At 67.6% G+C, this 57,671-nt stretch carries 46 protein-coding genes (2 of these 46 running past the window's edge); 22 read left to right on the top strand and 24 right to left on the bottom strand.

The window, feature by feature from the left end; all coding sequences use genetic code 11:
• Together H7F51_RS06385 and H7F51_RS06380 are read right to left on the bottom strand one after the other, a co-directional pair.
• Positions 1-159: the 5' portion of a porin family protein gene (locus H7F51_RS06385; RefSeq protein WP_185663404.1), read on the bottom strand. It extends 1,236 nt beyond the left edge of the window; 159 of the gene's 1,395 nt are visible here — the first part of the coding sequence; it begins with the start codon at positions 157-159; its stop codon lies off the left edge, out of view.
• A gap of 152 nt (positions 160-311) precedes the next feature.
• Positions 312-1,316: a PQQ-dependent catabolism-associated beta-propeller protein gene (locus H7F51_RS06380; RefSeq protein ID WP_185663573.1), complete on the bottom strand. Its 1,005-nt coding sequence runs from the start codon at positions 1,314-1,316 to the stop codon at positions 312-314.
• A 151-nt stretch (positions 1,317-1,467) separates the two neighbouring features.
• On the opposite strand from H7F51_RS06380, the gene pedF reads away from it, so the two are divergent.
• The 4 genes from pedF (at position 1,468) to H7F51_RS06360 (ending at position 5,577) form a co-directional block, all read left to right on the top strand.
• A complete protein-coding gene (gene pedF / locus H7F51_RS06375) occupies positions 1,468-1,911 on the top strand; it encodes a cytochrome c-550 PedF (RefSeq protein ID WP_185663403.1) in 444 nt (147 codons plus the stop codon).
• A gap of 4 nt (positions 1,912-1,915) precedes the next feature.
• Entirely contained in the window at positions 1,916-2,812 is an 897-nt protein-coding gene (locus tag H7F51_RS06370) for a substrate-binding periplasmic protein (RefSeq protein ID WP_185663402.1), read from the top strand.
• 263 nt (positions 2,813-3,075) lie between these two features.
• Positions 3,076-4,818, top strand: coding sequence for a methanol/ethanol family PQQ-dependent dehydrogenase (locus tag H7F51_RS06365; RefSeq protein WP_185663401.1), 1,743 nt, complete (start codon positions 3,076-3,078; stop codon positions 4,816-4,818).
• A 111-nt stretch (positions 4,819-4,929) separates the two neighbouring features.
• Positions 4,930-5,577, top strand: a complete 648-nt coding sequence (locus H7F51_RS06360; RefSeq protein WP_246447913.1) for a response regulator transcription factor — start codon at positions 4,930-4,932, stop codon at positions 5,575-5,577.
• Positions 5,578-5,767: 190 nt separating this feature from the next.
• Here the strand turns inward: H7F51_RS06360 and H7F51_RS06355 are convergent, their stop codons facing one another.
• The 4 genes from H7F51_RS06355 to adh form a co-directional block, all read right to left on the bottom strand.
• A complete protein-coding gene (locus H7F51_RS06355; RefSeq protein WP_185663399.1) occupies positions 5,768-7,990 on the bottom strand; it encodes a hybrid sensor histidine kinase/response regulator in 2,223 nt (740 codons plus the stop codon).
• Complete coding sequence (locus H7F51_RS06350) at positions 7,990-9,141, bottom strand: FIST N-terminal domain-containing protein (protein WP_185663398.1); 1,152 nt, start codon at positions 9,139-9,141, stop codon at positions 7,990-7,992. Before H7F51_RS06350 ends, H7F51_RS06355 begins: the two co-directional genes overlap by 1 nt.
• 115 nt (positions 9,142-9,256) lie before the next feature.
• On the bottom strand, positions 9,257-9,679 hold the full coding sequence (locus H7F51_RS06345) for a DUF779 domain-containing protein (protein WP_185663397.1): 423 nt from the start codon (positions 9,677-9,679) through the stop codon (positions 9,257-9,259).
• Positions 9,680-9,797: 118 nt separating this feature from the next.
• Positions 9,798-11,318, bottom strand: coding sequence for an aldehyde dehydrogenase (adh, locus tag H7F51_RS06340; protein ID WP_185663396.1), 1,521 nt, complete (start codon positions 11,316-11,318; stop codon positions 9,798-9,800).
• A gap of 118 nt (positions 11,319-11,436) precedes the next feature.
• On the opposite strand from adh, the gene H7F51_RS06335 reads away from it, so the two are divergent.
• The gene (locus tag H7F51_RS06335; RefSeq protein WP_185663395.1) at positions 11,437-12,108 is read left to right on the top strand and encodes a histidine phosphatase family protein; all 672 of its coding nucleotides are present in this window, start codon (positions 11,437-11,439) and stop codon (positions 12,106-12,108) included.
• Between the two features lie 164 nt (positions 12,109-12,272).
• Here the strand turns inward: H7F51_RS06335 and gltX are convergent, their stop codons facing one another.
• Both gltX and H7F51_RS06325 read right to left on the bottom strand, forming a co-directional pair.
• Positions 12,273-13,601 carry a glutamate--tRNA ligase gene (gltX, locus tag H7F51_RS06330; RefSeq protein WP_185663394.1) on the bottom strand — a complete coding sequence of 443 codons (1,329 nt, stop codon included), beginning with the start codon at positions 13,599-13,601 and terminating at the stop codon, positions 12,273-12,275.
• Between the two features lie 47 nt (positions 13,602-13,648).
• Positions 13,649-15,304 (bottom strand): NAD+ synthase, encoded by a 1,656-nt coding sequence (locus H7F51_RS06325; RefSeq protein WP_185663393.1) that lies wholly within the window; start codon positions 15,302-15,304, stop codon positions 13,649-13,651.
• Between the two features lie 100 nt (positions 15,305-15,404).
• Between H7F51_RS06325 and H7F51_RS06320 the strand changes: the two genes are divergently transcribed.
• Positions 15,405-16,151, top strand: a complete 747-nt coding sequence (locus H7F51_RS06320; RefSeq protein ID WP_246447909.1) for an energy transducer TonB — start codon at positions 15,405-15,407, stop codon at positions 16,149-16,151.
• A gap of 327 nt (positions 16,152-16,478) precedes the next feature.
• Here the strand turns inward: H7F51_RS06320 and rpoC are convergent, their stop codons facing one another.
• The 3 genes from rpoC to H7F51_RS06305 form a co-directional block, all read right to left on the bottom strand.
• Complete coding sequence (gene rpoC / locus H7F51_RS06315) at positions 16,479-20,762, bottom strand: DNA-directed RNA polymerase subunit beta' (RefSeq protein ID WP_185663392.1); 4,284 nt, start codon at positions 20,760-20,762, stop codon at positions 16,479-16,481.
• A gap of 72 nt (positions 20,763-20,834) precedes the next feature.
• On the bottom strand, positions 20,835-25,016 hold the full coding sequence (gene rpoB, locus H7F51_RS06310; RefSeq protein WP_185663391.1) for a DNA-directed RNA polymerase subunit beta: 4,182 nt from the start codon (positions 25,014-25,016) through the stop codon (positions 20,835-20,837).
• 614 nt (positions 25,017-25,630) lie between these two features.
• A complete protein-coding gene (locus H7F51_RS06305; protein WP_185663390.1) occupies positions 25,631-26,278 on the bottom strand; it encodes a methyltransferase family protein in 648 nt (215 codons plus the stop codon).
• A gap of 350 nt (positions 26,279-26,628) precedes the next feature.
• On the opposite strand from H7F51_RS06305, the gene rplJ reads away from it, so the two are divergent.
• The 7 genes from rplJ (at position 26,629) to H7F51_RS06270 (ending at position 32,983) form a co-directional block, all read left to right on the top strand.
• Complete coding sequence (gene rplJ / locus H7F51_RS06300) at positions 26,629-27,141, top strand: 50S ribosomal protein L10 (protein ID WP_185663389.1); 513 nt, start codon at positions 26,629-26,631, stop codon at positions 27,139-27,141.
• A 63-nt stretch (positions 27,142-27,204) separates the two neighbouring features.
• A complete protein-coding gene (rplL, locus tag H7F51_RS06295; protein WP_185663388.1) occupies positions 27,205-27,582 on the top strand; it encodes a 50S ribosomal protein L7/L12 in 378 nt (125 codons plus the stop codon).
• 123 nt (positions 27,583-27,705) lie between these two features.
• On the top strand, positions 27,706-29,103 hold the full coding sequence (locus H7F51_RS06290) for an MATE family efflux transporter (RefSeq protein WP_185663387.1): 1,398 nt from the start codon (positions 27,706-27,708) through the stop codon (positions 29,101-29,103).
• A gap of 149 nt (positions 29,104-29,252) precedes the next feature.
• Positions 29,253-29,540: a co-chaperone GroES gene (groES, locus tag H7F51_RS06285; protein WP_185663386.1), complete on the top strand. Its 288-nt coding sequence runs from the start codon at positions 29,253-29,255 to the stop codon at positions 29,538-29,540.
• 46 nt (positions 29,541-29,586) lie between these two features.
• Complete coding sequence (groL, locus tag H7F51_RS06280) at positions 29,587-31,224, top strand: chaperonin GroEL (RefSeq protein ID WP_185663385.1); 1,638 nt, start codon at positions 29,587-29,589, stop codon at positions 31,222-31,224.
• 195 nt (positions 31,225-31,419) lie between these two features.
• Entirely contained in the window at positions 31,420-32,409 is a 990-nt protein-coding gene (locus tag H7F51_RS06275; protein ID WP_185663384.1) for a serine hydrolase, read from the top strand.
• 46 nt (positions 32,410-32,455) lie between these two features.
• Positions 32,456-32,983 (top strand): group III truncated hemoglobin, encoded by a 528-nt coding sequence (locus H7F51_RS06270; protein ID WP_185663383.1) that lies wholly within the window; start codon positions 32,456-32,458, stop codon positions 32,981-32,983.
• A 20-nt stretch (positions 32,984-33,003) separates the two neighbouring features.
• Here H7F51_RS06270 and H7F51_RS06265 read toward each other — a convergent pair whose 3' ends face one another.
• The 3 genes from H7F51_RS06265 to H7F51_RS06255 all read right to left on the bottom strand — a co-directional run bounded on the left by H7F51_RS06265 (position 33,004) and on the right by H7F51_RS06255 (position 33,988).
• Positions 33,004-33,267, bottom strand: a complete 264-nt coding sequence (locus tag H7F51_RS06265; RefSeq protein WP_185663382.1) for a hypothetical protein — start codon at positions 33,265-33,267, stop codon at positions 33,004-33,006.
• 155 nt (positions 33,268-33,422) lie between these two features.
• On the bottom strand, positions 33,423-33,602 hold the full coding sequence (locus H7F51_RS06260) for a hypothetical protein (protein ID WP_185663381.1): 180 nt from the start codon (positions 33,600-33,602) through the stop codon (positions 33,423-33,425).
• 197 nt (positions 33,603-33,799) lie between these two features.
• Positions 33,800-33,988 (bottom strand): hypothetical protein, encoded by a 189-nt coding sequence (locus H7F51_RS06255; protein WP_185663380.1) that lies wholly within the window; start codon positions 33,986-33,988, stop codon positions 33,800-33,802.
• 327 nt (positions 33,989-34,315) lie between these two features.
• Between H7F51_RS06255 and polA the strand changes: the two genes are divergently transcribed.
• The 3 genes from polA to H7F51_RS06240 are packed head-to-tail and all read left to right on the top strand — an operon-like array spanning position 34,316 to position 39,594.
• Positions 34,316-37,189: a DNA polymerase I gene (gene polA, locus H7F51_RS06250; protein WP_185663379.1), complete on the top strand. Its 2,874-nt coding sequence runs from the start codon at positions 34,316-34,318 to the stop codon at positions 37,187-37,189.
• Between the two features lie 2 nt (positions 37,190-37,191).
• Positions 37,192-38,481, top strand: coding sequence for a sensor histidine kinase (locus H7F51_RS06245; protein WP_185663378.1), 1,290 nt, complete (start codon positions 37,192-37,194; stop codon positions 38,479-38,481).
• 48 nt (positions 38,482-38,529) lie between these two features.
• Complete coding sequence (locus tag H7F51_RS06240) at positions 38,530-39,594, top strand: mechanosensitive ion channel family protein (protein ID WP_185663377.1); 1,065 nt, start codon at positions 38,530-38,532, stop codon at positions 39,592-39,594.
• A gap of 30 nt (positions 39,595-39,624) precedes the next feature.
• Here the strand turns inward: H7F51_RS06240 and H7F51_RS06235 are convergent, their stop codons facing one another.
• From H7F51_RS06235 to H7F51_RS06225, 3 genes are all read right to left on the bottom strand, one after another.
• Complete coding sequence (locus tag H7F51_RS06235) at positions 39,625-41,931, bottom strand: CDC48 family AAA ATPase (protein ID WP_185663376.1); 2,307 nt, start codon at positions 41,929-41,931, stop codon at positions 39,625-39,627.
• Positions 41,932-42,560: 629 nt separating this feature from the next.
• Positions 42,561-43,343, bottom strand: coding sequence for a universal stress protein (locus H7F51_RS06230; RefSeq protein WP_185663375.1), 783 nt, complete (start codon positions 43,341-43,343; stop codon positions 42,561-42,563).
• A 145-nt stretch (positions 43,344-43,488) separates the two neighbouring features.
• Positions 43,489-44,358, bottom strand: a complete 870-nt coding sequence (locus tag H7F51_RS06225) for a LysR family transcriptional regulator (RefSeq protein ID WP_185663374.1) — start codon at positions 44,356-44,358, stop codon at positions 43,489-43,491.
• Between the two features lie 91 nt (positions 44,359-44,449).
• Between H7F51_RS06225 and H7F51_RS06220 the strand changes: the two genes are divergently transcribed.
• The 3 genes from H7F51_RS06220 to H7F51_RS06210 all read left to right on the top strand — a co-directional run bounded on the left by H7F51_RS06220 (position 44,450) and on the right by H7F51_RS06210 (position 46,555).
• A complete protein-coding gene (locus H7F51_RS06220) occupies positions 44,450-45,157 on the top strand; it encodes a CoA transferase subunit A (protein WP_185663373.1) in 708 nt (235 codons plus the stop codon).
• Positions 45,157-45,792 (top strand): CoA transferase subunit B, encoded by a 636-nt coding sequence (locus H7F51_RS06215; protein WP_185663372.1) that lies wholly within the window; start codon positions 45,157-45,159, stop codon positions 45,790-45,792. The genes H7F51_RS06220 and H7F51_RS06215 overlap by 1 nt, the downstream gene beginning before the upstream one ends.
• Positions 45,793-45,880: 88 nt before the next feature.
• Positions 45,881-46,555, top strand: coding sequence for a ferritin-like domain-containing protein (locus H7F51_RS06210; RefSeq protein WP_221774026.1), 675 nt, complete (start codon positions 45,881-45,883; stop codon positions 46,553-46,555).
• A gap of 176 nt (positions 46,556-46,731) precedes the next feature.
• On the opposite strand, the gene metK is transcribed toward H7F51_RS06210, so the two are convergent.
• The 6 genes from metK to hisS form a co-directional block, all read right to left on the bottom strand.
• Positions 46,732-47,943, bottom strand: a complete 1,212-nt coding sequence (metK, locus tag H7F51_RS06205) for a methionine adenosyltransferase (RefSeq protein WP_185663371.1) — start codon at positions 47,941-47,943, stop codon at positions 46,732-46,734.
• A 37-nt stretch (positions 47,944-47,980) separates the two neighbouring features.
• Positions 47,981-49,573, bottom strand: a complete 1,593-nt coding sequence (gene lnt / locus H7F51_RS06200; protein WP_185663370.1) for an apolipoprotein N-acyltransferase — start codon at positions 49,571-49,573, stop codon at positions 47,981-47,983.
• 105 nt (positions 49,574-49,678) lie between these two features.
• Positions 49,679-50,605, bottom strand: coding sequence for a DUF4167 domain-containing protein (locus tag H7F51_RS06195; protein WP_246447902.1), 927 nt, complete (start codon positions 50,603-50,605; stop codon positions 49,679-49,681).
• A 272-nt stretch (positions 50,606-50,877) separates the two neighbouring features.
• Positions 50,878-51,729 (bottom strand): peptide chain release factor N(5)-glutamine methyltransferase, encoded by an 852-nt coding sequence (gene prmC / locus H7F51_RS06190; RefSeq protein WP_185663368.1) that lies wholly within the window; start codon positions 51,727-51,729, stop codon positions 50,878-50,880.
• Positions 51,722-52,786, bottom strand: coding sequence for a peptide chain release factor 1 (prfA, locus tag H7F51_RS06185; protein ID WP_185663367.1), 1,065 nt, complete (start codon positions 52,784-52,786; stop codon positions 51,722-51,724). Before prfA ends, prmC begins: the two co-directional genes overlap by 8 nt.
• Complete coding sequence (hisS, locus tag H7F51_RS06180; RefSeq protein ID WP_185663366.1) at positions 52,783-54,045, bottom strand: histidine--tRNA ligase; 1,263 nt, start codon at positions 54,043-54,045, stop codon at positions 52,783-52,785. The genes prfA and hisS overlap by 4 nt, the downstream gene beginning before the upstream one ends.
• Before the next feature lie 80 nt (positions 54,046-54,125).
• On the opposite strand from hisS, the gene H7F51_RS06175 reads away from it, so the two are divergent.
• The 3 genes from H7F51_RS06175 (at position 54,126) to ppa (ending at position 57,607) form a co-directional block, all read left to right on the top strand.
• The gene (locus tag H7F51_RS06175; RefSeq protein ID WP_185663365.1) at positions 54,126-56,105 is read left to right on the top strand and encodes a M61 family metallopeptidase; all 1,980 of its coding nucleotides are present in this window, start codon (positions 54,126-54,128) and stop codon (positions 56,103-56,105) included.
• Complete coding sequence (locus H7F51_RS06170; RefSeq protein WP_185663364.1) at positions 56,102-56,791, top strand: DUF1345 domain-containing protein; 690 nt, start codon at positions 56,102-56,104, stop codon at positions 56,789-56,791. Before H7F51_RS06175 ends, H7F51_RS06170 begins: the two co-directional genes overlap by 4 nt.
• A 276-nt stretch (positions 56,792-57,067) precedes the next feature.
• Positions 57,068-57,607, top strand: a complete 540-nt coding sequence (gene ppa / locus H7F51_RS06165; RefSeq protein ID WP_185663363.1) for an inorganic diphosphatase — start codon at positions 57,068-57,070, stop codon at positions 57,605-57,607.
• 63 nt (positions 57,608-57,670) lie between these two features.
• Here ppa and H7F51_RS06160 read toward each other — a convergent pair whose 3' ends face one another.
• Position 57,671, bottom strand: a 1-nt sliver of a protein-coding gene (locus tag H7F51_RS06160; protein WP_185663362.1) for a TldD/PmbA family protein. 1,346 nt of this gene lie beyond the right edge of the window; a 1-nt sliver of its 1,347-nt coding sequence is all that appears in the window; its start codon lies off the right edge, out of view; only part of the stop codon is in view: it crosses the right edge, with 1 base visible at position 57,671.

Raw genomic sequence — 57,671 nt, 5'->3', positions numbered from 1 at the left:
TTCCTGAGCCAGCAGGGCCTGGTATTCCTCGGTGGTGAGGATGCCCTTTTCATGCAGCCTAAGCAGCAGGGCCTCGCTGGTGCCGGCAAGCGCGGGCGCGGCCGTTGCCGCAAGTACGCCGAGCGCAACGGAACTGCGCAGCAAGATGCGCGAAAACATGATCCTTCCCCCTTCATTTTCAGGTGTCGTCTGTCCTGCGACTGGGGGGAGCATGCTGCGCAGCGCGAAGCCGCGATATTGGACTTTGGTTGTTGTCCTTTGGACCAATTGCCTTGGGAAATTTTCGTGGAATGGCCGCGAAAACGCGGACGTCAGTTCCTGATGGCGACGCCCCACGGCCCCTCGCCGGCGGGGACCGTCGCGGTGACCTTCATCGCCGCGATGTCGATCAGCGAAAGGTTGTCGCTCACCCCGTTGGCGACCAGCGCCATGGTGCCGCCGGGCAGCACCGCGAGGTGCCACGGCCGCTCGCCCACCGGCACATAGCCGCGCACCGTCCCGCTTTCCGCGTCGACCACGGCGACCATGTTGGCCCGCCCCAGCGCCACCAGCGCGGTCCGGCCATCGGGCGTGAAGCGGATGCCGCAGGGCATGACCTTGTAGGAGGCCACCCCCGGCGGGTGAAACGCGATGGTCCGCGCCGCCGCCCGCGTTGCGACATCGACCACATGGACCGTCCCGCCCATCTCCGCCGCGATCCACACCCGCGCGCCGGACGGCTCGAACTCGATATGGCGCGGGCGCGCGTCGGTCGGCATCTCCTCGATCACCTTGCGCGCGGCAAGGTCGATCCAGGCCACGGCATTGTCCTCCTCGCTGGTTACCAGCAACCACTTGCCGTCCGGGCTCTCGGCGATGCCTTCCGGCTCCTTGCCGACCGCGACCTGCCACGCCACCCGCCGCGCGGCGAGGTCGATCGCGGTTACCGCCGCGTCATCCTCGTTGGCGACAAACAGCAGCTGGCCGCCCAGCGCGGGGTAGAACTGCTCCGGGTCCGCGCCCGAGGGCAGCGTGGCGACGAGCGCCCCGGTCGCCGGATCGCGCACCTCCACCGCATTGTCCGCGCTGGCGCAGATCAGCAGGTACTTGCCGTCGCGGGTCATGGCGATGCCGCGCGGACGCTTGCCCACGGGCCATTCGGCCACGGCCTTGCCGCTGGAAAGATCGACCACGGTCACGGTCGAGGACCGCTCGTTGCTGACATAGGCGCGCGCGGCCGGGGGCCCGTCCTGTGCCCATGCTGCGGGCGCGGCGAGCGCAGCAAGCCCCGCAACAAGCGTGGCAAGCGGCACGGCGATTTTCAGGCTTCGTTCCATCATGGCCACGAAACTATGTCCAATCGCCGCGCGGCGAAATGGCACCTTGGTCTTGTACCATGGTCCAATTGGTTGGTGGGCGCCGCGCCCGTTATCCAGTGAGTCAATCGGGGACCGGGAATCCCCGCAAAGTCGCAGAGGATGACCTGACATGACCATCACCCTTGGCCGAGCGGCGCTGGTCGCGGCCGCCAGCACCCTGATGCTTTCGCTTGCCGGCAACCTTCAGGCCCATGGCAATGTCACCCCGCAGGCGGTCGACACCACGGCCCTGCCCGACATTACCGGCGGCAACGACGCCTGGATCGAGCGCGACCCCTACAAGGGCAATGCCGCGGCAATCAAGATCGGTGAATCCGCCTACAACCAGAACTGCGCGCGCTGCCACGGGATCGAGGCGATCTCGGGCGGCATCGCGCCGGACCTGCGCTACCTCGAGCTCGGCGATTCCGGCGACGAGTGGTTCATCCAGCGCTTCCGCCACGGCTCCAGCCGCGACGGCAAGGTCTACATGCCGCCGATGGGCGAGGTCCTCGGCCAGAAGGCGGGCTGGGCGATCCGCGCCTGGCTCGAAACCAAGCACACGGACGATTGATCCCATGGCCCGGGATCGCCGGTCCCTGCTAAAGGGCCTTGCCGCCGCGGCGGGCACGCTGGGCCTGTCCACCGCGTTCGGCCCCGCGCGCCTCGGCGCCGCGCCGCTCGAGAAAGTGAAGGAACTCGGCGTGCTGCGCGTCGGGCTCTATGCCGACAACCGGCCATGGTCGTGGGAAGACCCGTCCAGCAATGGGGGCCAGCCCGCCGGGATCGACGCCGACCTCGCCCGCGCCCTCGCCGAAACGCTGGGCCTGCGCGCCGACATCGTGCTGTTCGCCGCCGGCGAGGACCTGTCCGACGACCTGCGCAACGTCGTCTGGCGCGGCGGCCTGCTCGGCTTCAAGCCCTGCGACGTCATGCTGCACGTGCCCTTCGACCGGGCGATCATCCGGCAGGAGGACAACGTCTTCTTCCTCGCCCCCTATTGCCGCGAAAGCTTCGGCGCCGCCTGTTCGCGCGGCGGCAACTGCGAGGCGATGCCGGCCAGCTTCAAGGGCCGCCCGGTCGCGGTCGAACTCGCCTCGATCCCCGATTTCTACCTGCTCGGCCATGCCGGCGGGGTTCTGGCCAGGGATCTCGTCCATCTCTCCACCGGCTACGGCGCGGTGAGCGCACTGGCCGAGGGCCGCGCCGACTTCGCCGTGGCGACCACCGCGCAGATCGAGGCTGCCGTTGCCGATCATCCGGGGGCGGGAATCCAGGTCCGCAAGTCTGCCCTGCCGATGATGCTTTCGCCCGGCTGGGACATCGGCCTCGCGGTCAAGGAAAACTCGCGCACCCTCGGCTCCGCGCTCGAGGATGCGATCGACGCGATGATCGCCAGCGGGCGCCTCAAGGCAATCTTCTCACGTCACGGGGTCGAATGGCGCCCGGCCATGGCGGCCCAGCCGCAGGGCTGAACGCCTTGGGCTGACCGCACACCGGGCCCGATCGCCGGCGTGACAACAGGGGGACGGGGATATCGACTGCGACCGATATCCCCCGAACCCCCGTGCCCGCGCCGCACCCGTGCTGCGCAGCATTTTCCCCGCCCCGCCTCATCCCAAGGTGCAATTGCCCGCCCCGCCCCCGGGTCTAGGCTGCCTCCCAGCGACCGGGGCAGAGGGGGGAACTTCCCGCAGGCATCAACCCCGGCGGCAGACCCCAACAATGGAGGGACAGGATGAAGCGGCGTTACTCACAGATCATCGGCACGCTCGCGGCGGCCACCAGCCTCGTCGGCACCCCGCTCGCAGCGGCCGGACCGACCAGCACGGACATCGACAACGACGCCGCCACACCGGGCGACGTGATCAGCTATGGCCTCGGCCCCTGGGGCCAGCGCTTCAGCTCGCTCGACAAGGTCAACACCGCCAATGTCGCCAAGCTGGTACCGGCCTTTGCCGCCTCGCTCGGCGGCGAAAAGCAGCGCGGCCAGGAAGCCCAGCCGATCGTCTACGGCGGCATGATCTACGTGACCGGCTCCTATTCGCGCGTCTTCGCCTTCGATGCGCGCACCGGCGAGAAGAAGTGGGAATACAACGCCCGCCTGCCCGACGGGATCATGCCCTGCTGCGACGTGGTCAACCGCGGCGCCGCGATCCACGGCGACAAGATCGTCTTCGCCACGCTCGACGCGCACCTGATCGCGCTCAACCGTGAGACTGGCAAGGTCGTGTGGAACAAGAAGATGGCCGACTATACCGCCGGCTATTCGGCCACGGCGGCCCCGCTGATCGTCAAGAACATGGTGATCTACGGCAATTCGGGCGGTGAATTCGGCATCACCGGCGCGGTCAACGCATACAACGTCGATACCGGTGAGCTCATCTGGTCGCGCCCCACCATCGAGGGCAACATGGGCTCCCTCAATGGCAAGGACAACGGGATCACCGGCAAGACCAACGCCACATGGCCGGGCGACCTGTGGAAGACCGGCGGCGGCGCCACCTGGCTGGGCGGAACCTACGATCCGGCCACCAACCTGATCTACATGGGCACCGGCAACCCCGGCCCGTGGAACAGCCATCTGCGCCCTGGCGACAATCTCTACACTTCCTCGACCATCGCCGTCGATGCCGATAGCGGCGTGATCAAGTGGCACTACCAGACCACCCCGCACGACGGCTGGGACTTCGACGGGGTGAACGAGTTCATTCCCTTCGACGCCACGATCGGCGGCAAGCCGATGAAGCTCGGCGCCAAGGCCGACCGCAACGGCTATTTCTACGTGCTCGACCGGGTGACCGGAAAGTTCGTCAGCGCCAGCAAGTTCGTCGCCCAGACCACCTGGGCCAACGGGATCAACGCCAAGACCGGCCGGCCCAACTACGTCGACGCCAACCGGCCCGGCGCCCCGGCCGGGGCCGACAAGGGCTCGGTGGTCTTCGCCAGTCCCTCGTTCCTCGGCGGCAAGAACTGGATGCCGATGGCCTATTCCAAGGACACCGGCCTGTTCTACATCCCCTCGAACGACTGGGGCATGGACATCTGGAACGAGCCGATCGCCTACAAGAAGGGCGCGGCCTATCTCGGCGCCGGCTTCACGATCAAGCCGATCGCCGACGATCACATCGGCGCCCTGCGCGCGATGGACCCGGCCACGGGCAAGATCGTGTGGGAATACAAGAACTCCGCGCCGCTGTGGGGCGGCGTGCTCACCACCCACGGCAATCTCGTCTTCACCGGCACGCCCGAAGGCTATCTCAAGGCCTTCGACGCCAAGACGGGCCAGGAACTGTGGAAGTTCCAGACCGGCTCGGGCGTGGTCGGCTCGCCGATCACCTGGGAACAGGACGGCGAGCAATATGTCGCGGTGATGAGCGGCTGGGGCGGCGCCGTTCCGCTGTGGGGCGGCGAAGTCGCCAAGACCTTCAAGGAGATCAGCCAGGGCGGCATGCTCTGGGTGTTCAAGCTGGCCCGCTAAGGGGCGGCAATAGCAACCTGGCGCGCCGGCCTGTGCTCTCACGAGGCTGGCGCGCCGACTTTCCCCGGGTTACATCCAGCGATGAGTGCAACGGTCGTCATGAGTGCCAACATGGACGAAATCGCCAGTCCCGACCGCGTGCTGATCGTCGACGATCACTCGCTCGTGCGCGATGGGCTGCGCTCGATCTTCGACGATGCCTTCCCCGCCTGCGAGATCCTCGAGGCGGACAGCCTCGAAAGCGCGCTGGCCACGCTGGCCGCCGCCGGCGAGGTGGACCTCGTCCTGCTCGACCTCAACATCCCCGACGTCTCGCACCTCTCCGGACTCGAACAGCTGCGCGACCGTTTCCCCGCCACCCCGGTGGTCATGGTCTCGGGCGTGACCGATCGCCACGTCGTGCGCGATGCGCTCAAGGCCGGCGCCGCCGGCTTCGTGCCCAAGTCCCTCAAGCGCGCGGCCATCGTCGAGGCGCTGCAACTCGTGCTCTCGGGCGAGATCTACATGCCGGACCTGCCGGGCGACGAAGGCAATGCCGAGGAAGACATGATCCGCGCCCGGATCGACAGCCTGACCCCGCAGCAGCGGGTCGTCCTCTCCCACCTCGTCGCCGGCCGCCTCAACAAGCAGATCGCCTACGAGATCGATGTCTCGATGACCACGGTGAAGGCCCACGTCTCCGCCATCCTGCAGAAGATGAACGTCTTCTCGCGCACCCAGGCCGTGATCATGGCCGGCAAGGTCGGCTTCAGGGACTGATGCCCCCTCGTCATGCCAGCGAAGGCTGGCATCGCTCGCATGGTCAGAACCCCTGAACCCAATCTAAAACCGTCGTCATTGCGAGCGACCGCAGGTCGCGCGGCAATCCAGGGCCGTTGCGGAACGCCGCCCTGGATTGCCGCGGGGCTTTGCGCCTCGCAATGACGAAGGAATATGACGATGCCGCGCCCTAGATCACATCCATCTGGCTGAGCAGGGCCCGCAGCTTGGCCGGCTTGACTGGCTTGTGCAGCACCGGCAGCGCCCGGGCGGCCAGCAGGGCCGCGGTCTCCTCGCCCCTGTCGGCAGTGATCACCATGGCCGGGATCGCGCGCCCGGCCCGCGCCCGCAGCAGGGCCACGGCCTCGTCTCCGGTCATTCCGTCGTCAAGGTGATAGTCGGCGATGAGCAGGGCCGGCCCCTGCTCCAGCGCCGCAAGCGCCGCCGGCTCGTCAGGCCCGCCCGCCACGACCACGTCGAGCCCCCAGTTCTCGAGCAGCGCTTCCATGCCGGAAAGGATCGCCGGGTCGTTGTCGATGATCAGCACCAGCCCGCCATCGCCGGCCGCCGCCCGCACCGAGGCCGCCGCCGGCTCGTCCGCGGCCATGATCGGTTCGGCCATGGGCAGGCGCACCGAGAAGGCGGAGCCCTGCCCGGGCGCGCTCTCCAGGCCGATCTCGTGACCGAGCATGGCCGAGACCCGGCGCACGATGGCAAGGCCCAGCCCCTTGCCGGGGATCTTCCGGGTGCGGCCGACCCGGCGAAACTCCTCGAAGATCTCCTCGCGGTCCTGCCGGGCGATGCCCGGGCCCGTGTCGCGCACGGTCACCGCGATGTCCCCGCCCTCGGCCGTCACCTCGACCGAAACCCGGCCCGCCTCGGTATAGCGGATCGCGTTGGAGACAAAGTTCTGCAGCACCCGCCGCAGCAGGCGCGGGTCCGAGCGCACCCAAAGCCCGGTCTCGGCCACGTCGAAGGCCAACCCGCCGGACTGGGCGAGCGGCGCGAACTCGACCCTGAGCGCGTGAAGGATCGGCCCCAGCGCCACTTCGGCCACCTCGGGCTGGACCGCACCGGCATCAAGCCGCGAAATTTCGAACAGGGTCTCGAGCAGGTCCTCGACCGAATCGAGCGCGGTCGAGGCCTGCCGGACCAGGCTCTCCTCGCGCTCGGGCAGGTCGTGCCCGCCCATGGCCGAGACGAACAGCCGCGCCGCGTTGAGCGGCTGAAGCAGGTCGTGGCTGGCCGCGGCAATGAAGCTGGTCTTGGAGCGGTTGGCGGTCTCGGCCTCGTTCTTGGCCTCGACCAGCTGGCGGTTGACCTCGACCAGCTCGGCCGTGCGCTCGGCCACCCGCCGCTCCAGCGTCTCGGCGGTCTCGGTCAGGGACTGCTGGAACTGCACGTGGTCGGTCACGTCCTCGAAGGCGACCACCATGCCGCCATTGTTGAGCGGGACGGTGCGGATCACGAAATGGCGCGCCCCCATCCGGCAAGCGGTCGCCACCCGTTCGTCGCCGCCCTCGCGCCAGGCCAGCGCCTCGCCCCGGTCAAGCCCGCAATGGTCCCGGCACCAGCGCTCCAGATCCTCGTGCGTGTCGATGCCCGGCCCGGCCACCTCGTCGTCGAAACCCAGCAGGTGATGAACCGCGTCGTTCCAGCCCTGCAGCCGCCGCCGCGCGTCGAACAGGCAGACCCCTTCCGACAGGGTATCGAGCGTCGCCTGCAACGCCACGTTGCGCTCGGCCAGTTCCAGCGCGCGCTGGCGGGCATCCTCGGCCTTGACCGAGGTAATGTCGGTATAGACCCCGACGATTCCCCCGTCCGTTGTCCGCAGCTCGCTGATCTGCAGCCAGCGCCCGTCGGCCATGGCCTGCACGTGCGCGCCCTCGGCCCGGCGGTGCTTGGCGATGCGCTCGGTCAGCCAGCGCTCGGGCGCGATGTGCGAGCCGATCGTCGTGCCGGAATGGACCGTGCGGCTGGCCAGCTCGGAAAATTCCGGGGCGTCCTCGCGGATCGCCTCGAACTCGGGGAAGAGCTTCAGGAAGGCGCGGTTGCACAGGACCAGCCGGTCATCGGGATCGAACAGCGCGAAGCCATCTGAAAGCGATTCGATCGCATCGCGCAGCATGACCCGCGCCGCAGTGGCGGCGGCATGGGCCGCGCCCAGCTCGGCATTGGCATCGCCCAGCCGGTCGAGCGCATCCTCCAGCGCGCGGGTCCGCTCGCGCACCACAGCCTCCAGCGAGATGGCGGTCTCGAACATCGAGAAGGCCCCGCCCTGCATGTCGGTCGACCGCTCGACCCGGTCGATCAACACAGCGTTGATCTTCTCGAGCTGGGCCACGCGTTGACGCAGGCGCGCGACCTCGTCCTCATCCTGCGCCGCCACGGCCCCGAGCAAACGTCCCTCCATCACCGGCCGATCGCAAGACCGCTGAAGGTCTGGTTCATATGCGCGGCAAAGAACTGCTCGCCATAGGTGTTGAAGCCCAGCACCCGGTTCTCGGTATAGAGCGCCGAAACCTCGCGCACGATCTGGCGGTCCTCGGCGTCGAGCCGGTTGAGCACGCAGTCGAAGCCGATGATGTGGTCGATCTCGCCGACCTTGCCGGCCACTTCGGCAAACAGTGTGCGCATTCCCGCCACCCGGTCGACCGGCTCGCCGATCGACAGCACCACCCCGGTATCGATCGCGCAGTAGAAGGTCAGCGATCCGTCCGGGTTGGCCGACTGGATCGAGCGGACATGGGCTTGCCCCCCGGTCCGCACCATCGGCGGGTAAGCGGCGAAGAAATGCGCGTCGAGTTCCCGCGCGGCGCTGCCCGACAGGCGCAGGTACTCCTCGGCGGCGGGCGCGGCGTTGATCTCAAAGACCGTGCGGGTTTCGGCATCGGCCGCCGTCACCACCATCTTGGCCTGCCCCGGCCGATAGTGATTGGCGCAGAACACGTGCATCGGCCGGCGGCTGGTAAGCAGCGCCACCACCGCCGCGTCGGTGTGGAAACGCCCGTCGTGGAGCACGCCGGTCTCCTTGAACGAGAGCCCGTCGCCGCTCGACCCGCCGATCAGCTTGATGTCGCCCAGCGCGTGCTGCGCGGTCATGGTCAGCAGTTCCTCGCGGTGAGACAGCCCGTCGACGAGGAACAGAGCCACCTGGTGCAGGTTCTCGAAAGCGGCATGGTCGAGCCGGGCGCCCGCCACCAGCCGCCGGATCGCGCCCTGCGCCCCCTCGGGATCGAAACGATCAAGATCGTCGAAGCGCAGCACGCTCATCGAGAAGCTGTCGGCCGGAAAGCCGATCAGCACGATGGACTCGGTGTCGTAGCCGCGCGTCGTCAGTTCCCCGGCGCTGGTGCAGCCGATCACCGCCACGCCCGGCAGGGCCTCGGTCAGGGCGCGAGCCAAAGCCTCGCGCGGATAGGCATGCGAACAGAACACCACCGCCCCCGCAAGGTCCTCCCCGCCGATGGCCGCGACCAGTTCGGCCACGGCAGCAGCCGGCTCCGCCGCGCGCGAAGCGCACGTGACGAGCGGACGGACTCCGGCCTGGACCTGCAAATTCATGGCTTTCTCTCCAAGCGGCGTCTCTGTCTTCCGGACGCTTCGCCCAACCCGTAACCTGTCCTTCCTATCTAGGCCGTCGCGGGGGTTTCGCCAAGCAGCAAGCCCCGCGCGCCCCTCAGCGGCCCTGCGCCTCGGCCTCCGCCGCATCGCCCCGCACCGGCTCGCCCGCTGCTGCCAGCGCGGCGCATTCCGCGTCGGTGAAGATCCGGCTGCGGATGATGAAACGCACGCCCTCCGGCGCCTCCAGGCTCATTCCCGATCCCCGCCCCGGCACCACGTCGATGGTCACTTGCGTGTGGCGCCAATATTCGAACTGTGCCGCCCCGATCCACACCGGGGTATCGCCGATGAGCCGGCCCAGCAGCACGTCCTGCCCGCCAAGGCGGAACTCGCCGGCCACGAAGCACATCGGCGCCGAACCGTCGCAGCACCCGCCCGACTGGTGGAACATCAGCTCCCCGTGCCTTTCCCGCAGCCGCCCGATCCAGTCCTCGGCCGCCGCCGTGGCAAGTACCCGCGCCGGCAGGCCCCTCGTCATGACGCAAAAGGACGACGGATGACCCGAAGGTCATCCGTCGTTTCCAGGAGCCCGGCGGCTGGGGAGTTACTGCTGGGGTGCGCCGCCGGACGGAGAGCCTGTTGTGCCCGCTGGGGCATCAGAAGAAGCCAAGGGCCTTCGGGCTGTAGCTGACCAGCAGGTTCTTGGTCTGCTGGTAGTGGTCGAGCATCATCTTGTGGGTCTCGCGCCCGATGCCGGACTGCTTGTAGCCGCCGAAGGCCGCATGGGCCGGATAGGCGTGGTAGCAGTTCGTCCACACGCGTCCGGCCTGGATGCCGCGGCCGAAGCGATAGGCGCGGGTCCCGTCGCGGCTCCACACCCCGGCACCAAGGCCGTAGAGCGTGTCGTTGGCGATCTCCAGCGCCTCCTCGTCGGAAGAGAACTTGGTCACCGAGAGTACCGGACCAAAGATTTCCTCCTGGAAGATCCGCATCTTGTTGTGGCCCTCGAGCACGGTCGGCTGGACGTAGTAGCCCTGCGCCATGTCGCCCTCGTGCCGCGCGCGCTCGCCGCCGGTCAGCACTTTTGCGCCCTCGTCGCGGCCGATCTGTATATAGCTCAGGATCTTCTCGAGCTGGTCGTTGGACGCTTGGGCCCCGATCATCGTCGCGGGATCGAGCGGGCTGCCCAGCTTGATCGCCTCGACCCGGGCAATCGCCTTTTCTATGAAGGCGTCATAGATCGATTCGTGCACCAGCGCCCGGCTCGGGCAGGTGCAAACCTCGCCCTGGTTGAGCGCAAACATGGCAAAGCCTTCAAGCGCCTTGTCGAGGAAGTCGTCATCCTCAGCCATCACGTCGGCAAAGAAGATGTTGGGGCTCTTGCCGCCCAGTTCCAGCGTGCAGGGAATGAGGTTTTCCGAGGCATATTGCATGATCAGGCGGCCGGTCGTGGTCTCGCCGGTGAAGGCGATCTTGGCGATCCGCTTGTTGGTGGCGAGCGGCTTGCCCGCCTCGATCCCGAAGCCGTTGACGATATTCAGCACCCCCGGCGGCAGCAGGTCGGCGATCAGCTCGGCCAGCACGAGGATCGACATCGGGGTCTGCTCGGCCGGCTTGAGCACCACGCAGTTGCCCGCCGCCAGCGCCGGGGCCAGCTTCCACGCGGCCATCAGGATCGGGAAGTTCCACGGGATGATCTGGCCGACCACGCCCAGCGGCTCGTGGAAGTGATAGGCCACCGTGTCATGGTCGATCTCGGCGATCGAGCCTTCCTGCGCCCGCACGCAGGCGGCGAAATAGCGGAAGTGGTCGATGGCGAGCGGAATGTCGGCGGCGGTCGTCTCGCGGATCGGCTTGCCGTTGTCGATCGTCTCGGCCAGCGCCAGCCGGTCGAGGTTGGCCTCCATCCGGTCGGCGATCTTGAGCAGCACGTTCGACCGCTCGGTGGTCGAGGCCTTGGCCCAGCCGTCCTTGGCGGCATGGGCCGCGTCCAGCGCCAGTTCGATGTCCTCGGAGGTGCCGCGCGCCACCTGGCACACCGGCTGGCCGGTCACCGGCGAGATATTGTCGAAATACTGTCCCCGCACCGGCGCGACCCATTGGCCGCCAATGAAGTTGTCGAACTTGTCGCGGATGAGCGAAGCACCCGAGAACTTGCTCATGGCCTGTTCCAGCATGATCCTGTAACTCCCAGTAAGGTTCCCAAGCGGCCCCTTCGGGCCGTCTGACCTCACCTTGCGCCTGTCGCCACACGCGGCCAATTGGACCTTGGAACAAGACGAAGAGGATGCCCGGATGATCCGCCTGTCTCGCCTGATGACCGCCGCCGCCCTCCTCGCCCTGCTCCCGGCTGGACCGCTCGCGGCCCAGCAGCCCGCACCCATGGTGAGCCCGGCGCCGATGATGGGCCCGGCCAGCGCGCCGCTCCCGCGCAAGCTCCCCGCGCCGGAACTGGCCGCCCTGCTCAGGAAGGGCGGCTATGTCCTGCTGATGCGTCACACCAATTCGCCGAACGAGCGCCCCACCGCCGCCACGGCCGAACCCGGCAACACCGCGCTCGAACGCCAGCTCGATGCCAAGGGCCATGCCGATGCCCGCGAATTCGGCGCGGCGATCAAGCGCCTCGGCATCCGCTTCGGCAAGGTCTATGCCTCGCCCACCTTCCGCGCCCGCGCGGTCGTGGCCGACGCCGGCCTCACCGCCAGCGAAACCCCGGCCTTCCTCGACACCCCCACGCCCGAAACCCGCGAAGCCTCGGCGGCCGCGCTCACCGCCCTGCTCAAGCAGCCAGTGCCCAAGGGGGCCGACGTGGTGATCATCACCCATTTCCCCAATGTAACCGCCGCCCTCGGCCCCGAAGGCCGCGGCCTCGGCGAAGGCGATGCCGCCGTGATCAAGCCGGAGGGCAAGAGCTTCACCCTCGTCGGCGCCCTCGCCATCGGAGACTGGGCGACACTCGGACGCTAGACTTTACCCCTCCCGCAGGCGGGAGGGACGCGAGACTTGAGAGGCCGGAGGCCAAGCTAGTCGCAGCGGGGTGGGCTTCGGAGCGGCCTCTTCACCCTCAACATTCCGGCCTCTCACTGCGCAGCGGGTCCGGCCCGAAAGCGGCCACTCGTCAGTCTAGGCAATCAGCCCGCCAGCCGAGCCAGCGCTTCATCCCGGCCGATCAGCGGCAGCAGCGCCGCCATGTCCGGCCCATGCTCGCGCCCGGTCAGCGCCAGCCGCAGCGGCAGGAACAACGCCTTGCCCTTGCGCCCGGTCTCATCCTTGAGCGCCCCGGTCAGCGCCTTCCACACGCCGCCATCCCAGACAATCCCGGCCAGAACCTCGCCCGCGCGCCGCACGAAAGCGGCGTCCTCGCCGTCCAGCCAGGCCGAGGGAACCGGCCCGGTCACCACAAGCCACCAGTCCGCTGCCTCGCCGATATGGGCAAGGTTCGGCCGGATCGCCTCCCACGCCGCCTCGCCCATGCCTTCGGGCAAAAGGTGCGAAACCCGCGCGAACGGCAGGTGATGCACGATCCCGGCATTGACCCGGTGCAGTTCCGCCTCGTCGAACCGCGCCGGGGCCCGCCCGAAAGTCGCCAGATCGAACGTCTCCAGCAGCGCCGCCCGGTCGGCCACCGGCTCGACCGGCAGCGAAGTGCCCAGCCGCGCCAGCAGGGCGACCAGCGCCTCGGGCTCGATCCCCTCCTCGCGCAATTGCGCCATGCCGAGCGACCCCAGCCGCTTCGACAGCTTGCCCTCGGCCCCGGTCAGCAGCGCCTCATGGGCAAAGGCCGGCACCTCAGCGCCCAGCGCCTCGAACATCTGCACCTGCGCCGCCGTGTTGGACACATGGTCCTCGCCCCGCAGAACCTGCGTCACGCCCATATCGATATCGTCGATCACGCTGGGCAGCATGTAGAGCCACGAACCATCGGCCCGCCGCACCACCGGATCGCTCATCAGCGCCGGATCGAACTTCTGGCTCCCGCGCACCCCGTCGACCCATTCGATCGGCTGGCCGTGATCAAGCAGGAAGCGCCAGTGCGGCTTTTCCCCCGCCGCCGCCTTGGCCGCATGATCCGCCTCGCTCAGCGCCAGCGCCGCCCGGTCATAGACCGGCGGCAGCCCCCGCCCCAGCCGCACCTTGCGCTTGAGGTCAAGCTCCTGCGCCGTCTCATAGCAGCGATAGACCCGCCCGCTTGCCACCAGCCGCGCGAACTCGCGCTCATAAAGCGCCCCGCGCGCCGACTGCCGCTCCTCGCCGTCCGGCACCAGCCCGAGCCAGTCCAGATCGGCCCGGATCGCCGCGACAAATTCTTCCCGGCTGCGCTCCGCATCGGTATCGTCGATCCGCAGCAGGAACCGGCCGCCCGCTTTACGGGCCAGCATCCAGTTGTGCAGCGCCGTGCGGATATTGCCGACATGCAGCAGGCCGGTCGGCGACGGGGCAAAGCGGGTCACGGTGGTCATGCGCGGCGCCTTACCGCGCCGCGCCCGCCAGCGCTAGGCCGCGTCCGTCACGCGCTCCGGAAAGCGTGCGTGATCGGATAGCGCCGATCCCGCCCGAAATTGCGGCTGCCCAGCTTCACCCCCGGCGGGGCCTGGCGGCGCTTGTATTCGGCGAGGTGGAGCAGGCGCTCGATCCGCGCCACCGTGGCATGATCGAACCCTTCGCTCACCACCTGAGCGACCGACTTCTCGTGCTCGACCAGCCCGAGCAGGATCGCGTCGAGCACGTCATAAGGCGGCAGCGAGTCCGAATCCTTCTGGTTCTCGCGCAGCTCGGCCGTCGGCGGTTTGGTGATAATCGTGTCCGGCATGACCGGCCCCTCGCGCCCCAGCCCGATCTTGGGCTTGTGCTCGTTGCGCCAGCGGCTGATCGCGAAAACGGTGGTCTTGTAGGCGTCTTTCAGCGGGTTGTAGCCGCCGGCCATGTCGCCATAGATCGTGGCATAGCCCACGCTCATCTCGCTCTTGTTGCCGGTGGTCAGCAGCATCGGCCCGAACTTGTTGGAGAGCGCCATCAGCGTCACCCCGCGAATGCGCGATTGCAGGTTCTCCTCGGCCAGATCCGGCGCGCGCCCGTCGAACACCGGGGCCAGCATCCCCGTATAGGCCTCGACCGCGGGGAGGATCGAAACCGTGTCGTAGCGGCAGCCGATCAACTGCGCGCATTCGGCCGCGTCCGCCAGGCTGTCGTAGCTGGTAAACCGGCTCGGCAGCATCACCGTCCAGACCCGGTCCGGCCCCAGCGCGTCAGCCGCGATCGCCGCGCAGATCGCGCTGTCGATCCCGCCCGACAGGCCCAGCACCACGCCGGGAAACTTGTTGCGGTTCACATAGTCGCGCAGCGCCATGACCATGGCGCAATAGATGTCCTCGGGATGGTCGGCCAGCTTGGCCACCTCGCCCCGGTCGCAGCGCCAGCCCTGCGCCGTGCGGGTCCAGCGGGTCTCGACGATCCGCTCCTCCCAGTCGCACAGCTGCACGGCCAGCGTCCCGTCGCCGTTGATCACGAAGCTCGCCCCGTCGAACACCAGCTCGTCCTGCCCGCCGACGCGGTTGACATAGGCCAGCGGCAGCTTGGTATCGACCGCGCGCAGCTTGGCCACGCCGTCGATCCGCAGGGTATCCTTGTCGATCTCGTAAGGGCTGCCATTGGGGCAGATCAGGATCTCGGCCCCGAAATCGGCCAGGTGCCGGCACACGTCCGGATGCCAGATATCCTCGCAGATCGGCACCCCGATCATCACCCCGCGAAACACGATCGGCTCGGGCAGCGGCCCCGGCTGGAACAGGCGCACCTCGTCGAAAGTGCCGTAATTGGGCAGCTCGTGCTTGAAGCGGATCGCCGCCACGCGCCCCTGGTCCAGCAGGGCCACGCCATTGTGCAGCGCCCCGTCCTGCACGAAAACGGAGCCGACCAGCATGGCCGGCCCGTCCGCCGCCGTTGCCTCGGCCAGCCGCTCCAGCTCCGCCGCCGCCCGCTCGATCAGCGCGGGCTTGAGGATCAGGTCCTCGGGCGGATAACCGATCAGGTGGAGTTCGGGAAAGACGATCAGGTCCGAGCCCTTGGCCTTGTCGCGCGCCGCGAGCATGGACCGGGCATTGCCGACAATATCGCCGACAGACTGGTTGACCTGGGCGAGCGTGATCCTGAGCGTATCGACCATGGCCCCTGCCTAGAGCCGGATCGCCACGCGGGCAATCACTGTTCCCCGCCTTGGCCCCTCCCGGACCTCAGGTTAAGGTTCCTGCGTTATACAGGCACCGATGTACGCCCCGCCGCCTCCCCGCCAGCGCGCCACTGCCGCCCTCGCCGCGGCCGCGCTGGTTGGCGGCATGGTGCTCGCCCTCGCCGCCGGCCTCGCCCCCCGCTGGCAGCAGGCCCTCGCCCCGGCCCTGACGGCGGTCGACTTCGTCGCCCCGAAAGCACCGGTACCCCCGCCCCCGCCCAAGCAGCCCCCGCCCCGTCCCACGCCCGAAAGCGCGCCCACCGGCAGCCCCGCCCCGCGCAATCTGCGCAACAAAGCCACCCCCGTCTTCACCCCGCCGGTCCAGCCCCCGCTCGTAACCCCGCCCCCGATCGTTGCCGCCCCGCTACCCAACCTGGGCAATGCGGCCCAGACCGGCGCCTCCGACCTCGCCGGTCCCGGCACCGGCGCGGGCGGGATCGGCAATGGCACGGGCGGCGGCGGAAGCGGCGGCAACGGTAATGGCGGCGCCGTCACCGGCCCGCGCCAGATCCGGGGCAACCTCTCCTATGGCGACCTCCCCCAGGGCCTCGTTGCCTCCGGCCAGGAAGCCGCGGTCGCCGTGCGCTACACCGTCAACCCCGATGGCACAGCCAGCAACTGCCGGATCGACGAATCCAGCGGCTTTCCCGCGCTCGACGCCACCGCCTGCCGCCTGATCGAGCAACGCTTCCGCTTCCGCCCGGCCCGCGACCGCGCCGGCAAGGCGGTCAGTTCCACCGTCGCCGAGGAACACGTCTGGGTGCACTCGCCAGAAGGGGAGTGACGGCAACCTGAAGGTCGCTTTAGGTTATTCCGACTTCAGGCGGCAGGCCCCGCAAAGCGGAATAATTTCGCAAGAAGACAAAGTCTTATGCAGGTGCCATTGCCCCTACACCCCAAAACGTCTCCCGGCGGCAGTGCAGCGCGGAAGGTCGCCCCACGCACCGCCCCATGCGCCGGAAGACGGCAAGGGGCCTGGGGCAATGGCCCCAGAATCCCTTTTCATCTTCCTCGATTTTCATAGCTGGGCGTAGTCCGACGGGGCCCAAAAACCAAAAGCCCCGCCGGATCGCTCCGGCGGGGCCTTCGCGTTCAGGCGGGAACGCGGGGCTTATTCGCCCTCGGTGCCCTCGATCAGGTAATCGCCCGCGTCCGCGTCAGTGCCGTGGGTTTCACCCTCGACCTCGCCCAGCGGATCGTTGCCGATCGCGGCTTCCGGTCCCTGAGCCAGTTCCGCGGCATGCTCTTCAGCGGCCGACTGCGGGGCGATCAGGCTTTCCTGCAGCTTGCGATACTGGGCGCGCAGCGCGGCGTCGCGGCTGGAAGCGGCCACGCGCAGACGGTTCATGCCCGCGCCGGTACCGGCGGGGATGAGACGGCCAACGATGACGTTTTCCTTCAGACCGATCAGGCTGTCGCGCTTCCCTTCAACCGCCGCCTGCGTCAGCACGCGGGTGGTCTCCTGGAACGAGGCGGCCGAGATGAACGAACGGGTCTGGAGCGAGGCCTTGGTGATGCCGAGCAGCACCGGCTTGCCTTCCGCAGGGCGCAGGCCCTCGATCAGCTTGCCGTTGATCTCGTCCATTTCCTCGCGGTCGACCTGCTCGCCGGCGAGCAGCACGGTGTCGCCGCCGTCGGTGATCTCAACCTTCTGCAGCATCTGGCGAACGATCACCTCGATGTGCTTGTCGTTGATCTTCACGCCCTGCAAGCGGTAGACTTCCTGGATTTCCGCGACGAGGTATTCGGCCAGAGCCTCAACCCCGAGCACTTCGAGGATGTCGTGCGGATCGGGCGAGCCCGAGATCAGGTTGTCGCCCTTCTTGACCCAGTCGCCTTCCTGGACGTCGATCACCTTGGACTTGGGGATCAGGTATTCCACCGGATCGCCCTCTTCCGGGATGATCGCGATCTTGCGCTTGGCCTTGTAGTCACGGACGAACTCGATCCGGCCCGAGATCTTGGCGATGATCGCGTTATCCTTCGGCTTGCGCGCCTCGAACAGCTCGGCCACCCGCGGCAGACCGCCGGTGATGTCGCGGGTCTTGGCGGCTTCGCGCGAAGCACGGGCGAGCACGTCGCCGGCCTCGACCGACTGGCCGTCTTCCACCGACAGCGTCGTGCCCGGTGCCATCAGGTAGCGGGCAGCTTCGCCGCTCGCATCGTCGAGCAGGGTCAGGCGCGGACGCAGGTCCTCCTTCTTGGCGCGGCTGGTCGAGCGGTTCTCGGTCACGACGCGGCTGGTCATGCCGGTCGCTTCGTCGGTCAGCTCGGTCAGGGTGCGCCCGTCGATCAGGTCCTGATACTTCACGATACCCGGCTTTTCGGTGATCACCGGGGTGGTGAACGGGTCCCACTCGGCCAGGCGTTCGCCCTGGGCCACCTTCGCGCCGTTCACGTGCAGCAGGTGCGTACCGTAAGGCACGCGGTGCAGCGCGCGTTCGCGGCCCTCGGTATCCAGAACAACGATCTCGCCGTTGCGGGCGAGCGACAGGCGGCGGCCCCGCTTGTCGGTGATCGTCGGGATATCGCGGTATTCCACGGTACCCTCGCAGATCGCTTCGAGGTGTGAGGTTTCGTTGACCTGCGCCGCGCCGCCGATGTGGAAGGTACGCATGGTCAGCTGGGTGCCCGGCTCACCGATCGACTGGGCGGCGATGACGCCGACCGCTTCACCGATGTTGACCGGAGTACCGCGGGCAAGGTCGCGGCCGTAGCAGGTCGCGCAGACGCCCTGTTCGGCCTCGCAGATCAGCGGCGAACGGATGCGGGCGCCCTGCGGCCCCACTTCCTCGATCTTCGCCACGGCCGCTTCGTCGAGCAGGGTGCCCTTGGCGACGACGACATTGCCTTCCTTGTCGGTGATGTCCTCGGCCAGGGTGCGGCCCAGGATGCGCTCGCCGAGCGAGGCGATGGTCGAACCGCCCTGCACGATCGCCCGCATTTCCAGCGCGCGCTCGGTGCCGCAATCATTGATGATGACCACGCAGTCCTGCGACACGTCGACCAGACGGCGGGTCAGGTAACCCGAGTTCGCCGTCTTGAGCGCGGTGTCGGCCAGACCCTTACGGGCACCGTGAGTCGAGTTGAAGTACTCGAGAACGGTCAGGCCTTCCTTGAAGTTCGAGATGATCGGGGTCTCGATGATCTCGCCCGAAGGCTTGGCCATCAGCCCGCGCATCCCGGCCAGCTGCTTCATCTGGGTCGGCGAACCACGGGCACCGGAGTGGCTCATCATGTAGATCGAGTTGATCGGCTTCTGGCGGCCGGTCTCCTCGTCGATCGGCGAGGCCTTGATCTCGTCCATCATGGCCGCGGCCACCTGGTCGCCGCAACGGCTCCAGGCGTCGATGACCTTGTTGTACTTTTCCTGCTGGGTGATCAGGCCGTCCTGGTACTGCTGCTCGTAGTCGGCCACCAGTTCCTTGGTCTTGTCGACCAGCTCCACCTTGCTGTCGGGGATGATCATGTCATCCTTGCCGAAAGAGATGCCGGCCTTGAACGCGTGGCGGAAGCCCAGCGCCATGATGGCGTCGGCGAACAGCACCGTGTCCTTCTGGCCGGTGTGGCGGTAGACTTGGTCGATGACGTCGCCGATTTCCTTCTTGGTGAGAAGGCGGTTGACGACCTCGAAGGGCACCTTGTGGCTCTTGGGCAGGCATTCGCCGATCAGCATGCGGCCCGGCGTGGTCTCGAACCGGCGCATGTACTGCTGGCCGGCCTCGTCGGTCTGCGGCACGCGGGCCGTGATCTTCGAGTGGAGCGTCACCGCCCCTGCTTCCAGCGCCTGGTGCACTTCGGCCATGTCGGCAAACTTCATGCCTTCGCCCGGCTCGTTCTCGCGGTCGAGCGAGAGGTAGTACAGGCCCAGCACCATGTCCTGCGAAGGCACGATGATCGGCTTGCCGTTGGCGGGCGAGAGGATGTTGTTGGTCGACATCATCAGCACGCGCGCTTCGAGCTGGGCTTCCAGCGAAAGCGGCACGTGGACGGCCATCTGGTCACCGTCGAAGTCGGCGTTGAAGGCCGAGCAGACCAGCGGGTGCAGCTGGATCGCCTTGCCCTCGATCAGGACGGGTTCGAACGCCTGGATGCCAAGACGGTGCAGCGTCGGCGCACGGTTCAGCAGGACCGGGTGCTCGCGGATCACCTCGTCGAGGATGTCCCAGACTTCCTTGCGCTCCTTCTCGACCCACTTCTTGGCCTGCTTCAGGGTCATCGACAGACCCTTGGCGTCAAGGCGGGCATAGATGAAGGGCTTGAACAGCTCGAGCGCCATCTTCTTGGGCAGGCCGCACTGGTGCAGCTTGAGTTCCGGCCCGGTCACGATGACCGAACGGCCCGAATAGTCGACGCGCTTGCCGAGCAGGTTCTGGCGGAAGCGGCCCTGCTTGCCCTTGAGCATGTCGGACAGCGACTTGAGCGGACGCTTGTTGGCACCCGTGATCACGCGGCCACGGCGGCCGTTGTCGAACAGGGCGTCGACCGCTTCCTGCAGCATGCGCTTTTCGTTGCGGACGATGATGTCCGGCGCGCGCAGCTCGATCAGCCGCTTCAGGCGGTTGTTGCGGTTGATGACCCGGCGATAGAGGTCGTTGAGGTCCGAGGTCGCGAAGCGGCCGCCGTCCAGCGGCACCAGCGGACGCAGTTCCGGCGGAATGACCGGGACGACGTCGAGGATCATCCACTCCGGACGGTTGCCGGATTCGATGAAGCTCTCAACCACCTTGAGGCGCTTGATGATCTTCTTGGGCTTCAGTTCCGACTTGGTCTCGGCCAGTTCCTTGAGCAGGTCTTCCTTTTCCTGCACGAGGTCGAGGCTCATCAGCATGTGCTTGACCGCCTCGGCGCCGATCCCGGCCGAGAAGGCGTCCTCGCCGTACTCGTCCTGGTAGTCGTAGAGCTCGTCCTCGCTCAGCGTCTGGTACTTCTCGAGCGGGGTCAGGCCCGGCTCGATCACCACGTAGGACTCAAAGTAGAGGATGCGCTCGAGGATCTTGAGCTGCATGTCGAGCAGCAGGCCGATGCGCGAAGGCAGCGACTTCAGGAACCAGATGTGCGCGACCGGAGCAGCCAGCTCGATGTGGCCCATGCGCTCGCGGCGCACCTTGGTCACGGTGACCTCGACGCCGCACTTCTCGCAGACGACGCCCTTGTACTTCATCCGCTTGTACTTGCCGCAAAGGCACTCGTAGTCCTTCACCGGCCCGAAGATGCGGGCGCAGAACAGGCCGTCACGCTCCGGCTTGAAGGTGCGGTAGTTGATCGTCTCCGGCTTCTTGATCTCGCCGAAGGACCACGAGCGGATGCGCTCCGGGCTCGCGATGCCGATCTGGATCTGGTCGAAGGTTTCGGGCTTCGCCATCTGGTTGGTGAACTTGGTCAGGTCGTTCATGTCTTCGTGTCCCTCTAGGGGTCAAATCTCGGGCGAAGGAGGCGGGCGGCCCGTCAGACCGCCCGCGCATCCTTATTCCGCGGCCTCGGCAAGACCGTCGTCGTCATCCTCATCGGTGAGCGAAGACAGTTCCACGTTGAGACCAAGGCTGCGCATTTCCTTGACGAGCACGTTGAAGCTCTCGGGAATGCCGGCCTCGAAGGTATCGTCGCCCTTGACGATCGCCTCGTAGACCTTGGTGCGGCCGACCACGTCGTCCGACTTCACCGTGAGCATTTCCTGCAGCGTGTAAGCCGCGCCGTAAGCCTGCAGCGCCCAGACCTCCATTTCGCCGAAGCGCTGGCCGCCGAACTGCGCCTTGCCGCCCAGCGGCTGCTGGGTGACGAGGCTGTAGGGCCCGATCGAACGCGCGTGGATCTTGTCGTCGACAAGGTGGTGCAGCTTGAGCACGTACTTGTAGCCGACGGTCACCTTGCGGTCGAAGCGGTCACCGGTGCGGCCGTCGTAGAGGTCCACCTGCCCGCTCTCGTCCAGCCCGGCGAGCCGGAGCATGGCGGTCACGTCGGCTTCCACCGCGCCGTCGAACACCGGAGTGCCCATCGGCACGCCGCCGCGCACGTTCTGCGCCAGTTCCACGATCTGCTCCGGCGAACGCGCGCCGATCTCGGCCGAGTAGTTGTCGCCGTAGATCTCCTGGAGCAGTTCCTTGACCGCTTCGGGGGCTTCGCCCGCCACCGGGTTCGGATTGGCCTCGCGCCAGGCATCGAGCGCCGCGCCGATCTTCTTGCCGAGGCCGCGCGCGGCCCAGCCGAGGTGAGTCTCGAAGATCTGCCCGACGTTCATGCGCGAAGGCACGCCCAGCGGGTTGAGCACGAAGTCGACCGGGGTCCCGTCGGCGAGGAAGGGCATGTCTTCCTGCGGCAGGATGCGGCTGATGATGCCCTTGTTGCCGTGACGGCCGGCCATCTTGTCGCCCGGCTGCAGCTTGCGCTTCACCGCGACGAAGACCTTGACCATCTTGAGCACGCCCGGAGCCAGCTCGTCGCCGCGCTCCAGCTTCTCCTTGCGATCCTCGAACTTCTCCTGGATCGCCTTGACGGTCTCGTCGTACTGGGCCTTGACCGCTTCCAGCTGGGCCTGCCGCGCATCGTCGGCCACGGCGAACTTCCACCACTCGTGGCGCTCGGCCTCGGCCAGCAGTTCGGCGGTGATCTCGACGCCCTTCTTCAGCCCCTTCGGCGCCGCTGCGGCCACCTGGCCGATCAGCATGTCGCGCAGGCGGTTGAAGGTCGCACGGTTGAGGATCGCGCGCTCGTCCTCGCGGTCCTTGGCGAGGCGTTCGATTTCCTCGTTCTGGATCGCGCGGGTACGGTCGTCGATCTCGATGCCGTGGCGGTTGAACACGCGCACGTCGACGATCGTGCCCGAGACGCCCGGCGGCAGGCGAAGCGAGGTGTCGCGCACGTCGCTGGCCTTTTCACCGAAGATCGCGCGCAGCAGCTTCTCTTCCGGGGTCATCGGCGATTCGCCCTTCGGCGTGATCTTGCCGACCAGGATGTCGCCCGGGTGCACTTCGGCACCGATGTAGACGATGCCCGCCTCGTCGAGGTTGCGCAGGGCTTCCTCGCCGACGTTCGGGATGTCGCGGGTGATGTCCTCGGGCCCGAGCTTGGTGTCGCGGGCCATGACCTCGAACTCGTCGATGTGGATCGAGGTGAAGACGTCGTCCTTCACGATCCGCTCGGAGATCAGGATCGAGTCCTCGTAGTTGTAGCCGTTCCACGGCATGAACGCGACGAGGACGTTGCGGCCCAGCGCCAGTTCGCCCAGCTCGGTCGACGGGCCGTCGGCGATGATGTCGCCGGCCGCCACCAGGTCGCCCACCTTCACCAGCGGGCGCTGGTTGATGCAGGTCGACTGGTTCGAGCGCTCGAACTTCTGCAGGCGGTAGATGTCCACGCCCGACTTGCCCGGTTCGATGTCACCGGCGGCGCGGATCACGATACGGGTCGCGTCGACCTGGTCGACGATGCCCGAACGCAGGGCCGCGATCGCGGCGCCCGAATCGCGCGCCACGGTCGCTTCCATGCCGGTGCCGACGAACGGCGCCTCGGCCTTGACCAGAGGCACCGCCTGGCGCTGCATGTTCGAGCCCATCAGCGCGCGGTTGGCGTCGTCGTTTTCCAGGAACGGGATGAGCGAGGCGGCGACCGAGACCAGCTGCTTGGGCGAAACGTCCATCAGCGTGACCTGCTCGCGCGGGCTCATGACGAATTCGCCGCCTTCACGGGCCGAGACCAGCTCTTCCACGAACGAACCGTCGCCGGTCAGCTCGGCCGAAGCCTGGGCCACGGTGTGCTTGGCCTCTTCCATCGCGGAAAGGTAGACGACCTCGTTGGTCACCTTGCCGTCGATCACCTTGCGATACGGCGTCTCGATGAAGCCGTACTTGTTGACGCGGGCGAAGGTCGAGAGCGAGTTGATCAGACCGATGTTCGGGCCTTCCGGCGTTTCGATCGGGCAGATGCGGCCATAGTGGGTCGGGTGAACGTCGCGGACTTCGAAGCCGGCGCGCTCGCGGGTCAGACCACCCGGCCCGAGCGCCGAGACGCGGCGCTTGTGGGTGACTTCCGAGAGCGGGTTGGTCTGGTCCATGAACTGCGAGAGCTGCGACGAACCGAAGAACTCGCGGACCGCCGCGACGGCGGGCTTGGCGTTGATCAGGTCGTTCGGCATCACGGTCGAAACGTCGACCGAGCTCATCCGCTCCTTCACCGCGCGTTCCATGCGCAGCAGGCCGACGCGGTACTGGTTCTCGAGCAGTTCGCCCACCGAACGGACGCGGCGGTTGCCGAGGTTGTCGATGTCGTCGACCTCGCCCTTGCCGTCCTTCAGGTTCACCAGTTCCTTGACCACGGCGAGGATGTCGTCGGTGCGCAGGGTGGTGATGGTGTCGTCGCACTCGAGGCCGAGGCGCATGTTGAGCTTGACGCGGCCCACGGCCGAGAGGTCATAGCGGTCGCCGTCGAAGAACAGGCCTTCGAACAGGGCCTCGGCGGTTTCGCGCGTCGGCGGCTCGCCGGGGCGCATCACGCGGTAGATGTCGGCCAGCGCGTGGTCGCGGTCCGGCGACTTGTCGGCCTTGAGCGTGTTGCGGATCCACGGCCCCGTGTTGATGTGGTCGATGTCGAGCAGTTCGATCTTGTCGAAGCCCGCCTTGTCGAGCGCGTCGAGGTTCTCGGGGCTCAGCTCGTCACCGGCCTCGATGTAGATGCGGCCGGTCGACTCGTCGATCAGGTCGCGCGCCGAATAGCGGCCGAAGATTTCCTCGGTCGGGATCAGCAGCTGCTCGAGCCCGTCCTTGGACGCCTTGTTCGCCGCGCGCGGCGAAATCTTCTGCCCGGCCGGGAAGATCACTTCGCCCGACTTGGCATCGACGATGTCGAAGGTCGGCTTCGCGCCGCGCCACTGCTCGAGCACGAAGGGCACGCGCCAGCCGCCGCCATTGGCGCTGGTCCCGCGGTCCCACGACACGGTCGAGTAGAAGAAGTTGAGGATATCCTCGTCGCCCAGCCCCAGCGCGTGGAGCAGCGCGGTCACCGGCAGCTTGCGCTTGCGGTCGATGCGGACGTTGACGATGTCCTTGGCGTCGAATTCGAAATCGAGCCACGAACCGCGATAGGGAATGACGCGGGCGGCAAACAGGTACTTGCCCGAGGAGTGGGTCTTGCCGCGGTCATGGTCGAACAGCACGCCCGGCGAACGGTGCATCTGCGAAACGATCACGCGCTCGGTGCCGTTGATGAAGAACGTGCCGTTCTCCGTCATCAGCGGCATGTCGCCCATGTAGACGTCCTGCTCCTTGATATCGAGCACGGAGCGGGTCTCGGTCTCGGCGTCCACCTCGAACACGATGAGACGCAGGGTCACCTTCATCGGGGCGGCATAGGTGATGCCGCGCTGGCGGCACTCGGTCACGTCGTACTTCGGCGCTTCCAGTTCGTAGTGGACGAAGTCCAGCTCGCTGGTGCCGGCGAAGTCGCGGATCGGGAAGACCGAGCGCAGGGTCTTTTCCAGGCCCGAAACATAGCCGATCGACGGGTCGGAGCGCAGGAACTGCTCGTAGCTCTCGCGCTGGACCTCGATCAGGTTCGGCATCTTCACGACTTCGTGGATGTCGCCGAAGATCTTGCGGATGCGCTTGCCGGAAGCGCGGCCAGCCGAAGAACTCGAATTCTGGGCCTTGGTCGCCATGAGGGAAACTTGCCTCTTCGCTCAATACCGCCGGACGAGGATCGCCCAGCGAAAAATTTCACACCTGCGCGAGCGGTGTCGGCCAAAACGCACGAACGGCGGGCAAACGAATCCCCCTTGGAGGACCGCTCCCGCAGCTGCTTGCGTCGCCTGAAAACCCCGGAAAAGCTTCCTTCCTGAGCGAATCCCCGCGCACGGACCGCCTTGCTCGAAGCTCTGGGTGAGGCGCGCAGATAGGCCCGGGGGCACGAAAAGTCAACGGATTAGCAGGGCAATCGGCCGCCCCTCGGGCACGCCCAACCCCCACGCGCCGGCAAAGTGATCGTGAAGTGATCGCCATGCCAGCGAAGGCTGGTATCGCCGCGCTTCCTGCAGCGGCGCCGCGCAGCGCGAAAGGAGCGGCCAATCCGGCAAGACTTTCCTACACCGCCTCACCCTGCCACACTACCCGCCGTATCTTTGACAGCGTGAGGACGTTCTTCAGCACAGCCGCGCACCGCGCGCCGTGTTGGACAAGTGTCACCCATGCACCGAAACGCTGGACACCTGATTCAAAAGGAAAATCTTGCGAAATGGCACGAAATCAGGGTGACACTCGTGTCACCCTGCCCGGCTCAGAACACGCCCGGAATCAACCGCCAGCGCACCTTGGTCATATATTCGGCATAGGCCGGGTCCTGGCTCAGCAGCCGCTCCTCGGCAAGGATGCGCAGGATCTGCGCCCACCAGCCGATCGCATAGATCACCGCGTTGATCGGCATGAACATCAGGATCATCACGCCCAGGTGGACGAGGGCATAGCCCGCATACATCGGATGGCGCACGAAGCGGTAAGGCCCGGAAATCTTGATGCCGCGGTTGGCGGGAGCCACCCCGAACGAGCGGCGCAGGACCAGCTTGGCCCAGGCCTGGACGAGGTTGCCGAGGATCGCGAGGGCAAGGCCGAGCGGCGCGATCGCGGGGATCAGCGTCACCCCCGGCACGATCAGCAGGCCCGCGCAGGTCGCCGTGATCGCCAGCAGCCAGTCGCCAAGGTCCATCGAGAGCTTGTCGGTCGGCCGCCGGATCAGGGCAAACACCGCCACGGCCGTTTCGGAGACCAGCAGCAGCCAGGCATAGGGATTGCCCGAGACCTCGACCCGCTGGACGAGGAAGATCCACAGCACGACGATCGCCGCCTGCTCGACCCTGTCCATCACCCGCGGCCGGCGCCAGAACGGCAGCGGCCGGGCGGTTTCGGTCAGGTTGGCGGTCGCGGTCATGAAGGTTCCCCGTGCAATACCGGACCGGGTTCGCAGAACAGGGTTAACATTTTCTCAAACCCGCACTTTCTTGACTCCGGCGCACCGTCCTGTATTAGCGCGCCCCGACCGGCAGGATTCGTCCCGCCGTTCATCCGTCCGAGACAGCTGGTGAGGGCTTCCCTCTTAATCTCCAGCCTAGACGGGGACAGAGATTTCAAAGGCCCTCGCCTTTCCCTTGGAAAGCGCGCCGGTCTTCGCGCTTCTGCGCTGCTCCTTCCCCCTCAACGGACTCGCCCGTGTCGTTCTTTCGGCATGGACAAACGTAGCCGGTCGTTCGTTCGCGAACGGCCAATGTGAAGGAGTAAGGCATGGATCGTTCGCAGAAAGCCGAATCGGTCGCATCGCTGAACGCGACTTTCAACGAGGTCGGCGTGGTGGTGATCACCCGCAATCTCGGCATGACCGTGGCCCAGTCCACGAACCTGCGCGGAAAGATTCGTGACGCGGGCGCGACCTACAAGGTTGCGAAGAACAGTCTTGCCAAGCTTGCCGCCAAGGACACTGCCTACGAGGGGATCACCGATCTTCTCACCGGCCCGACCGCCATCGCTTCGTCGGTGGACCCGGTTGCCGCCGCCAAGGCCGTGGTCGACTTCGCGAAGACCACCGACAAGATCGAAATTCTTGGTGGCTCGCTGGGTTCGGTCGTCCTCAATGCGGATGGGATCAAGGCTCTCGCCACGATGCCGTCGCTGGACGAAATGCGCGCCAAGCTCATCGGTCTCGTTCAGGCTCCGGCCACGAAGATCGCCCAGCTCTCGACCGCTCCGGCGGCCAAGCTGGCCCGCGTCTTCCAGGCTTACGCCGACAAGGCCGCCTAAGACTGTTCAACGAATTCCCGGGGGGTTTCGCCTTCCGGTCCATCAATTCAGGAGTAAAGCATCATGGCCGATATCGCCAAGCTTGTTGAAGAACTGTCGCAGCTGACCGTCCTCGAGGCGGCTGACCTCGCCAAGGCCCTCGAAGAAGCATGGGGCGTCAGCGCCGCTGCTGCCGTCGCGGTTGCCGCTCCGGCCGGTGGTGGCGAAGCCGCTGCCGCTGTCGAAGAGCAGACCGAATTCGACGTCATCCTGACCGGCGACGGCGGGAAGAAGATCCAGGTCATCAAGGAAGTCCGCGCGATCACCTCGCTCGGCCTGACCGAAGCCAAGACCCTCGTGGAATCGGCTCCGAAGGCGATCAAGGAAGGCGTGTCGAAGGCTGAAGCCGAAGACATCAAGAAGAAGATCGAAGAAGCCGGCGGCACCGTCGAAATCAAGTAATCTTCTTTCCGGTCTTCCCGGAACGAAAACGGCAAGGGCGGTCCGCAAGGGCCGCCCTTTCTGTTGGAAATGCAGGGTTTCCCGCCCTTTCCTACCACGGCCCGACCCTGTAGGGCGAAAGCCATGCTCTCCGCCTCGCCCCAGGCCCTGCCCGCCGCCAGCACCCCGCTGCGCCGCGAGATGCGCGAGACCCTGCACCTCGCCGGGCCGCTGGCGGCCGCCAATCTGCTGCAGATGATGGTCTATGCGATCGACGTGGTCTTCGTCGCCCGCCTCGGGCAGGAGGCGCTCGCCGCCTCGAGCCTCGCCATCGCCCTGTTCGGCCTGATCAACTGGAGCCTGTGCGGCCTGACCGGCGCGGTCGCCCCGCTGATCGCCGCGGAACTCGGCCAGCGCCGCCACGCCGTGCGCGAGATCCGCCGCTCGGTGCGCATGGCCCTGTGGCTCTCCGTCGTCGCCAGCCTCGCCGGCATGGGAGTCTGCCTGCTCGGCGAAAGGCTGATGCTGCTCACCGGCCAGGACCCGCGCGTTGCCGCCCGCGCCGGCGGATTCCTCGCGATCCTGATGTTCGCCCTGATCCCGCTGATCGGCGCCAACGTGCTGCGCACTTTCGTCTCGGCGATGGGCCGGCCGTACTTCGCCACGGCGATCACCGGCCTCGCAATTCTCGTCAACGCGCTGGGTAACTGGGCCTTCGTCTTCGGCAATCTCGGCGCGCCCGCGCTGGGGCTGGCCGGCTCGGCCGTGTCGAGCTGCCTGACCGGGCTGGCCACTTTCGCCGCCTATGCCCTTGCCATCCGGGCCGACCGGCGCCTGCGCCGCTACCGCCTGTTCGGGCGGTTCTGGCGCCCGGAATGGCAGCGGTTGCAGGAGTTGGTCAAAATCGGCCTGCCCATCGCCGGGACCATCCTGGCCGAAGCCGGCCTGTTCAGCGGCGCCGCCTTCCTGATGGGCCGGATCGGCGAGGCCGAGTTGGCCGGGCACACGGTCGCGCTGCAAGTCGCCGCCTTCTGCTTCCAGGTTCCGTTCGGGATCGGGCAGGCGGCCACGATCCGCGTGGGCTATCACTATGGCGCGCGCGACCGCGCCGGCATTCACCGCGCGGCCCTGGTGGCGCTCGGCGCCGGGGGCGGGTTCATGGCCTGCACCAGCCTGATGATGCTGCTCGCCGCCCGCCCGATCGTTTCGCTCTACGTCGATCCGGCCGAGCCGGCCAATGCCGCGCTGATCGGCTTTGCCGTGCAGTACATGATCGTCGCCGCCGCCTTCCAGCTGTTCGACGGGGTCCAGGCCGTGGCTGCCGGGGCGCTGCGCGGGCTGCAGGATACCCGCGTGCCGATGCTGATCGCGGTGTTCTGCTACTGGGTACCGGGCGCCGCCGTCTCGATCGGACTCGGCCTGTTCACGCCCTTGCGGGGCCTCGGGGTCTGGCTCGGCCTGCTCGTCGCCCTCGTGATCGTTGCGGCCATGCTGCTCTGGCGCTGGCACCGGCGCGAGCGGCTGGGGCTTGTCCCGGGGTGAACGCCGGGGCCAACGCCCCACCCCGCGCGTGACTTTTTTCGTCCCCCCTCGCCTTGACGGCGCATGAACGCCGACCCATATGCGCGGCGCTGGCACTCAACAGGTGCGAGTGCCAAAGATCACAAACAACCTTCGAAGAGGTATCTCTCATGACTTTTCGTCCGCTGCACGACCGCGTGCTCGTTCGTCGCGTCGAAGCCGAGGAAAAGACCGCCGGCGGCATCATCATCCCCGACAGCGCCAAGGAAAAGCCGGCTGAGGGCGAAATCGTCGCCGTCGGCACCGGCGCCCGCGCCGAAAACGGCACGATCACCCCTCTCGACGTCAAGGTCGGTGACCGCGTCCTGTTCGGCAAGTGGTCGGGCACCGAGGTCAAGGTCGATGGCCAGGACCTGCTGATCATGAAGGAATCGGACATTCTCGGCGTTATCGGCTGAGCCAGGTCCCTCTCCCTTTTCCATCTGAATTCAAAGGAATAGCACAATGGCTGCCAAGGACGTGAAGTTTGGCCGCGACGCGCGCGAGCGGATTCTCGCCGGCGTCGACATCCTCGCCAACGCGGTGAAGGTTACCCTCGGCCCCAAGGGCCGCAACGTGGTGATCGACAAGAGCTTCGGCGCGCCGCGCATCACCAAGGACGGCGTTTCGGTCGCCAAGGAAATCGAACTCAAGGACAAGTTCGAGAACATGGGCGCCCAGATGCTGCGCGAAGTCGCCAGCAAGGCCAACGACGCTGCCGGTGACGGCACTACCACCGCCACGGTTCTCGCCCAGGCGATCGTGCGCGAAGGCATGACCTCGGTCGCCGCCGGCATGAACCCGATGGACCTCAAGCGCGGCATCGACATCGCCGTAACCAAGGTCGTCGAAGACCTCAAGGCCCGCTCGACCCCGGTTTCGGGTTCGGCCGAAATCGCTCAGGTCGGCATCATCTCGGCCAACGGTGACGTCGAAGTCGGCGAAAAGATCGCCCAGGCGATGGAAAAGGTCGGCAAGGAAGGTGTGATCACCGTCGAGGAAGCCAAGGGCCTCGAGTTCGAGCTCGACGTCGTCGAAGGCATGCAGTTCGACCGCGGCTACCTCTCGCCCTACTTCGTGACCAACCCGGAAAAGATGGTCGCCGAGCTCGAGAATCCGTACATCCTGATCCACGAGAAGAAGCTCTCGTCGCTCCAGGCGATGCTGCCGATCCTCGAAGCCGTGGTGCAGTCGGGCCGTCCGCTCCTGATCATCGCCGAAGACATCGAGGGCGAGGCTCTCGCCACCCTCGTCGTCAACAAGCTGCGCGGCGGCCTCAAGATCGCCGCCGTCAAGGCTCCGGGCTTCGGTGACCGCCGCAAGGCCATGCTGGGCGACATCGCCACGCTGACCGCCGGCGAGATGATCTCGGAAGACCTCGGCATCAAGCTGGAGAGCGTCACGCTCGGCATGCTTGGCCAGGCCAAGAAGGTCACGATCGACAAGGACAACACCACCATCGTCGATGGCGCCGGTTCGGCCGACGAGATCAAGGCCCGGGTCGAGCAGATCCGCGCCCAGATCGAAGTCACCACCAGCGACTACGACCGTGAAAAGCTGCAGGAACGCCTTGCCAAGCTCGCTGGCGGCGTGGCCGTGATCAAGGTCGGCGGTGCCACCGAGGTCGAGGTGAAGGAGCGCAAGGACCGCGTCGACGACGCTCTCCACGCCACCCGCGCGGCGGTCGAGGAAGGCATCGTCCCCGGCGGCGGTACGGCCCTGCTTTATGCCACCAAGGCTCTCGAAGGCCTCAAGGGCGCGAACGACGACCAGACCAAGGGCATCGACATCGTCCGCAAGGCGATCCAGACCCCGCTGCGTCAGATCGCCCAGAACGCCGGCCATGACGGCGCCGTTGTTGCCGGCAATCTGCTGCGCGAAAACGACGAGAACCAGGGCTTCAACGCCGCGACCGACGTCTATGAAAACCTCAAGGCCGCCGGCGTGATCGACCCGACCAAGGTCGTGCGCACCGCCCTGCAGGACGCCGCCTCGGTCTCGGGCCTGCTGATCACCACCGAAGCCGCCATCTCGGAAAAGCCGGACGACAAGCCGTCGATGCCCGCGATGCCGGGCGGCGGCATGGGCGGGATGGACTTCTAAGTCCTTCCATCTCAAGCGAAAATCGGGCCGGGAAGAGCGATCTTCCCGGCCCTTTTTCATGGCCCGGCGGGGCGGTTTCGGCAAAGGCAGGTGTACCGTCGCAGACCGGAACCGGTTCATCGTTCGAAATCTTGCGGCGAACCGCATGATTCTGTTAGCCAATTGTAAGGACAAAGGGGTAAGGTCTCGTTCGTGATGACGGGTTTGAAAGCACGTTTGGCGGCGCTGGCGGCCTTCGCGGTTGCTGCGGTCATGCCGATTTCCGCGAACGCGGGTGAACTGGAAACCCGGTTCGACCAGTTGCTCGGCTCCGTCCAGCGCGCCCCGCGCGATACCAGCGCCGATCCCTTCGAAGTCCAGCTGGCCCGCCTCGCGGAAGCTTCGCGCGGCCGCATCGGCGTCGCCGCGCTCGATCTCGAAAGCGGCCGTCAGGTCGCCGTCTTGGGCGACCAGCCCTTCCCGATGGCCAGCACCAGCAAGATCGCCATCGTCGCCACCTTCCTCTCCGGGGTGGACCAGGGCCGCTGGAGCCTCGACAGTCGCTATCCGCTGATGATGCCGGTCCCCTCGAAGAAGTTCTCGACCGCGATCGCCCCGGTCCGCGCCGGCGCCATGCTCACCGCCCAGCAGCTGATCGAGGCGGCGATCACCCGCAGCGACAATCACGCGACCGACGCCCTGCTCGCCGTGGTCGGCGGCCCCGCCGCCGTGACCCGCTGGGTCCATGCCAACACCGGCATCACCGAGTTCCGGCTCGACCATGACATCGCCACGATGGTCCGCGACGATGGCGCGGTGAACCCGGCCGTTACGGTCGACCGCCGCGATTCGATCACCCCCAACGCGATGATCCGCATGCTCGCCGGTCTCCAGCAGGGCCGCTGGCTCAGCCCCTCCAGCCGCAATGTCCTGCTCGGCGCGATGGGCCGTACCGTCACCGGCCGCCACCGCATCAAGGCCGGGCTACCGGTTGGCGTCACCCTTGCGCACAAGACCGGCACGCTCAGCAACACCGCAAGCGACGTCGGCTTCATCCAGACCCCGGATGGCCGCAACCTCGCGGTTGCGATCTACGTCACTGGTCAGGGCGATCACGCCGGCCGCGATTCCCGGATCGCCCTGCTCGCCCGCGGCATCTACGATGGCTTCAATCAGCAAGGACCGATGCGCACCGCCCTGCGCTGATCGGCTCCCCCTTGTCCCGCGCGCCGCGCCGGGCCATCTGGCAGCCATGTCCAAGCCCTCCCGCCCCGCACCCCTGCGCAAGACCGGCGACCTGCCCGATCACGCCCGCGCCGCGCGCCAACGCAAGCGCGCCGAAGCCGAGGCCATGGGGATCGACGAACAGTTCATCGACCAGCTGGTCGAACGCTTCTACGCCTCGGTCCGCGCGGATGCCGTGCTCGGCCCGATCTTCGCCGCCAAGGTGGAGGACTGGCCCGCCCACCTTGCCCGGCTCAAGCAGTTCTGGCGCTCGATCCTCCACAGCAGCGGCGAATATACCGGCAACCCGATGCGCCAGCACCTCGCCCTGCCCGGGCTCGAGGCGAGCCATTTCAGCCGCTGGCTCGAACTGTTCTACCAGACGCTCGCCGAACTCGGCAGCGACGATGCCCTGCGCGAAGTCGGCACCCGCGCGCGGATGATCGCCGACAGCCTGCTGACCGGCCTCGCCCTTCACCGCGAAGGGCTGACCGGCGCGAAGGCCGGAGCCCAGCTGCCATGGCCGGCGAAGGCGCTGGGTTCGGACGGGAAGTAAGGCCGGGCCCTCCGGATTGATCAGCGCGCCGCCTCGGTAGCGGCCTGGGAGGCCTTGTCACCCGCGCTGCGGATGGCGTCGGCCGCGTCCGTCGCGGCGTCGCTGGCCGCCCCGGCCACGGCATCGGCGGCAACCGCGGCATTGGTGGCCGCGTCGGAAGCGGCGGAATCGGCGGCCGTGGCCGCGGCATCCTCGGTCTTCTGCGAACAGCCGGTCAGACCGGCGGCGACGGTAGCGCAGAGCAGGGCGGGGGCGAATGCAAAGGCGGTCAGGGAATTGCGCATGGGGTCATTCCTTACAGCGATGAGAACACCCCCCAACAATGTCGCGCGCTCCCGCTGGTTCCGCACGGCGCTATGTCACCCCAAGCGATGCAAACGAAAGGGCGCGGGAAGCGATGTGCTTCCCGCGCCCTCGAAAATTCGCCGTGCGGCGAAGATTACATCTTCGCGGCTTCGCTGGTCGCTTCCTCGGTGGCCGCGGCAGTGTCGGTGGCAGTCGCTTCCATCGCCGGTTCAGCCGAGGCTTCGGTGGCTTCCGGGGCAGGAGCTTCGCTCTTGCAGGCGGCGAGAGCGAGAACACCGGCGGCGGCGGCGGCAGCGAGAACGATCTTGCGCATGAATGGTAATCCTTACAGCGAGTGGACCATCCCCGGCCGTCGAAGCCGGGCGACGCGGGTTGTGCCTTACCGGCGCCAGTCAGTCAATCGCACCCGCGAGCCCGTCCACCGCAATGCAACAACCCGCGATCAGGACAAAAGAAAAGGCGCGCGGGACAAGTCCCGCGCGCCCTTCCTGAAAGCCAACTGGCTGCTGATTACTGAGCAGCGGCAGTGGTGGCTTCGGCAGCGGCTTCGGTCGAAGCTTCGGTGGCGACGTCGGTCGCAACGTCGGTGGCTTCGGCAGCAGCGGTTTCGGTCGCTTCGGGAGCAGCTTCTTCGCCCTTGCAGGCCGAGAGAGCGAGAACGCCGGCGGTGGCGGCAGCGACGAGAACGAGCTTGCGCATGAAAGATATCCTTGATCAGCGAGTGGACCATGCCCGGCCCCGCAAGCCCGACAAAGGGGCACCGCAAGACCTGGCACAAAGCCTACCGCGACAGTAGACTTCGCCACGCCAATTAATCGCCTTGGAAGGACGTTGCAAGCGATAGTCGCATGCACCCACGCGATTCGCCGCGAAAATGACGGGATTCCGCCAATCGTGTCTCTTGCTAATAGGCAATTGTGGCGAGGTTGTGGCCGCGCTCGCCCCATTCGTGCAGATTGTGCGCCGCATTTGGCGTCGTCGCCCGATGGCACTGGCATAGCCCGATAGGGGTGCTAGACAGCCGCGATGGAGTCCAAGCAGCATCTCTACCTGGTCGATGGATCGGCCTACATCTTCCGCGCCTATCACCGCCTTCCGCCCCTGACCAATCCGCAGGGAACCCCGGTCGGCGCGGTCTATGGCTATACCACGATGTTGTGGAAGCTGGCGCAGGACCTGCACGAGGCGGACGGGCCGACTCACCTCGCGGTGATTCTCGACAAGGCCGGCACCTCGTTCCGCAACGCGATGTACGATCAGTACAAGGCCAATCGCCCACCCGCGCCGGAAGACCTCGTCCCTCAGTTCCCGCTGATCCGCGTCGCCACCCGCGCCTTCAGCCTGCCGCTGGTCGAGGAAGACGATGTCGAGGCCGACGACATGATCGCCTCCTACGCGCGCGAGGCGGCCCGGCGCGGCTGGGACGTGACCATCGTTTCCTCGGACAAGGACCTGATGCAGCTGGTCGGCCAGTGCGCCGAGCCGCATGTCGGGCCCGATGGCGAGAAAGTCGAGGGCGGCTGCGTCGACATGCTCGACACGATGAAGAACCAGCGGATCGACGTTCCCGAAGTGGTCGAGAAGTTCGGCGTCCTGCCCGAACTGGTCGGCGATGTCCTCGCGCTGATGGGCGATTCGGTCGACAACGTGCCCGGCATCCGCGGGATCGGGCCCAAGACCGCGACCAAGCTGATCCAGGAACACGGCAGCCTCGAAGGCGCGCTGGCCGCCGCGCCCACGATGAAGCCGGGCAAGCTGCGCGAAAGCCTGATCGAGCAGGCCGACATGGCCCGCCTCTCGCGCCGTCTGGTCCAGCTCAAGGAAGATTGCCCGCTGCCGATCGAGCTCGACGCGCTCAAGCTCGGGGTCATTCCCAAGCCGCCGCTGGCCGAATTCCTGAGCGAACATGGCTTCACCAGCCTGCTCAAGCGGCTCGACGGCGGCCAGGCCGCGCCGGGCCCCAAGACCCAGCTCCACCCGGCCAAGCCCGAAAATGCCCCCGCCCCGGCCGCGCCCTCGGGCAGCCGTCAGGCCTTGCCCGAAATGCCTGCGGTCACTCGTGAAGCCTATGAATGCGTCCAGACCCGCGAGCGGCTAGAACACTGGATCGCCCGGGCCTTCGCCGCCCGCAAGGTGGCCTTCGATACCGAGACCTCCAGCCTCGATGCCATGCGCGCCGATCTGGCCGGGATCAGCCTCGCGCTCGGGCCCAACGATGCCTGCTACATCCCGCTCGGCCACGGCGGGGCCGACATGTTTTCCGAAGTGCCCACGCAGGTTGCCAAGGCCGAGGCCCTCGCCCTGCTCAAGCCGCTGCTGGAAAGCGATGCCGTGCTCAAGATCGGCCAGAACGCCAAGTACGATCTCAACGTGCTCGCCCGCCACGGCGTCAACGTCGGCCCGGTCGACGACACGATGATCATCAGCTTCGATCTCGATGCCGGGCGCAGCGAGGACGGGATCGGCGGCGGCCACGGGATGGATGAGCTGTCCACCCGCCACCTTGGTCACACCACCCTGACCTTCAAGGAGATCTGCGGTTCCGGCAAGAAGCAGATCCCCTTCGGCGAGGTCCCGCTCGACCGCGCGACGCAGTACGCGGCCGAAGACGCCGACGTGACCTGGCGGCTCCATCGCAAGCTGAAGCCCCGCCTCGCCGAGGAAGCGGCCACCCGCGTCTACGAGCGGGTCGATCGCCCGCTGATCCCGGTCGTCGCCCAGATGGAGCGCCACGGAATCAAGGTCGACCGCGACCGCCTCGCCCGCCTCTCGACCGAATTCGCCCATGCGATCGGCGCGCTGGAGCAGGAGATCTACGGCCTCGCCGGGCAGGAATTCACCATCGGCAGCCCCAAGCAGCTGGGCGACATCCTGTTCGACAAGCTCGGCTACAAGGGCGGACGCAAGGGCAAGAGCGGCCAGTATTCGACCGACCAGGCCATCCTCGAAGGCCTCGCCTCGCAGGGCGGCGCCCCGGTGGCGACCAAGGTGCTGGAATGGCGCCAGCTCTCCAAGCTCAAGTCGACCTATACCGACGCGCTGCAGGCCGCGATCAACCCCGAGACCGGCCGGGTCCACACCTCCTACAGCCTGGTCGGCGCGCAGACCGGGCGGCTTTCCAGCACCGAGCCCAATCTCCAGAACATCCCGATCCGCACCGAGATCGGCCGCCAGATCCGCGAAGCCTTCGTGGCCGAGCCGGGCCATGTCCTGCTCGCGGCCGACTATTCGCAGATCGAGCTGCGCCTCGCCGCGCATATGGCCGACGTGCCCAGCCTCAAGGAAGCCTTCGCGGCCGGCGAGGACATTCACGCCCGCACCGCGATGGAAATGTTCGGGCTGGTCGACCGCGACACCCGCGGCCGGGCCAAGACCATCAACTTCGCCATCCTCTACGGCATTTCCCGCTGGGGCCTCGCCGGCCGGCTCGGGGTCTCGTCCGACGAGGCCCAGGCGATGATCGACCGCTATTACGAGCGCTTCCCCGGCATCCGCCGCTACATCCACGCCACGCTCGAGAGCGTGCGCGAGAAGGGCTATTCGCAGACCCTGTTCGGCCGCAAGACCTGGTTCCCCCGGATCAACGCGAGCAACCCGAACGAACGCGCGGGGTCCGAACGCGCCGCGATTAACGCCCCGATCCAGGGCACCAGCGCCGACATCATCAAGCGCGCCATGGTCCGCATGGGCCCGGCGCTCGCCGCCGCCGGTCTCGGCCACGTGCGGATGCTGCTCCAGGTCCACGACGAACTGGTGTTCGAACTGCCCGAGGGCGACGTCGCCGCCGCCTCGCCGGTGATCGAGCGGGTCATGGCCGAGGCCGCCCTGCCTTCGGTCGGGCTCGACGTCCCGCTCGGGATCGAGATCGGCTCCGGCCCCAACTGGGGCGCGGCGCACTGACCATGGCGCCCGGCCTGATCTCGCGCTGGCGCAGGGGTCCGCACCTCAAGACGCTGCTGCTGCTGACCCTGGTCGCGGCGACGATGATCGGCGCCGTGCTCCTTGTGTGGAAGACGATCGACGCCGAACGCAGCCAGCGCGCCCAGGCCGGGCAGACTAACGCCGTACTGCTGGCACTGCACGATCTCAGCCGCACCGCGGTCAATGCCGAGACCGGGCAGCGCGGCTATTTCATCACGCTCGACCGGCGCTATCTCTCGCCCTACATCGTCGCGCGAGAACAGTACCGGCCCACGATCGCCCGCCTGCGCGAGCTGATGGGCGGCGACATCTCGCCCCGCAAGCGCGAGCTGCTGAGCGAGATCGAGCATCTCAGCGTGGCCAAGTTCGCCGAGATGGACGAGACCGTGGCCGAGATCCGCGGCGGCGGCCTGCTCGAGGCCCGGCGCCGTATCCTGACCGACGAGGGGCAGGACGTGATGGAGCGCCTGCGCCGCGCGATCGGCGAACTCGAGACGCTCGAACTGGCCTCGTTCAACACCTCGCGCGACGAGGCGACCGCCTCGGAAGCGCGGATTCTGCCGATCCTCGCCATCCTCCTGGTCTTCATCGTTTTCGCCCTCGGCCTGGGGCTGATGCAGGTCATTCGCACTGCCGATGCAGAGGCGCGCGCGGAACATGCCGCCGAACTCGCCCTCGCCCGCGATCAGGCCGACCTGCTGGCCCGCGAGCTCAATCACCGGGTCAAGAACCTGTTCGCCGTGGTCCTCGCCATCGTCAAGATGACCGGGCGCGACCAGCCCGAGGCCAAGCCCGTGGTCGACCGCATCGCCGAGCGGATCCACGCCCTGCTGATGGCCCACGAGGTCACGCAAGGTCGTTCGGCCAAACGCAGTGCCCGGCTTAGCGACCTCGTCGAGGTCACGCTCAAGCCTTACCGTAGCCCGGAAAACGGCTGCCGGATCAACGGGCCCGAGCTGGAACTGCCCGAACGCGCCGTGGTCCCGTTCGGCCTCGCCCTGCACGAACTGGCCACCAATGCCGTGAAATACGGCGCCTGGGCCCAGCCCGGCGGCGAACTCACGGTGGACTGGCAGGTCAGCGACGGCCGCCTCCGGCTGGACTGGCGCGAGAGCCATCCGCCGCGCCCGGTCGACCCAGCAGCCACGACCAAGCGCGGCTTCGGCAGCACCCTGGTCGAAGGCTCGGCGCGCCAGCTCGGCGGCCGGATCGAGCGGGACATGCTGCCCGGCGGGATCGTCGTCCGGATCGAAATCCCGCTCGGAGAGTAGGAACCGATGTCCTCCGCCCCTCCTCCCGGCGCCACTATCCTGGATCGCATGATTTCCACCACGCTCGCCAATCTCCAGCATCTCCTCCCCGAACTGCTCCGCGCCGCGATCGCAGCCGGCATTGCCGTCAGCCTGGCCCTGCTGATCCACCTCGCCCTGTTCCGCCTGCTGAAGCGCCTCGCCGCGCTGTCCAGCATGGAAACGGACGAACTGGTGGTGAACCGCCTGCGCGAACCGCTGCGCTGGTCGCTGGTCGCCCTCGCGATCGAACTGGCCGGCGAATCCGCCCCATTGCTGGCCACGATGTGGGGCGCGGTCGATCGCTTCGTCGTGCCCGCCCTGCTCGGCTGGGTCGTGCTGCGACTGGTCAAGGCCTATGCCCTCGCGCTCGACAGCCGCGCCCGGCTCGAGCACGACAGCCTGAGCGCGCGCAGCCGCCGCACCCGGATCGCGATCCTCTCGCGCTCATTGTCTTTCGTGATCGTCTTCGTCACCGTGGCGCTGATGCTCCTCTCGATCCCGGGAGTGCGCAATGTCGGCGTGACCCTGATAACTTCGGCGGGCCTTGCCGCCCTCGCCGTCGGCGCCGCGGCCCAGCCCGCGCTCAAGTCGCTGATCGCCGGGATCCAGATGGCGCTGACCGAGCCGATCCGGATCGACGATCACGTCGTGGTCGAGGGCGAGAGCGGGCGGATCGAGGACATCCGCATGACCTACGTGGTGATCCGGACCAGCGACGAACGCCGCCTGATCGTGCCGACAGCAAAGTTCCTCGAGACGACCTTCCAGAACTGGACCCGGGTTGGCGGCGGGATCACCGGCTCGGTGATCATAACCGTCCGCCCCGGCACGCCGGTGGCGCCGATCCGCAAGGCCTATGACGAGCTGCTGGCAGGCCATCCCGAATGGGACCAGCGCAGCGGCGCGCTGCAGGTCACGGCCTCCCGGGTCGATGCGATCGAGCTGACCCTGGTGATGAGCGCGGCCGACCCAGCCTCGCTCTCCCGGCTGCGCCTCGCCCTGCGCGAGGAAGTGCTGGAATGGCTGCGCTGCGAATTGCCGCAGGCGGTTGCCGCCCCGGAAGCCGCGGCCGCCGCCGAATGCGCGGAATGACGGGAGGCCGCCCGGCCTCCCGTCCCCGATTCACCCGTGCTTCTTCTCGCGCGTCGGCTGGACCATGCCCGGCGCAAGGAAGCCGATCGGCGCCATTTCCATGGCCCGCCGCTTCAGCTCGCCCTTCATCGCCGCATATTCGTCCTCCATTTCCGGCGTAACGGTCGCCCGCGAATCGGTCATGGCCTCGGCAAAGTCGACAGCCGAAACCGCTCCGACCTCGCGGCCCATGCGGCGGATCGCGGAAAGCCCCGCCCGGCGCACGACGTCCTCGAGGTCAGCCCCGGTGAAGCGCTCGGTCTCCCGCGCGATCGCGGCAAGATCGACATCGCCCGCCAGCGGCATTCTTGCCGTGTGGATGCGCAGGATATGCTCGCGCCCGGCAAGGTCCGGCGTGCCGACATAGACCAGCTCATCGAACCGCCCCGGACGCAGCAGCGCCGGATCGACCAGGGTCGGCCGGTTGGTCGCCCCGATCACCACGACGGACTGCAACTCTTCCAGCCCGTCCATCTCGGCCAGGATCGTGTTGACCACCCGCGCCGTCACCTGCGGCTCACCCACGCCCGAGCCGCGCGCCGGCACGAGGCTGTCGATCTCGTCGATGAAGACCACGCAGGGCGCGACCTGGCGGGCGCGGGCGAACAGCTTCGATATCTGCTGCTCGCTCTCGCCGTACCACTTGGAGAGCAGGTCGGATGACTTGATCGAGATGAAGTTCGCTTCGGCCTCCTTGGCCACGGCCTTGGCCAGCAGGGTCTTGCCGGTTCCGGGCGGACCATAGAGCAGGAAGCCCTTGGCCGGCCGGATGCCAAGCCGGTGGAAGGCCTCGGGATTGCGCAGCGGCAATTCCACCCCTTCCTGCAAGCGTTCCTGTGCCTCGCCCAGCCCGCCCACGTCGGCCCACCCGATATTGGGCACCTGGACCATGACCTCGCGCATCGCGCTCGGCTGGACACGCTTCAGGGCTTCGAGGAAGTCATCCCGCTCGACCGACAGGCTTTCCAGCACCTCGGGCGGGATGGTCTGCGCCTCGAGATCGAGCTGCGGCATGATCCGGCGCACTGCCTCGATCGCCGCCTCGCGGGCGAGGGCTGCAATGTCTGCCCCGACGAAGCCATGCGTGGTCCGCGCCAGTTCGTCGAGGTCGACGCCCTGGGCCAGCGGCATGCCGCGGGTGTGGATGCCGAGGATCTCGCGCCGACCCTTCTCGTCGGGCACGCCGATCACGATCTCGCGATCGAACCGGCCGGGGCGGCGCAGCGCCTCGTCGATGGCGTCAGGGCGATTGGTCGCGGCGATGACCACGATGTTGGAGCGCACGTGGAGCCCGTCCATCAGGGTGAGGAGTTGGGCCACCAGCCGCTTCTCGGTCTCGCCATGCACCTCACCGCGCTTGGGCGCGATCGAATCGATCTCGTCGATGAAGATGATCGAAGGCGCGCTCTTGGCCGCCTCCTCAAACACCTCGCGCAGCCGCCGCTCGCTCTCGCCATAGGCCGAGCCGACGATTTCCGGGCCGTTGATGATGAGGAAGTTCGCCTCGCTCTCATTGGCCACGGCCCGCGCGAGGCGCGTCTTGCCCGTTCCCGGCGGGCCATGGAGCAGAACCCCGCGCGGCGGATCGACGCCAAGGCGCGTGAACAGCTCGGGATAGCGCAGCGGCAGTTCGACCATCTCGCGCAGCTGGCGGATCGTGTCGCCCATCCCGCCGACATCGTCGTAATTGACGTCGGCCCGGCTGGTGCGCGGTTCCTCGAACTCCTCGCGCAGCTCGACCTCGGTGTTCTCGTCGATGTGGACGATGCCCTTGGGCACGGTGCTCACCACCGAGAGACGGATCTGCGTGAGGGCATAGGCCGGCGCGTTGAACATCCGCGCCACCTGCGGCGGCATGTCGCGCACCTGCTGCTGTCCGGCCGTGGCAACGAGGTCGCCGGCCACCAGCGGGCGCTGGAAGAAATTGCGCTTGAGCGCCTGCCCCGGGCCCTGCAGCTTCATGTCCTTCTGCGCCGGGGCGAAGACCACGCGCTGGGCAGCGCGCGACTGGGAGGGCCGAATCACCACGTGCTCGCCCGAGCCGACCTCGGCATTGGCGCGCTGCAGGCCGTCGAGCCGAATCACCTGCAGGCCCTCGTCCTCGGGATAGGCCGCAACCACGCGGGCCGCCGTGATTCGCTTGCCCTCGATCTCGATCACGTCGCCCTCGGTGACGCCCATCGCGGCCATGGCGGTCTTGGGCAGACGGGCGATGCCGTGGCCGCTCTCCTCCTGCCGCGCCGCCGCCACCTGGAGCCGGCTGGTCCGTTCCGTCACGCTGGTGCTTGCATCTGCCATCTTGGTGTCCGTCCTGCCTGCGGCCGATCGGGCCAGGACGGCCCCCCGCAGACCCTTAGCTGGGAACGCCCATGCCGGTTTGCCAAGGGGCAAGAGCGCGGTTCATGCCGATGGAACGGGTGACAGGCCCCGAACGATCCCGCGCCGAACCGGATTCCGGCCGGATGCGGAGCAAAAAAAGGGCCCGGTCGTTGCCGACCGGGCCTTTGGAAGTTTTGGGAGAGGATGCCTGAAAGGCAGTTTTGGTATGCAACTCACCCCCCATTTGTGCAAGTGCGAAAAACGGATTAGCAGATGCATATTTTGCAATTATTGTGGTTCGAATGGCGTCCACGTGCACGGTCACAACTTGACAGTGCTTCCACCGAATCGCTGATCCTGGATTCCGAAACACAATGCCGCGAGACGCCGGAACAGTCGGACTGTCAGTCCCAAAGCCCGCAATCTGGGCGATTCACTCGGGCCGAGGCAAAAAAAGAGCCCGGTCGTTGCCGACCGGGCCTTGGAAGTTTTGGGAGAGGATGCCTGAAAGGCACTTTCTATATGCAGTGCACAAGGAATTTGTGCAAGTGCGAAATCATGCCGATTGTTAGCAATCCCACAGGCGGCCGGACTTATCCACAAACGTGTCAGTGAGCCAGCAGCAAGGCCGGCCCGCCAGCCTGCTCGAGGAAGTGGCGGGTCACCCCGCCGAACAGAAATTCGCGCAACCGGCTGTGCGAGAAGGCCCCCATCACCAGCAATTGCGCCTGATTCAGCTCCAGTTCGCGGCTGATCGTATCCTCGACCGAACCGATTCGCTGGACCACCTGCAACTCGGCGCCCACGCCGTGACGCGAAAGATAGGCGAGGGCATCGGTCGCCGGGAATTCGGCCGGGGCATCCTCGACCGTCAGCACGATCACCTCGCCGCAGGCGGCGAGAATCGGCACGGCGCCGCGCAGGGCATGGGCCGCCTCGGCGCTCCCGTCCCAGGCCACGCAGGCCTTCTCGATCGGGAAGATGAGCGGCTCCTCGGCATTGACCGCCAGGACCGGGCAACGGGTCGAGAGCGGCAGGTCGCCCGCCACCACGGCGCCGCGCGCCACGACCACCACGTCGGCAAGGCGCGCCGCATCGGACAGGGCATCGATCGGGTCAGCCTCGACCCGCACGATGTCGCAGGGCACGTCGCCGCGCGCCACCTGGCCCTCGATCGTCCGGGCAAAGGCATCGTCCTCGGCCACGGCCTCGTGAATGGCCTCGGCCGCGACGGTTCCGCCGCCCATCGCATCGACCGCGATGTAGCGCGTGACCGGGGTATCGACCAGCAGGGTAACATGGCCGCCGGTCATCCGCGCCAGCGACAGGGCCGAATCGATTCGGATCGACCCGGCCGGGCCCGGCTCGGCATGAACAAGAATGGAGCGCATCGGCTATCTCCTTTCGTCTGTGGAGCGAAAGCAGCACGATTAAGCTGTCTATACCATGACCTGCATCAAAATGCCCGAGATTCGCGCGCAGGCGGGCCCGATTCGCGCCCTGATGAGCCGTTGCTCAAATCCGTCCCGCCCCGGTTCAGCCGATCCGGTGCCGGCTCGCCCGCTCGAACAGGTCCAGCACCAACGGATCGCCCTCGTCGGCCCGCACCGCGGCCTGGAACTCGATCCCCTCGGCCGGCGGCTCCAGCACTTCGACCAGCGCCCCCTCGGCCATGGCGCGCCGGGCCATGGTCTCGGGCAGCAGCGCCGCGCCGGTCCCGGCGGCGACGATCTGGATGATGGTCTGGACGTTCGAGCAATGGTCGATCGAACGCCATGACAGGTCCTGTCGCTCCAGCGAACGACGCATGACCCGGTGCAGCGGCGATTGCTGGCCGAGCGACCAGACCGTGAGCGGGCGGCCGAACCCGCCGGCCGCGACCACCGCCGGGCTCGCCAGCCAGACCAGCTTGACCCCGCCGAGCGGAACCAGCCGCAGCGCCGGATCGGCCACCGGCCCGGCCAGGAACACCAGGTCGAGCGTTCCGGCGAACAGGTTCTGGAGCATTCGCGCGGTCAGCTCCAGGGTCACGTCCAGCGTGACCCCCGGCAGGTCGCGCTTGGCCTCGGCCACGAAAGCGGGAAGGCAGGTCGCCGCGGCGATTTCGCCCGCCCCGATCCGCACCACCCCGGTCGCCCCGGCATAGCCGCTCGCCTCGAGCAGGACCCGCTCGAACCCGGCCAGCAGCGGCTCGCAGTCCTGCACCAGCTGGCGCCCGCGCGCAGTCAGCACCACGCCGCGCCCCTCGCGCCGGAACAGCGCCGTGCCGAGCTGCGTTTCGATCTCCCGCACCCGGGCCGAGATCGCCGGCTGGGTGGTGTTGAGCCGCTCGGCCGCGGCCCGGAAGGTGCCGAGCCGGGCGATCCACAGCAGGGTTTCGAAATGATGGAGGGCCAGCTTTGACATAAGCATTTTCTATCGGAACCGGAAACAAACAATCATTAGTCGTGATCGGTCGATTGCGCTAGTCTTGGCTCACACCGCCTTCGGAGGCCCCATGAACAAGATCTATCCCGATGCCGGCGCCGCGCTCGCCGGGCTGCTCAGGAACGACATGCTGATCGCGAGCGGCGGCTTCGGCCTTTGCGGCATTCCCGAACGGCTGATCGACGCGATCCGCGATTCGGGCGTCACCGGCCTCACCTTCTGCAGCAACAACGCCGGGATCGACAACGAGGGCATCGGCAAGCTTCTGCGCACCCACCAGGTGAAGAAGATGATCTCGTCCTACGTGGGCGAGAACAAGGAGTTCGAGCGCCAGTATCTCGCCGGTGAGCTCGAGGTCGAGTTCTGCCCGCAGGGCACCCTGGCCGAGCGGATGCGCGCCGGCGGAGCCGGCATCCCCGGCTTCTACACCAAGACCGGCGTCGGCACCCTCGTCGCCGAGGGCAAGGAAACCAAGCTGTTCGATGGTGAGGAATATGTCCTCGAACGCGGCATCTTCGCCGACCTCGCCATCGTCAAGGCGTGGAAGGCCGACACCACCGGCAACGTCGTCTTCCGCAAGACCGCGCGCAATTTCAACGTGCCCGCCGCCACCTGCGGCAAGGTCTGCGTGGTCGAGGTCGAGGAAGTGGTCCAGCCCGGTGAACTCGATGCCGACGCGATCCACCTGCCCGGCGTCTACGTCCAGCGCATCGTCGTCGGCGCGCCCTATGACAAGAAGATCGAATTCCGCACCGTGCGCGAAAGGGAGGCCGTGTAATGCCCTGGGATCGTAACCAGATGGCCGCCCGCGCGGCGCAGGAACTGCAGGACGGGTTCTACGTCAACCTCGGCATCGGCATCCCCACGCTGGTGGCCAACCACGTGCCGACCGGGATCACCGTCACCCTGCAGTCCGAAAACGGCATGCTCGGCATCGGCCCCTTCCCCTATGCGGGCGAAGAAGACCCCGACCTGATCAACGCCGGCAAGCAGACCATCAGCGAGCTGCCGCAGTCGGCCTATTTCGACAGCGCCCAGTCCTTCGCCATGATCCGCGGCGGCAAGATCGACCTCACCGTGCTGGGGGCGATGGAAGTGGCCGAAAACGGCGACATCGCCAACTGGATGATCCCGGGCAAGATGATCAAGGGCATGGGCGGGGCGATGGACCTCGTCGCCGGAGTCAAGAAGATCATCGTCGTCATGGAACACTGCGCCAAGGACGGCAGCGCCAAGTTCATCCCGGCCTGCACCCTGCCGCTGACCGGCAGAAACGTGGTCGACATGATCATCACCGACCTCGCCGTGTTCCAGCGCCCCGACCACGCTTCGCCGTTCCGCCTCGTCGAACTCGCCCCCGGCGTCACCGCCGAGGAAGTCCGCGCCAGGACCACGGCCCACTATATCGACTGAACCGGTCCGGCCCCGCGCCGCATGGAACACCTCCCCTCGGCCGTCGTTTCCCTGTAACATGGGGCACACGGCTGATGGGGACCGAACCATGACCGACCTGTCCGGCGCCTTTCGCGACCGCTACCTCGACGTCCTCGCCTCGGTCTATCTCTACAACGAGCACCGGGGCTACACCTCGCTAGACCGGGTGCTGGAGGCCGTGCGCCTCGTCTGCCCAGACGATCCCGCCTTCATCGCCGAGATCGTCCAGCACCGCGCCGACGAGCACAAGCACTACCACATGTTCCGCCGCTGGTTCGAGCGGCAGGGCCGCATGCCGCTCGCCATGGACCGCAGGGTCGGCCACATCGACCGGTTCATCTTCCGCACTTTCGGCTGCGAGATCGACGAGCTCGACACCGCCGAGATCACCGCCAACCCGGCCGAATTCGAGAAGCTGTGCCGGGTGATCATGCTGACCGAACAGCGCGGCTATCGCCAGGTCGAGATCCTCCTCGCCAACGGCTGGGTCCGCTCCGACCCGATCATGACCCGCATCTTCCAGATCGTCCACAAGGACGAGCCCGGCCACTTCCTGCCCTACCAGCACTGGCTCGAACGCAAGGGCCGCGCCACCGCCCGCTGGCAGGAGCGCCTGTCAGACTTCTGGATTCACCGCGCCCTGCTGTTCGGCCGCATCCCCGCCCTGTTCCTCAACCCGGCCCTGCCCCGGCTGGAACGCTGGCCGCACGAGGACGACGCGGCGCCTGCCAAAGCGGCTTAGGAACAAGAAAAAAGGATGATCCCGGGGCCGAGGACCCCAGACCCCGAAACGTATTCCGGCGCAGCCTCGGCGCAAAAGGCCGCCAATCACACAGCCTCCGCGCCGGGAGACGGAATGGGGTGCAGGGGTATTAACCCCTGCATGAACCCTTGTCCTTCAGCCTTCAGACCAGCGCCTTACAGCGCCGCCTTGAGCGCCCCGGCAAGGTCCGTGCGTTCCCACGGGAACAGCTCACCCTCCGCCTTGCGCCCGAAGTGGCCATAGGCCGCCGTCGTAGCGTAGATCGGCTTGTTGAGGCCAAGGCCGAGGCGGATGCCCTTGGGGGTCAGGCCGCCGAGCTTGTCCTCGGCCACCTTGGCGATGGCCGCTTCAAGCTTGGCATCGTCGACCGTGCCGGTCTCATGCGTGTTGACGTAGAGCGAGAGCGGGCGGGCCACGCCGATCGCATAGGAAAGCTGGATCGTGCAGCGCTTGGCCAGGCCAGCGGCCACCACGTTCTTGGCAAGGTAGCGCGAAACGTAGGCCGCCGAACGGTCGACCTTGGTCGGGTCCTTGCCCGAGAAAGCGCCGCCGCCATGCGGAGCCGCGCCGCCGTAGGTATCGACGATGATCTTGCGGCCGGTGAGGCCGGCGTCGCCGTCCGGACCGCCGATGACGAAGGACCCGGTGGGATTGATGTGCCACACGGTCTTGTCGGTCACGAGGCCAGCGGGCAGCACCTCGGCCACGATCCGCTTCACATAGGCGTGCAGCTCGGCTTCCTTCTCGCCCGCGTCCCAGCCTTCCTTGTGCTGGGTCGAGACGACGATCGCGGTCGCTTCCACCGGCTTGCCGTTCACGTAGTGCAGCGTCACCTGGCTCTTGGCGTCGGGCTCGAGGAACGGCGCGGTGCCGGAGTGGCGATCGGCCGCCATGCGGGCAAGAATCTTGTGGCTGTAGTCAAGCGTCGCCGGCATCAGGTCGGGCGTCTCGTCGCAGGCATAGCCGAACATGATGCCCTGGTCGCCGGCGCCTTCGTCCTTGTTGCCGCTCTCGTCCACGCCCTGCGCGATGTGGGCGGACTGGCCGTGCAGGTTGTTCTCGAAGCGGAAGGTCTTCCAGTGGAAGCCGTCCTGCTCATAGCCGATGCGCCTGACCGTCTCGCGCACCGCAGCCTCGACTTCCTCGGGCACGCCCGCGGCCCACTCACCGTCCTCGTAAATGCCCTTGCCGCGGATTTCGCCGGCCAGCACCACCAGCTGGGTCGTGGTCAGGGTCTCGCAGGCGATCCGCGCCTCGGGGTCCTTGCGGAGGAACAGGTCGACCACGGCGTCGCTGATCTGGTCGGCAACCTTGTCGGGATGGCCTTCGGAAACGCTTTCGGAGGTGAACAGATAGTCGCTGCGCATGGGATTCCCGATATAAAGCTATCTTTATGTCGGCTGTCTAACTCCGCCGCAAACGCAAGGCAAGCACCGCACAGACAAGAAGAACTGCGGCCCAGCAAAGCGGCAATAGGTTGCCCACCCGCGCAAACAGCGTCGGCGCGTGGGCGGGCGGGACCAGCCCCTCGAGCCCGCCCGTCACCGGGCGCGGCAGGCTCTGGCGCACGATCCCGTCGGCGTCGACCACGGCGCTGATCCCGTTGGTCGTGGCGCGCAGCACCGGCAGGCCTTCCTCGATCGCCCGCAAACGCGCCTGGGCGAGGTGCTGCGGCGGGCCGGACGGGCCGAACCAGCCATCGTTCGAGGGGTTGAACAGGAAGTCGGGCCGATGCGCCCGGTCCACCACCTCGCCCGAGAAGACGATCTCGTAGCAGATCTGCACGCCCACCCGGCCCCAGGCCCCCAGGTCCAGCGTGCGCGGCCCCGGCCCCGGCCAGAAGTCGAGCGATCCGGCCACCAGCCGCGACAGGCCGAGCGGCTGGAGCAGGCCGCGCATCGGCAGGTATTCGCCGTAAGGCACAAGGTGCGCCTTGGCATAGCCGGCGCGGATCGTCCCCGCCCCGTCCACGGCACTGACCACGTTGCGCGCGGCGATCACCCGCTCGCCCGACAGTTCAAGGTCGACCGCGCCGGTCAGCAGCAGCGAGCCCGGCCCGATCACCTGCCCGATCCGTCGCCGCGCCAGCTCCGGGCTGCCGGCGAAAGTGGTCTCGGCATAGTAGAAGGGCGGATAGCCATCGCGCAGATAGTCCGGCACCCCCGATTCGGGCCACAGCACCAGCCGCCGCGCCGCGCTGCGCCCGGGCATGGTATAGCGGGCGAGCTTCTGGAAATGACTCTCGAACCACAGAGGATCGTCCAGCGTTTCCTGCCGGATTCCGGGTTGCACCAGCGTAAAGGGCAGGGTCCCTGCCTCTCCGCCGCGCGGCAGCTGCGGTACCAGCATCGCGCCGAGCGGCACGGCCACCAGGACCAGCGCCAGCGCCGGCCGCGCCACGCGCAGCCCGAAGCCCAGCCACCACAGCCCGGCGCAGAGCGCGACCAGCCCCGACAGGGCATAGGTCCCGGTCCACGGCAGGACCTGCGCGAGGCCCGCCCGGCCGAACCCGCCGAGCGCCGCCACGGCCAGCGGATTCCATGGGAACCCGGTAAAGACCCAGCCGCGCAGCCATTCCGACACGATCCAGCCCCCGGCAAAGGCCAGCACCGCCGACAGCGGCCGCCGCCGCGCCAATTGGGCCGCCAGCGCGGCCAGCGCCGGATAGACCGCAAGGTAAAGCGAGAGCAGGAACACCGCGATCCCGCCCAGCCAGGCCGGCATCTGGGCTTGGTAAGTGAAGGCCGTCGCGATCCAGGCGTTGCCGAGGCAGAAATGTCCCACCCCCCACAGCCAGCCGAGCAGCAAGGCCCGCCACGGGCCGGACGCCCCGGCCGAGAGGGCGATCAACCCCGCCGTGCCCAGCAGGGTCAGCGGCCACAGCGCGATCGGCTGGAAGCCGCAGGCCGCCGCCACGCCAAGCAGCGGCGCCGCAAGGAAGGGAACGGCCCGGCCAAGACGGCGGGGGGAGGATTGCGTCAAGGCAGCGACCGGCATCGCCGCGGGTTGTGGCGGGACAATGTTACACATGCAAGAGCGGCGCGGACCGGGCCATCCCGATCCGCGCCGCGCTCATGCCATCAGGTTTGGCGACCGCCGGGCTCAGGCCTCGTCGGCGGTCTCGACCGGAGCGGCCTTGGGCTTGCGCCCGCGCTTCTTCGGCGCCGGAGCGGCCTCGGCCGCTTCCGCGACCACGGGAGCAGGCTCGGGCGCTTCCTCGCGGATGCTGATCGACGGGGGCAGCAGGGCCGCGTCGAACGTCGGCTCGGCCGCCGCGACCTCGCCGCTCGCTTCTTCATCGCGGCGCGGACGGCGATCCTCGCGGCGGGGACGCAGCCCCCGGCTCACGCGATTTTCACGCACGAACGGATTTTCGACCGGCTCGTAGATCGAGGTGTTTTCCTCGGCCGGTTCGGCCGCGACATTACCGTCGACCTCGGCCACCGGCTCTTCGCGCTCGCGTTCCCGCTCGCGCCGGCGGGGCCGGTCCTCACGGGTGCGCTCTTCGCGCGGGGCGCGCTCCTCACGCGGACGATCCTCGCGGCTGCGCTCGGGGCGCTCTTCCCGCTGACGGTCCTCGCGCGGCCGATCTTCGCGTTGGCGATCGTCACGGGGGCGCTCCTCGCGCTGACGATCATCACGCTGGCGCTCACCGCGGTCATCGCGGCGCGCGAACGCGGGCTGCTCGTAAGGCGCATATTCGCTCTCGACGGAAAACTCGTTCTGGTCCTCGCCCTCGTCGGCGCCACCTTCCCAGCGGTCGTCGCGGCGCGCGCGCTGCTCTTCCTGGCGGGTGCGGGTATCGGCGATGACGCGGAAATAGTGCTCGGCGAACTGGAGGTAGTATTCCTCGGTCACCCGGTCGCCGTTGAGATGGGCGTCGTGGGCGAGCTTGCGGTACTTTTCCAGCAGTTGCGGCGCATTGCCGCGGGCCCGGCTGTCGATCCGGTTGACTTGCTGCCCGCCGCCTTGCGGCCGGTTGTTACCACGGCCGCGCCGACGGTTATTGCCACGATTATTATTGTTCAAGGGTGACCGTTCCTTCACCGCATCGCCGCTCGGGCCACCGAAATCACGCCGGCCGACGATTCGCTCGTTCCCAACACCGCGCACGGACGCCATGGCGCCCGGTGCGGCGTACCGACATCTGCTGGTGTTCGGGCTGGCCTGAAGCCATGCCCGGTTGCAAATGCTGGAGTTGCGGCCGGCAGGAGAGGAAGGTTCCGTCCATCCGCTGGCCTGAATTTCGATTTAGTTGGCGCAAGTCAGCTTGCCAAGCGAAAAACTCGGAACATTGCCGATTATTCACCGCTTTGCCGCAATTCGAGCACCCGGGCCCGCCCGCCAAGGTCCCGGTGCAGCCTGGAATCGAGCCCTGCACCCGCTGCAATCGCCCTCACCGCCTCGGCCTGGCTCGCCCCGATCTCGACCAGCGCGGTGCCGCCCGGCGCCAGCAGGGCGGGCAATTCCGGCACCAGCACCCGGTAGTCATCAAGCCCTTCGGCCCCGGCAAACAGTGCGCCCGCCGGCTCATGCGCCCGAACCGAGGGATCGAGCGCGGCCGCCTCCTCGACATAGGGCGGATTGGCGAGAACGAGGTCGAACCACCCCAGCCCCGCGCGCCAACCCGCACGGGTCCAGTCCCGCTCAAGGAAAGCGCTGCGCCCGCCCAGCCCCAGCGCCGCCGCATTGCCCGCCGCCACGGCCAGCGCCCGGGCGGAACGGTCGATCCCCACGCCCCGCGCCTCGGGAAGCCCCGCCAGCACGGCCAGCAGCAGCGCGCCCGAGCCCGTCCCGCAGTCCAGCACCCGCCGCGCCGAGCCACCGCGCAGCCGCGCCGTCTCGACCAGCACCTCGCTGTCCCCACGCGGGATCAGCACCGCGTCCGACACCCGCAGCGGCATTCCGAAAAAGTCCTGCGAGCCCACGATATAGGCCACCGGCTCATGCCCCGCCCGCCGCTCCACCAGCGCGGCAAAGCCATCCGGCGCCGAATCGCCCAGATGCCGCAAGAGCAGGTCCGAGCGCGAGACGCCCAGCGCATGGGCCATCAGCACCTCGGCATCGAGCCGCGCCGTGTCGCTGCTCGACGCCAGCCGCTCCGCCGCCGCGCGAATCGCCTGGCCTACAGTGAGTTTGGCGGTTTCACTCACTCATCGCCGCCAGCCGCTTGGCCTGGTCCTCCGCGATCAGGGCATCGACCAGTTCGCCCAGCCCCGTCCCCTCGAGGATTTCCGGCAGCCGGTGCAGGGTCAGGTTGATGCGGTGATCGGTCACCCGCCCTTGCGGGAAATTGTAGGTCCTGATCCGCTCCGACCGGTCGCCCGAGCCGACCATGGCCCGCCGCGCCTCGGCCTCGGCCCCGTGCGCCTCTGCCCGGCGCAGGTCGTAAAGCCGCGTGCGCAGCACCTGCATTGCCTTGTCGCGGTTCTTGTGCTGGCTGCGCTGGTCCTGCTGGATCACCACCAGCCCGGTCGGCAAGTGAGTCAGTCGCACCGCCGAATCGGTGGTGTTGACGTGCTGCCCGCCCGCGCCAGACGCGCGGTAGATGTCGATCTTGAGGTCGCCCGGATCGATCTGCACGTCCACCTCGTCCGGCTCGGGCAACACGGCCACGGTCGCCGCCGAGGTGTGGATGCGCCCGCCGCTCTCGGTCGCCGGCACCCGCTGGACCCGGTGGACCCCGCTCTCGTACTTGAGCCGGGCAAAGACCCCCTGCCCCGCCACGTTGGCGACCACTTCCTTGAAACCGCCGATCTCGTTGGCATTGGCGCTGACGATTTCCACGCGCCACCCCTGCTCGGCGGCAAAGCGCTCGTACATCCGCAAAAGGTCGGCCGCGAACAGCGCCGCCTCGTCGCCCCCGGTGCCGGCACGGATTTCCAGCATGGCCGGGCGGCTGTCGGCCGTGTCACGCGGCAGCATGGCGATGGCGAGGCGGTGCTCGGCCTCGGGCAGCTCCGCCTTCAGCCGCGCCGCCTCTTCCTCGGCCAGCTCGCGCATGTCGGGATCGTCGAGCGCGGCCAGGCTCTCCAGCTCGCCCCGCATCGAACGGACGTCCTCGGCCGCCCGCGCCACCGGCTCAAGCTCGGCATAGTCCCGGCTCGCCGCGACAAATTCCGCGCCTTCCAGCGTGCCCGAGGCCAAACGCGCCTCCAGTTCGGCAAAGCGCGCGGCAATCTGGGCAAGGCGGGCGGGCGAAACGCTCACTGCCGCCCGGCCACGAAGGCGTCGAACACGGACTGGATCGCGCCGCCATCCACCGTGTCGTCCAGCACCTTGAGCACGCGCGTTTCCGCCCCGTCGCGCAGGTCGAGCGAGACGAGCGCCGCCGGCCCCAGCTTCTTGGCCCGGTCGAACCGCTTGCGCGGGCTCCCGGTCGCCACGATCTCCGCCGCCACGCCCGCCCGGCGATAGCGCGAGACCAGGTCGATCGCCGCCGTCTCCTGCGCCGCGTTCTCGGCCACGACGACCACCTGCGGCGCGGCCTCGGCCTTCTCGCCCACCAGCATGGCCAGCCGCTCGATCCCCGCCGCCCAGCCGACCGCCGGGGTATGCGGCCCGCCCAGCGCCTCGATCAGACCATCATAGCGCCCGCCGCCCAGCACCGTGCCCTGCGCGCCGAGCCGGTCAGTGACGAATTCGAAGGCCGTGTGGCGATAGTAGTCCAGCCCGCGCACCAGCGCCGGCGCGCGCGCATAGTCCACCCCTGCAGCCTTCAGCCCCTCGGTCACCTTGCCAAAGAAATCCTGCGCCTCGGCCGAGAGGAACGCGTCGATCTTCGGCGCATCGGCGGTGAAGGGCTTGTCGCGCGGGTCCTTGGAATCGAGGATGCGCAGCGGGTTCTTCTCCAGCCGCTCCTGCGAATCCTCGGAAAGCGCATCCTTGTGCGCCCGGAAATAGTCGATGAGCGCCAGCCGCCAGGCCTCGCGGCTCGGCGCATCGCCCAGCGTGTTGAGCTGGAGCGTCACCCCGTCGGCAATGCCCAGTTCCTTCAGGAGCTGGTCGGCCATCACCAGCAGTTCCACGTCGGCCTGCGGCTCGCCCGCGCCGATCACCTCGGCGTCGATCTGGTGGAACTGGCGATAGCGCCCCTTCTGCGGACGCTCGTAGCGGAACAGCGGCCCGTGCGTGGCGATCTTCAAGGGCGCATATTGCTGCCACCCGTCGGTCAGGTAGGCCCGCGCCAGCCCGGCGGTGAACTCGGGCCGCAGGGTCAGCGATTCCCCGCCGCGATCCTCGAACGAGTACATCTCCTTGGAGACAACATCGGTCGTCTCGCCCAGCGAGCGGCTGAACACGGCGGTCTTCTCGAACACCGGCATTTCCACCCGGCGGAAACGGTAAAGCCGCCGCACCCGCTCGAACGTCTCGACAACGAAGGCAAAGGCCTCGGCCTCGGCGCCGAAAATGTCCTGGGTTCCGCGGATAGCCTGCGGGGTCTGAATAGTGGGGGTCTGCACGCTCATGGCGCGCGCTTAGCCGTTTCTCCCCGCGCGGAAAAGGCCGCCCGGTTGCAAGGCGCCGCGCGCCCCTGCATGAAGGGGCGATGAAGACCCGGGCCCTGCTGACGCCGCTCCTTTCCGCAACCCTGCTTGGCGCGGCTTTTCCCGCGCCCGCCCCGGCCCAGTCGCCCCCCCGCCCATTACCGCCCCGCGCATTGCCTCAGGCCGTGCCGATCGTCCGCGAAGTGCCCGAGGCGCGGGACCTGCCCTATCCCGGCACCATCGCCCTTTCCATCGACGCCACCGATACCCTGCGCGCCCTCTACAAGGTCACCGAGACCATCCCGGTTGCCCCCGGCACCACCCGCCTCACCCTGCTCCTGCCCGAATGGCACCCGGGCAAGCACAGCCCCGCCGGGACCATGGCCGAGATCGCCGACTTGCGCTTCTTCGCCGGGGAGCGCCTGCTCACCTGGCGGCGTGATCCGGTCGACACTTTCGCCTTCCATGTCGACGTGCCCGCCGGCACCGCCGCGGTCACGGCCCGCTTCATCCACACCTCGCCGATCCAGCCGAGCGAGGGGCGCGTCACCATGTCTCCTGAACTGCTCAACCTGCAGTGGACCGCGATAACGCTCTATCCCGCCGGGCACTACATCCGCCAGATCCGGGTGAAGCCCGAAGTCACCTTCCCCGCGGGCTGGACCGTCTTCACCGCGCTCGACGGCGTGCAGGAAAGCGCCGCCCCCGCCGGCAAGCGCGTCACCTGGGCCGAGACCGACTACGAGGAACTGACCGATTCCCCGATCTTCGCCGGGATCAACGCGGCCCGCTTCGATCTCGGCAACCGCATCAGCCTCGACGTCGTGGCCGACGAGGCGAAGTTCCTCGAACTGCCCCCCGTCGGCCTCGCCGCCTACCGCGCGCTGGCAGCCGAGGCCCTGCTGCTCTACGGCAGCCGCCACTTCGATCATTACGACATCCTGCTCGGCCTGACCGACAAGATCGGCGGGGTCGGCCTCGAACACCTGCGCTCCTCGGAAAACACCATGGAGCAGACCGCGCTGAGCGACTGGGCCGGGATGAGCTGGACCCGCAACGTCATCCCGCACGAGCTGTCGCATTCATGGGACGGCAAGTACCGCCGCCCGGCCCGGCTGTGGACGCCGGACTACCGCACCCCGATGCAGGACGATCTGCTCTGGGTCTATGAAGGGCAGAACCAGTTCTGGGGCTATGTCCTCGCCGCCCGCTCGGGCGTGCAGAGCCGGGAGGTCATGCTCGGCACCCTCGCCACGGTCGCCGCCGGGTTGGCCGGAATGCCGGGGCGCGGCTGGCGCTCGGTGGCCGATACCACGGCCGACCCGATCTTCGCCTCGCGCAAGCCCAAGCCATGGGCCTCGCTGGCGCGCGGGGAAGACTACTACACCGAAGGCGCGCTGGTGTGGCTCGAGGCCGACCAGCTGATCCGCGAGGGCACGCGCGGCAAGAAGGGGCTCGACGATTTCGCGAAGGCGTTCTTCGGGGTGAACGACGGCCAGCAGGGCCAGCTGACCTACGAGTTCGAAGATGTCGTCGCCGCGCTGAACGACGTCTATCCTTACGACTGGGCCACCTTCCTCAAGACCCGGATCGACCAGCCCGGCCGTCCCGCCCCGCTCGCCGGGATCGAGCGCGGCGGCTACCGCCTCACCTGGCGCGAGGAGCCCAATGCCTTCGACAAGGGCCGCTTCACCCAGAGCCGCGGCCTCTCGCTCACCTGGTCGCTCGGCCTCGCGCTCGACAAGGATGGCAAGGTCGTCGCCTGCCAGTGGGGCAGCCCCTGCTTCGATGCCGGGGTGGTGAACGGGGTCAAGGTCACGGCGGTCAACGGCGCGGCCTACAGCGCCGATGCCCTGCGCGGCGCCGTCACCGCCGCCAAGACCGGGAAGGCCCCGATCCAGCTCCTCGTCCAGCGCGGCGAACGCTACCAGACCGTGTCGATCGATTACCACGGCGGCCTGCGCTACCCTTGGCTTGAGCGTAACGGCACTGGCCCGGCCGGGCTCGACGCCCTGCTCGCCCCGCGCCGGACGGGCCCATGAAGAACGCGGCCGTGAAACCCCGCCATCCCTTGCGCGTGGCGATCGGGCGCAAGATCGCCCCGCTGCGTTTCCTCGCCTTCATGGTGCTGTTCCCGGCGGCGGTCTGGGCCCACCACCATCTGTTCGCGGCGGCGCCGTGGACCCGTTCGCTCGCGCTCGGTTTCGACCTTGCCGCCGCGGTCTTCCTAGTCTCGCTGATCCCGCTCTGGCTGGAAAACGCGGCCGAGCCGATCCGCGCCCGCGCCGATGCCAATGCCGCCAACCGCTGGATGGTCCTCGCCGTCAGCACCCTGCTGACCGTGATCGTCATGTCGGCCATCGCCGGAGAGCTGCCCACGGCCAAGCGCGGCGACGCTTTCGCCATCTTCGAGCTGGTCGCCACCCTGCTGCTGATCTGGCTCTTCGCCAACGCGGTCTACGCGCTGCACTATGCCCACGATTTCTACACCGCCCACCCCGAGCAGAAGGACGCGGACTGCGGCGGCATCGATTTTCCGGGCACGCCCGAGCCGAGCTACGCCGATTTCGCCTATTTCGCCTTCACCCTCGGCATGACCTTCCAGACCTCGGACGTCGCGGTCACCGCCACCCGCATCCGCATGGTCGCGCTGTTCCACTCATTCGGCGCCTTCCTGTTCAACATCGGGGTGATCGCCTTCACCATCAACGCACTGGGCGGCAGCTGAAGGAGATTTTGGGTGCATGGACCGGATCAGGCATTCGCCTGATCCTTGCGCGGCACCGGCCCGCTCCCCCGGCCCGACCACCCATCGAGTGTACCCTGTGGGTGGTCGGGCCGGGGGAGCGGGCCGGTGCCGCAAGCCCTTCGCGGAGGCGAAGGGCGCACCAAACAGGAATCAACTCAGACCAATAGCACGGTTGCGATGCCGGGGGCGCGCGGCTAAGCGCGCGATTCTCTCCATTCCGGCGGCAAAGGGCCGCTTGCATCAAGAAGGTCCGTCATGCGCATCGACATGATTCCCGTCGGCGAAAATCCGCCCGAAAGCCTCAACGTGATCATCGAGGTTCCCGTCGGCGGCGAGCCGGTGAAGTATGAATTCGACAAGGCCTCGGGCGCCCTGTTCGTCGACCGCATCCTCCACACCCCGATGCGCTACCCGGCCAACTACGGCTTCGTGCCGCACACCCTCTCGCCCGACGGCGACCCGCTCGACGCGCTGGTCATCGCCCGCTCGCCCTTCGTCCCGGGCTCCGTGGTCCGCGCCCGCCCGATCGCGGTGCTCAACCTCGAGGACGAGCACGGCGGCGACGAGAAGCTGGTCTGCGTGCCCGACGACAAGACCTTCCCCTACTACAGCGACGTCGCGGAAAAGACCGACCTGCCGGAAATCGTGCTCCAGCAGATCGAGCACTTCTTCACCCACTACAAGGACCTGGAAAAGGAAAAGTGGGTCCGCGTCGGCAAGTGGGGCGGCGCTGAAGACGCCAAGCAGATCATCCTCGAGGCGATCGAACGCTACAAGGCCGACAAGGGCGAATAATGACAGAGGGCGGGGCCGCGAGGCTCCGCCCTTCAGCCATCAGGCCAGGCATGGGCCGAACCCT

The sequence above is a fragment of the Novosphingobium flavum genome, from assembly GCF_014230315.1.
Classification (GTDB): Bacteria; Pseudomonadota; Alphaproteobacteria; order Sphingomonadales; family Sphingomonadaceae; genus Novosphingobium; species Novosphingobium flavum.
This window is presented reverse-complemented; position numbering and strand designations above follow the sequence as displayed.

Excerpts from the sequence above, each read along its gene's own strand:
- lnt (WP_185663370.1), bottom strand. The coding sequence starts at position 49,573 with ATGCCGGTCGCTGCCTTGACGCAATCCTCCCCCCGCCGTCTTGGCCGG.
- H7F51_RS06245 (WP_185663378.1), top strand. The coding sequence starts at position 37,192 with ATGGCGCCCGGCCTGATCTCGCGCTGGCGCAGGGGTCCGCACCTCAAG.
- H7F51_RS06270 (WP_185663383.1), top strand. The coding sequence starts at position 32,456 with ATGTCCAAGCCCTCCCGCCCCGCACCCCTGCGCAAGACCGGCGACCTG.
- polA (WP_185663379.1), top strand. The coding sequence starts at position 34,316 with ATGGAGTCCAAGCAGCATCTCTACCTGGTCGATGGATCGGCCTACATC.
- H7F51_RS06320 (WP_246447909.1), top strand. The coding sequence starts at position 15,405 with ATGTACGCCCCGCCGCCTCCCCGCCAGCGCGCCACTGCCGCCCTCGCC.
- groL (WP_185663385.1), top strand. The coding sequence starts at position 29,587 with ATGGCTGCCAAGGACGTGAAGTTTGGCCGCGACGCGCGCGAGCGGATT.
- H7F51_RS06220 (WP_185663373.1), top strand. The coding sequence starts at position 44,450 with ATGAACAAGATCTATCCCGATGCCGGCGCCGCGCTCGCCGGGCTGCTC.
- H7F51_RS06355 (WP_185663399.1), bottom strand. The coding sequence starts at position 7,990 with ATGGAGGGACGTTTGCTCGGGGCCGTGGCGGCGCAGGATGAGGACGAG.
- H7F51_RS06290 (WP_185663387.1), top strand. The coding sequence starts at position 27,706 with ATGCTCTCCGCCTCGCCCCAGGCCCTGCCCGCCGCCAGCACCCCGCTG.
- H7F51_RS06170 (WP_185663364.1), top strand. The coding sequence starts at position 56,102 with ATGAAGAACGCGGCCGTGAAACCCCGCCATCCCTTGCGCGTGGCGATC.
- H7F51_RS06265 (WP_185663382.1), bottom strand. The coding sequence starts at position 33,267 with ATGCGCAATTCCCTGACCGCCTTTGCATTCGCCCCCGCCCTGCTCTGC.
- rplJ (WP_185663389.1), top strand. The coding sequence starts at position 26,629 with ATGGATCGTTCGCAGAAAGCCGAATCGGTCGCATCGCTGAACGCGACT.
- rpoB (WP_185663391.1), bottom strand. The coding sequence starts at position 25,016 with ATGGCGACCAAGGCCCAGAATTCGAGTTCTTCGGCTGGCCGCGCTTCC.
- H7F51_RS06335 (WP_185663395.1), top strand. The coding sequence starts at position 11,437 with ATGATCCGCCTGTCTCGCCTGATGACCGCCGCCGCCCTCCTCGCCCTG.
- H7F51_RS06325 (WP_185663393.1), bottom strand. The coding sequence starts at position 15,304 with ATGGTCGATACGCTCAGGATCACGCTCGCCCAGGTCAACCAGTCTGTC.
- rpoC (WP_185663392.1), bottom strand. The coding sequence starts at position 20,762 with ATGAACGACCTGACCAAGTTCACCAACCAGATGGCGAAGCCCGAAACC.
- H7F51_RS06235 (WP_185663376.1), bottom strand. The coding sequence starts at position 41,931 with ATGGCAGATGCAAGCACCAGCGTGACGGAACGGACCAGCCGGCTCCAG.
- gltX (WP_185663394.1), bottom strand. The coding sequence starts at position 13,601 with ATGACCACCGTGACCCGCTTTGCCCCGTCGCCGACCGGCCTGCTGCAT.
- H7F51_RS06240 (WP_185663377.1), top strand. The coding sequence starts at position 38,530 with ATGATTTCCACCACGCTCGCCAATCTCCAGCATCTCCTCCCCGAACTG.
- H7F51_RS06345 (WP_185663397.1), bottom strand. The coding sequence starts at position 9,679 with ATGACGAGGGGCCTGCCGGCGCGGGTACTTGCCACGGCGGCGGCCGAG.
- pedF (WP_185663403.1), top strand. The coding sequence starts at position 1,468 with ATGACCATCACCCTTGGCCGAGCGGCGCTGGTCGCGGCCGCCAGCACC.
- H7F51_RS06210 (WP_221774026.1), top strand. The coding sequence starts at position 45,881 with ATGACCGACCTGTCCGGCGCCTTTCGCGACCGCTACCTCGACGTCCTC.
- hisS (WP_185663366.1), bottom strand. The coding sequence starts at position 54,045 with ATGAGCGTGCAGACCCCCACTATTCAGACCCCGCAGGCTATCCGCGGA.
- H7F51_RS06230 (WP_185663375.1), bottom strand. The coding sequence starts at position 43,343 with ATGCGCTCCATTCTTGTTCATGCCGAGCCGGGCCCGGCCGGGTCGATC.
- H7F51_RS06260 (WP_185663381.1), bottom strand. The coding sequence starts at position 33,602 with ATGCGCAAGATCGTTCTCGCTGCCGCCGCCGCCGCCGGTGTTCTCGCT.
- rplL (WP_185663388.1), top strand. The coding sequence starts at position 27,205 with ATGGCCGATATCGCCAAGCTTGTTGAAGAACTGTCGCAGCTGACCGTC.
- H7F51_RS06215 (WP_185663372.1), top strand. The coding sequence starts at position 45,157 with ATGCCCTGGGATCGTAACCAGATGGCCGCCCGCGCGGCGCAGGAACTG.
- H7F51_RS06275 (WP_185663384.1), top strand. The coding sequence starts at position 31,420 with ATGACGGGTTTGAAAGCACGTTTGGCGGCGCTGGCGGCCTTCGCGGTT.
- H7F51_RS06225 (WP_185663374.1), bottom strand. The coding sequence starts at position 44,358 with ATGTCAAAGCTGGCCCTCCATCATTTCGAAACCCTGCTGTGGATCGCC.
- H7F51_RS06380 (WP_185663573.1), bottom strand. The coding sequence starts at position 1,316 with ATGGAACGAAGCCTGAAAATCGCCGTGCCGCTTGCCACGCTTGTTGCG.
- metK (WP_185663371.1), bottom strand. The coding sequence starts at position 47,943 with ATGCGCAGCGACTATCTGTTCACCTCCGAAAGCGTTTCCGAAGGCCAT.
- adh (WP_185663396.1), bottom strand. The coding sequence starts at position 11,318 with ATGCTGGAACAGGCCATGAGCAAGTTCTCGGGTGCTTCGCTCATCCGC.
- ppa (WP_185663363.1), top strand. The coding sequence starts at position 57,068 with ATGCGCATCGACATGATTCCCGTCGGCGAAAATCCGCCCGAAAGCCTC.
- H7F51_RS06360 (WP_246447913.1), top strand. The coding sequence starts at position 4,930 with ATGGACGAAATCGCCAGTCCCGACCGCGTGCTGATCGTCGACGATCAC.
- H7F51_RS06305 (WP_185663390.1), bottom strand. The coding sequence starts at position 26,278 with ATGACCGCGACCGCCAACCTGACCGAAACCGCCCGGCCGCTGCCGTTC.
- H7F51_RS06175 (WP_185663365.1), top strand. The coding sequence starts at position 54,126 with ATGAAGACCCGGGCCCTGCTGACGCCGCTCCTTTCCGCAACCCTGCTT.
- H7F51_RS06370 (WP_185663402.1), top strand. The coding sequence starts at position 1,916 with ATGGCCCGGGATCGCCGGTCCCTGCTAAAGGGCCTTGCCGCCGCGGCG.
- H7F51_RS06350 (WP_185663398.1), bottom strand. The coding sequence starts at position 9,141 with ATGAATTTGCAGGTCCAGGCCGGAGTCCGTCCGCTCGTCACGTGCGCT.
- groES (WP_185663386.1), top strand. The coding sequence starts at position 29,253 with ATGACTTTTCGTCCGCTGCACGACCGCGTGCTCGTTCGTCGCGTCGAA.
- H7F51_RS06255 (WP_185663380.1), bottom strand. The coding sequence starts at position 33,988 with ATGCGCAAGCTCGTTCTCGTCGCTGCCGCCACCGCCGGCGTTCTCGCT.
- H7F51_RS06365 (WP_185663401.1), top strand. The coding sequence starts at position 3,076 with ATGAAGCGGCGTTACTCACAGATCATCGGCACGCTCGCGGCGGCCACC.